This window comes from Pseudomonas citrullilanati (assembly GCF_030580855.1).
Lineage (GTDB): Bacteria > Pseudomonadota > Gammaproteobacteria > Pseudomonadales > Pseudomonadaceae > Aquipseudomonas > Aquipseudomonas citrulli.
In genome coordinates this window covers 57,672-115,342 of sequence record NZ_JAUQOP010000001.1, presented here as the reverse complement: position 1 = coordinate 115,342, position 57,671 = coordinate 57,672, and the positions used below count along the sequence as shown (strand labels likewise).

47 protein-coding genes (2 of these 47 cut by a window edge) are annotated in these 57,671 nt (G+C 63.3%); 22 read left to right on the top strand and 25 right to left on the bottom strand.

The window, feature by feature from the left end; genetic code table 11:
- From Q6A48_RS00435 to Q6A48_RS00390, 10 genes are all read right to left on the bottom strand, one after another.
- Positions 1-773, bottom strand: partial view of a flagellin N-terminal helical domain-containing protein gene (locus Q6A48_RS00435; RefSeq protein ID WP_304551044.1) — the 5' portion only. It extends 673 nt beyond the left edge of the window; only the first 773 of its 1,446 coding nucleotides appear in the window; it begins with the start codon at positions 771-773; the stop codon falls past the left edge of the window.
- A 253-nt stretch (positions 774-1,026) separates the two neighbouring features.
- Positions 1,027-1,956, bottom strand: coding sequence for a ketoacyl-ACP synthase III (locus Q6A48_RS00430; RefSeq protein WP_304551043.1), 930 nt, complete (start codon positions 1,954-1,956; stop codon positions 1,027-1,029).
- Between the two features lie 310 nt (positions 1,957-2,266).
- Positions 2,267-3,853, bottom strand: coding sequence for a flagellar hook-associated protein 3 (locus tag Q6A48_RS00425; protein WP_304551037.1), 1,587 nt, complete (start codon positions 3,851-3,853; stop codon positions 2,267-2,269).
- 14 nt (positions 3,854-3,867) lie between these two features.
- Positions 3,868-5,883: a flagellar hook-associated protein FlgK gene (flgK, locus tag Q6A48_RS00420; RefSeq protein WP_304551035.1), complete on the bottom strand. Its 2,016-nt coding sequence runs from the start codon at positions 5,881-5,883 to the stop codon at positions 3,868-3,870.
- Between the two features lie 10 nt (positions 5,884-5,893).
- Positions 5,894-7,198, bottom strand: a complete 1,305-nt coding sequence (gene flgJ, locus Q6A48_RS00415) for a flagellar assembly peptidoglycan hydrolase FlgJ (RefSeq protein WP_304551034.1) — start codon at positions 7,196-7,198, stop codon at positions 5,894-5,896.
- A gap of 10 nt (positions 7,199-7,208) precedes the next feature.
- On the bottom strand, positions 7,209-8,282 hold the full coding sequence (locus Q6A48_RS00410) for a flagellar basal body P-ring protein FlgI (protein WP_161796106.1): 1,074 nt from the start codon (positions 8,280-8,282) through the stop codon (positions 7,209-7,211).
- Positions 8,283-8,324: 42 nt separating this feature from the next.
- Entirely contained in the window at positions 8,325-9,020 is a 696-nt protein-coding gene (gene flgH, locus Q6A48_RS00405; protein ID WP_304551033.1) for a flagellar basal body L-ring protein FlgH, read from the bottom strand.
- A 70-nt stretch (positions 9,021-9,090) separates the two neighbouring features.
- Positions 9,091-9,876 (bottom strand): flagellar basal-body rod protein FlgG, encoded by a 786-nt coding sequence (flgG, locus tag Q6A48_RS00400; RefSeq protein WP_042729470.1) that lies wholly within the window; start codon positions 9,874-9,876, stop codon positions 9,091-9,093.
- Between the two features lie 49 nt (positions 9,877-9,925).
- The gene (locus tag Q6A48_RS00395) at positions 9,926-10,663 is read right to left on the bottom strand and encodes a flagellar basal body rod protein FlgF (RefSeq protein ID WP_304551030.1); all 738 of its coding nucleotides are present in this window, start codon (positions 10,661-10,663) and stop codon (positions 9,926-9,928) included.
- A 338-nt stretch (positions 10,664-11,001) separates the two neighbouring features.
- On the bottom strand, positions 11,002-12,561 hold the full coding sequence (locus Q6A48_RS00390) for a sigma-54-dependent transcriptional regulator (RefSeq protein WP_304551028.1): 1,560 nt from the start codon (positions 12,559-12,561) through the stop codon (positions 11,002-11,004).
- 282 nt (positions 12,562-12,843) lie between these two features.
- On the opposite strand from Q6A48_RS00390, the gene phhA reads away from it, so the two are divergent.
- From phhA to Q6A48_RS00375, 3 genes are all read left to right on the top strand, one after another.
- Positions 12,844-13,629, top strand: coding sequence for a phenylalanine 4-monooxygenase (gene phhA / locus Q6A48_RS00385; protein WP_304551026.1), 786 nt, complete (start codon positions 12,844-12,846; stop codon positions 13,627-13,629).
- Between the two features lie 96 nt (positions 13,630-13,725).
- On the top strand, positions 13,726-14,082 hold the full coding sequence (locus tag Q6A48_RS00380; RefSeq protein ID WP_047737665.1) for a 4a-hydroxytetrahydrobiopterin dehydratase: 357 nt from the start codon (positions 13,726-13,728) through the stop codon (positions 14,080-14,082).
- Positions 14,082-15,275: an amino acid aminotransferase gene (locus Q6A48_RS00375; RefSeq protein ID WP_304551018.1), complete on the top strand. Its 1,194-nt coding sequence runs from the start codon at positions 14,082-14,084 to the stop codon at positions 15,273-15,275. Before Q6A48_RS00380 ends, Q6A48_RS00375 begins: the two co-directional genes overlap by 1 nt.
- Before the next feature lie 127 nt (positions 15,276-15,402).
- Here Q6A48_RS00375 and Q6A48_RS00370 read toward each other — a convergent pair whose 3' ends face one another.
- Positions 15,403-15,966 carry an NAD(P)H nitroreductase gene (locus tag Q6A48_RS00370; RefSeq protein ID WP_304551016.1) on the bottom strand — a complete coding sequence of 188 codons (564 nt, stop codon included), beginning with the start codon at positions 15,964-15,966 and terminating at the stop codon, positions 15,403-15,405.
- Positions 15,967-16,131: 165 nt separating this feature from the next.
- Here Q6A48_RS00370 and Q6A48_RS00365 point away from each other — a divergent pair, with 165 nt between their 5' ends.
- Positions 16,132-17,586, top strand: coding sequence for a TrkH family potassium uptake protein (locus Q6A48_RS00365; protein WP_304551014.1), 1,455 nt, complete (start codon positions 16,132-16,134; stop codon positions 17,584-17,586).
- Here the strand turns inward: Q6A48_RS00365 and Q6A48_RS00360 are convergent.
- Positions 17,543-18,604, bottom strand: coding sequence for an AraC family transcriptional regulator (locus tag Q6A48_RS00360; protein ID WP_304551013.1), 1,062 nt, complete (start codon positions 18,602-18,604; stop codon positions 17,543-17,545). The genes Q6A48_RS00365 and Q6A48_RS00360 overlap by 44 nt on opposite strands.
- Positions 18,605-18,741: 137 nt before the next feature.
- On the opposite strand from Q6A48_RS00360, the gene Q6A48_RS00355 reads away from it, so the two are divergent.
- Both Q6A48_RS00355 and Q6A48_RS00350 read left to right on the top strand, forming a co-directional pair.
- Complete coding sequence (locus Q6A48_RS00355) at positions 18,742-19,053, top strand: Mpo1-like protein (protein ID WP_304551011.1); 312 nt, start codon at positions 18,742-18,744, stop codon at positions 19,051-19,053.
- Between the two features lie 21 nt (positions 19,054-19,074).
- Positions 19,075-19,662: an HD domain-containing protein gene (locus tag Q6A48_RS00350; protein WP_304551010.1), complete on the top strand. Its 588-nt coding sequence runs from the start codon at positions 19,075-19,077 to the stop codon at positions 19,660-19,662.
- Positions 19,663-19,721: 59 nt separating this feature from the next.
- Here the strand turns inward: Q6A48_RS00350 and Q6A48_RS00345 are convergent, their stop codons facing one another.
- Positions 19,722-20,540 (bottom strand): UDP-2,3-diacylglucosamine diphosphatase, encoded by an 819-nt coding sequence (locus Q6A48_RS00345; RefSeq protein ID WP_304551009.1) that lies wholly within the window; start codon positions 20,538-20,540, stop codon positions 19,722-19,724.
- A 134-nt stretch (positions 20,541-20,674) separates the two neighbouring features.
- Here Q6A48_RS00345 and Q6A48_RS00340 point away from each other — a divergent pair, with 134 nt between their 5' ends.
- Complete coding sequence (locus Q6A48_RS00340) at positions 20,675-21,421, top strand: helix-turn-helix transcriptional regulator (RefSeq protein WP_304551007.1); 747 nt, start codon at positions 20,675-20,677, stop codon at positions 21,419-21,421.
- Between the two features lie 138 nt (positions 21,422-21,559).
- Positions 21,560-22,450 (top strand): DMT family transporter, encoded by an 891-nt coding sequence (locus Q6A48_RS00335; RefSeq protein WP_304551006.1) that lies wholly within the window; start codon positions 21,560-21,562, stop codon positions 22,448-22,450.
- On the opposite strand, the gene Q6A48_RS00330 is transcribed toward Q6A48_RS00335, so the two are convergent.
- Positions 22,444-22,731 (bottom strand): Rdx family protein, encoded by a 288-nt coding sequence (locus tag Q6A48_RS00330; protein ID WP_304551005.1) that lies wholly within the window; start codon positions 22,729-22,731, stop codon positions 22,444-22,446. The two genes, Q6A48_RS00335 and Q6A48_RS00330, sit on opposite strands and share 7 nt — an antisense overlap.
- A gap of 68 nt (positions 22,732-22,799) precedes the next feature.
- Between Q6A48_RS00330 and Q6A48_RS00325 the strand changes: the two genes are divergently transcribed.
- Positions 22,800-25,001 (top strand): patatin-like phospholipase family protein, encoded by a 2,202-nt coding sequence (locus Q6A48_RS00325; RefSeq protein WP_304551004.1) that lies wholly within the window; start codon positions 22,800-22,802, stop codon positions 24,999-25,001.
- 148 nt (positions 25,002-25,149) lie between these two features.
- Here Q6A48_RS00325 and Q6A48_RS00320 read toward each other — a convergent pair whose 3' ends face one another.
- The 3 genes from Q6A48_RS00320 to recQ form a co-directional block, all read right to left on the bottom strand.
- Positions 25,150-27,162: a FimV/HubP family polar landmark protein gene (locus Q6A48_RS00320; RefSeq protein WP_304551003.1), complete on the bottom strand. Its 2,013-nt coding sequence runs from the start codon at positions 27,160-27,162 to the stop codon at positions 25,150-25,152.
- Positions 27,163-27,262: 100 nt separating this feature from the next.
- Positions 27,263-27,697 carry a MarR family transcriptional regulator gene (locus Q6A48_RS00315; RefSeq protein WP_304551001.1) on the bottom strand — a complete coding sequence of 145 codons (435 nt, stop codon included), beginning with the start codon at positions 27,695-27,697 and terminating at the stop codon, positions 27,263-27,265.
- Positions 27,698-27,814: 117 nt separating this feature from the next.
- On the bottom strand, positions 27,815-29,941 hold the full coding sequence (gene recQ, locus Q6A48_RS00310) for a DNA helicase RecQ (protein WP_304550999.1): 2,127 nt from the start codon (positions 29,939-29,941) through the stop codon (positions 27,815-27,817).
- Between the two features lie 270 nt (positions 29,942-30,211).
- On the opposite strand from recQ, the gene Q6A48_RS00305 reads away from it, so the two are divergent.
- A complete protein-coding gene (locus tag Q6A48_RS00305) occupies positions 30,212-30,799 on the top strand; it encodes a UPF0149 family protein (RefSeq protein ID WP_030141133.1) in 588 nt (195 codons plus the stop codon).
- Between the two features lie 8 nt (positions 30,800-30,807).
- Positions 30,808-31,203 (top strand): YbaN family protein, encoded by a 396-nt coding sequence (locus Q6A48_RS00300; protein WP_304550997.1) that lies wholly within the window; start codon positions 30,808-30,810, stop codon positions 31,201-31,203.
- 165 nt (positions 31,204-31,368) lie between these two features.
- Here the strand turns inward: Q6A48_RS00300 and Q6A48_RS00295 are convergent, their stop codons facing one another.
- Positions 31,369-37,761, bottom strand: a complete 6,393-nt coding sequence (locus tag Q6A48_RS00295) for a retention module-containing protein (RefSeq protein WP_304550995.1) — start codon at positions 37,759-37,761, stop codon at positions 31,369-31,371.
- 453 nt (positions 37,762-38,214) lie between these two features.
- Here Q6A48_RS00295 and Q6A48_RS00290 point away from each other — a divergent pair, with 453 nt between their 5' ends.
- From Q6A48_RS00290 to Q6A48_RS00280, 3 genes are all read left to right on the top strand, one after another.
- Positions 38,215-39,573, top strand: coding sequence for a TolC family outer membrane protein (locus Q6A48_RS00290; protein ID WP_304550993.1), 1,359 nt, complete (start codon positions 38,215-38,217; stop codon positions 39,571-39,573).
- A gap of 18 nt (positions 39,574-39,591) precedes the next feature.
- Positions 39,592-41,751, top strand: a complete 2,160-nt coding sequence (locus tag Q6A48_RS00285) for a type I secretion system permease/ATPase (protein WP_304550992.1) — start codon at positions 39,592-39,594, stop codon at positions 41,749-41,751.
- A 202-nt stretch (positions 41,752-41,953) separates the two neighbouring features.
- The gene (locus Q6A48_RS00280; RefSeq protein ID WP_304550987.1) at positions 41,954-43,318 is read left to right on the top strand and encodes an HlyD family type I secretion periplasmic adaptor subunit; all 1,365 of its coding nucleotides are present in this window, start codon (positions 41,954-41,956) and stop codon (positions 43,316-43,318) included.
- A 131-nt stretch (positions 43,319-43,449) separates the two neighbouring features.
- Here Q6A48_RS00280 and Q6A48_RS00275 read toward each other — a convergent pair whose 3' ends face one another.
- Both Q6A48_RS00275 and Q6A48_RS00270 read right to left on the bottom strand, forming a co-directional pair.
- The gene (locus Q6A48_RS00275) at positions 43,450-44,046 is read right to left on the bottom strand and encodes a tRNA-uridine aminocarboxypropyltransferase (protein WP_304550985.1); all 597 of its coding nucleotides are present in this window, start codon (positions 44,044-44,046) and stop codon (positions 43,450-43,452) included.
- Between the two features lie 2 nt (positions 44,047-44,048).
- On the bottom strand, positions 44,049-44,942 hold the full coding sequence (locus Q6A48_RS00270) for a LysR family transcriptional regulator (protein ID WP_304550983.1): 894 nt from the start codon (positions 44,940-44,942) through the stop codon (positions 44,049-44,051).
- Between the two features lie 271 nt (positions 44,943-45,213).
- Between Q6A48_RS00270 and speB the strand changes: the two genes are divergently transcribed.
- The 4 genes from speB to Q6A48_RS00250 all read left to right on the top strand — a co-directional run bounded on the left by speB (position 45,214) and on the right by Q6A48_RS00250 (position 49,717).
- Positions 45,214-46,164, top strand: a complete 951-nt coding sequence (speB, locus tag Q6A48_RS00265; protein ID WP_304550982.1) for an agmatinase — start codon at positions 45,214-45,216, stop codon at positions 46,162-46,164.
- Positions 46,165-46,173: 9 nt separating this feature from the next.
- On the top strand, positions 46,174-46,581 hold the full coding sequence (locus Q6A48_RS00260) for a YybH family protein (protein ID WP_304550981.1): 408 nt from the start codon (positions 46,174-46,176) through the stop codon (positions 46,579-46,581).
- A gap of 51 nt (positions 46,582-46,632) precedes the next feature.
- A complete protein-coding gene (locus tag Q6A48_RS00255) occupies positions 46,633-48,177 on the top strand; it encodes a purine-cytosine permease family protein (protein ID WP_304551401.1) in 1,545 nt (514 codons plus the stop codon).
- 151 nt (positions 48,178-48,328) lie between these two features.
- On the top strand, positions 48,329-49,717 hold the full coding sequence (locus Q6A48_RS00250; protein WP_304550980.1) for a sodium:solute symporter family protein: 1,389 nt from the start codon (positions 48,329-48,331) through the stop codon (positions 49,715-49,717).
- 261 nt (positions 49,718-49,978) lie between these two features.
- Here the strand turns inward: Q6A48_RS00250 and Q6A48_RS00245 are convergent, their stop codons facing one another.
- Together Q6A48_RS00245 and ptrR are read right to left on the bottom strand one after the other, a co-directional pair.
- Positions 49,979-50,107 (bottom strand): PA1414 family protein, encoded by a 129-nt coding sequence (locus tag Q6A48_RS00245; protein WP_304550978.1) that lies wholly within the window; start codon positions 50,105-50,107, stop codon positions 49,979-49,981.
- 139 nt (positions 50,108-50,246) lie between these two features.
- Positions 50,247-51,140: a putrescine utilization regulator PtrR gene (gene ptrR / locus Q6A48_RS00240; RefSeq protein ID WP_304550976.1), complete on the bottom strand. Its 894-nt coding sequence runs from the start codon at positions 51,138-51,140 to the stop codon at positions 50,247-50,249.
- A gap of 102 nt (positions 51,141-51,242) precedes the next feature.
- On the opposite strand from ptrR, the gene Q6A48_RS00235 reads away from it, so the two are divergent.
- Positions 51,243-52,415, top strand: coding sequence for an MFS transporter (locus Q6A48_RS00235; protein ID WP_304550974.1), 1,173 nt, complete (start codon positions 51,243-51,245; stop codon positions 52,413-52,415).
- On the opposite strand, the gene Q6A48_RS00230 is transcribed toward Q6A48_RS00235, so the two are convergent.
- On the bottom strand, positions 52,416-53,870 hold the full coding sequence (locus tag Q6A48_RS00230) for an NCS1 family nucleobase:cation symporter-1 (RefSeq protein WP_304550972.1): 1,455 nt from the start codon (positions 53,868-53,870) through the stop codon (positions 52,416-52,418).
- 436 nt (positions 53,871-54,306) lie between these two features.
- The gene (locus Q6A48_RS00225; protein ID WP_304550970.1) at positions 54,307-55,143 is read right to left on the bottom strand and encodes a CvfB family protein; all 837 of its coding nucleotides are present in this window, start codon (positions 55,141-55,143) and stop codon (positions 54,307-54,309) included.
- A 338-nt stretch (positions 55,144-55,481) separates the two neighbouring features.
- Between Q6A48_RS00225 and Q6A48_RS00220 the strand changes: the two genes are divergently transcribed.
- From Q6A48_RS00220 to Q6A48_RS00210, 3 genes are all read left to right on the top strand, one after another.
- A complete protein-coding gene (locus tag Q6A48_RS00220; protein ID WP_018607615.1) occupies positions 55,482-55,670 on the top strand; it encodes a PFL_1563 family small protein in 189 nt (62 codons plus the stop codon).
- A 198-nt stretch (positions 55,671-55,868) separates the two neighbouring features.
- A complete protein-coding gene (locus Q6A48_RS00215) occupies positions 55,869-56,579 on the top strand; it encodes a TorF family putative porin (RefSeq protein ID WP_304550965.1) in 711 nt (236 codons plus the stop codon).
- 81 nt (positions 56,580-56,660) lie between these two features.
- Positions 56,661-57,527, top strand: coding sequence for a DUF6279 family lipoprotein (locus Q6A48_RS00210; protein WP_304550964.1), 867 nt, complete (start codon positions 56,661-56,663; stop codon positions 57,525-57,527).
- A gap of 122 nt (positions 57,528-57,649) precedes the next feature.
- On the opposite strand, the gene Q6A48_RS00205 is transcribed toward Q6A48_RS00210, so the two are convergent.
- Positions 57,650-57,671 carry the final stretch of a transcriptional regulator gene (locus Q6A48_RS00205; protein WP_042732336.1) on the bottom strand. It continues 371 nt past the right edge of the window, so only the last 22 of its 393 coding nucleotides appear in the window; the start codon falls outside the window, past its right edge; the stop codon is at positions 57,650-57,652.

The following is a 57,671-nucleotide window of genomic DNA, read 5'->3' as shown; positions in this document are numbered from 1 at the left end:
CCCGAACCTACCTGGATGGTGAAGTTCGCGGTGCCAGGAACAGCACCGGTGATGGCTGCGGTGTTGACACCGAACTTGACTTCGGTACTAGCGGTAGCCGACAGGCCGCCTACAGCACCGTTCAGTTGAGCGGCGGTAGCCTTGGCCGACTGGCCGGCAGCAACAGTGATGTTAGCGGTCTGGCCACCACCGGTGATAGCGATCGCACCGCCGGCAACACCGGTAGCGCTTGGCGCGATGGCCACGCTTTTCAGCTGCTGGGAGCCGATGTTGTTGGCCGACACGTCACCCAGGGTCATGTTGATGGTTTCGTTGGCGTTGGCGCCCACTTGGAAAGCGGTGGTACCGAACGAACCGTCGAGGATCTTGCGACCACCGAAGGTGGTGGTGGTAGCGATACGGCTCAGCTCAGCGGTCAGAGCGGCGTATTCGGAGTTGTTCGACTTACGGTCATCGGCGCTTGGCGAACCGTTGGCGGAAGCCAGGGCCAGGGTACGCATTTTCTGCAGGATGTTGGTGGATTCTTGCATCGCACCTTCAGCAGTCTGGGCGATGGAGATACCGTCACCGGCGTTCTTGATGGCAGTCTGCAGGCCGTTGATCTGGCTGGTCAGACGGTTGGAGATTTGCAGACCGGCCGCATCGTCTTTAGCGCTGTTGATACGCAAGCCGGAAGACAGACGTTGCATCGAAGTCTGCAGCGCGTTCGAAGCGTTGGTCAGGTTCTTCTGTACGTTCAGAGATGCCTGGTTGGTGTTTACTGTTAAAGCCATGACGAAATCCTCGTTGGATGGAGACTGCGGCTTCCGGCCCTGACATCCGTCGGGTGTGGCCTAGAGAACCTACATACTAGTTATCGTCGTGAAGGTGCTTTGCTTGAGGGGATTTTTGGATATTTTTAATGGCAGCTTGCCAGTCCTTTATTTTCAAGGCTTTAGCTCATTTTTTTCTGGCGTCAGAAAAACGAAAAACGCCCGAAGACCTTTGTCTCCGGGCGTTTTTCCTGATGCGCGAGGCTAACGGGGGTCAGCCGCGATAGAGAATCGCCGACCCCCAGGACAACCCCACGCCGAAGCCGCTGATGGCCACGCGGGTCCACTTGGAGTCGAACACATGGTTCTGCAACAGCAGCGGGATACTCGACGACACCGTGTTACCGGTTTCGAGCATGTCCTTGACGAACGTGGCCGAACCACTCTCATCGAAGCGACGCGCCACGGCATCGACGATGGCCGCGCTGCCCTGGTGAATGCAGAACGCATCGATATCGCCAGGTTGAAGATTTGACTCTTCCAGCAACTCGTGCAAATGCGCCGGGACTTTCAACAAGGCGAAATTGAAGACCTGGCGACCGTTCATGAAGAACACACCGTCGCTGACTTTAAGGTGAGGCGCACCGGCACCGTCAGTACCGAACTTCGACTTGCCCAGCTGCCAGATGGCGTTCTCGCCCATCCAGGTCGCCGTAGCGGCATCGCCAAAGAGCATGGTGGTATTGCGATCTTGCGGATCGACGATCTTGGAATAAGGGTCGGCGGTCACCAACAGGCCATTCTTCAGCCCTGCCGCTTCCATGAAACCCTTGAGCGCATAGATGCCGTATACGTAGCCGGAACACCCCAGGGAAATATCAAAGGCCGCGACATGGGTCGGCAAGCCCAGCTTGTCCTGAACGATCGCGGCGGTGTGTGGCAAGCCTTCCTCATCACCGTTCTGGGTGACCACGATCAGGCAATCAATGGACTCACGCTTGAGCTCGGGGCTGGCGGCGAACAGTGCATTGACGGCTTCGACGCACAGATCGGAGGTTTCCTGCTCTGCCCCCTTGCGCGGCAAAAATGCCGAGCCGATCTTGCCGAGGATAAAGGTTTCGTCCTTGTCGAACTTTGCCCCCTGGGCGTAGTTGTCAACTCCGGCCGCCGGCACGTAACTCGCTATATTTTTTATGCCAATCATCATGGCTTCCCAATAATAAACAGCTGAACACCGCCGCTCGCTGAATCGAGGGGCGTCTACAGTCAGGGATCGGTCCCCGGAAAAGGCAACTCAGGAACCCGAGGATCGCCTCGAGCAACTCACCACTTTCACCGCCCGTAGACAGGATACAGTGAAGATGCGCGTTTTGACTGACAGGTCACTGACGATTGGGGCTTTATTCTATTTCCAGGGCGCGAACGCACCCCTGCCCCCCTGTAATAGCTGAAAAAAACCATAAAAAAAGCCAGCCCCCTGTGACAGGGGCTGGCTGCAAACGGTCAAGACCGAATCAAAGCTTGTTGAACAGGCCCAACTGGGAAATCTTCGAGAATGCCAGCTGTGCCGCTTGCAGCATGGTCTGCTGCAATGTGAGGCGGGTCAGCACTTCGGCCGGATCGGTGTTCTTGATCCCGTTCTGGGTCGAGTCATTGATCAGGCTGGTGCTCTGGTTCTGTTCGCTTTGCATGTCCATGACATTGCCCCGGGCGCCGATGGCGCCACGCGCCAGGTCGACCTGGTTCTTGGCATTCCCCAGGTTGGCAATGGCCGAAGCGATGGTGTCCTCCAGCAAGCGCTGTGCGGCCGGGTTGCCTTGGGTTGGCGCTTGCAGGGTCTGGCGCAATTGGCCGATGGTATCGAGCACGTTCTGGGTCTGGTGAGTGTTGACTGCAATGTCGAACTGGTCCCCCGCCACCGGCGCACCGCCACCCAAGGTGAAGCTGACACCGGCCGCGGTCGCCACGCCCGCCGCCACGGTTCCGGAAGTGACGGGTGCACTGGAGCTGGTCAATGGCCGGGCGTACAAATCGAACGTGGTGGGGCTGGTGAACTTCATCACCGCGCCACCTTCAGGGAAAAAGCTCTTGTAGTCCGCCGCATTGGTGACGGCCGACTGGTTGATCACCGCCGTGGAACCATTGCTCGGGGCGCGGTTGGCGACAAAACTGTCAGGCTTGGTTGCCAGTTGGAAACTGTGGCCGGCGATCACCGCATCGGCACTGGCGGCATCGGCGGGGTTGTCGCCTGCCTGGAACGTGATGTCCAGCTTGAAGATCGCGCCCCGGAAACTGATATCGGAGCCCCCTTCCTTCTTCGGATCGAAGACACCACCCTGGGTCGCTTCGGCGGTCACGTTATTGCCCGAGGCATCGGTGATGACGAACTGGGTGCTGCTGCTGAACGACAAGGTGTAAGGCTGGCCGCTGCGAAATTTCGCATCGAAATCAGGGTTGGAATTGACCAGCCCCTGGGACAAGGCCACACGACCATCGTCGACGGCAGGCGCGGTCCTCGTTGCCGTGCTGCGACTGGCATTGATTGCCTGCTGAAAGACATCCCAGCCGGTATCGTTGAGCCCCAACGACATCGAGTCACCGATCTTCAACTGCAATTGGGTCTGGTCGCCCTGGTAGCTATAGGTGCCGTCGCTGTTGCGCACGAAAGGTTCGGTGTTGTTGCTCGCCCCGGAAAACATGTACTTGCCGTTGGCGTCCTTGCTGTTCATCAGGCTCAGCAATTGGTCTTCCGACGCACCGAGCTCGGCGGCGATGGATTTGCGATCGTCGTCGTTCAACGAACCGCCACCGGCACGCACGGCCAGCTCACTGACTTTCTGCAGCACATTGTTGATGCTGTCCAGGACGGCTTCTTCCTGGGCCTGAGCCGTGTTCAGCGCGTTGATGTTGTTGGTGTACTGGCCCAACATGGCCTTTTGCTGGTCGAGCTGCAACAGGCGGGCCGCGCCAACCGGATCATCCGCCGCCGTCTCCAGCTTCACGCCACTGCTGGCCTGCTCGGACGTCTTGACCAGGTTGTTGAAGTTGCGCTGGTAGTTGGCCGCCGTCGTCGCATAGTACTGTGCAGTAGAGATACGCATGTTTTTACGGCTCCTTAAAGGGCGTTGATCAGGGTGTTGAACGTTTCCTGCGCAGCCTTGATGATCTGCGAAGATGCCGAATAATACTGCTGGTACTTGACCAGGTTGCCGGTCTCTTCATCGAGATCGACCCCCGACATCGAGTCGCGGGAATTGCGCGCCTGAGTCAGGATGGTGCCGGTCGCCGTGGCATCGAGCTGGCCTTGCTTGGCCTGGGCGCCGACTGCCGAAACCAGCGATCCGTAGGCGTCGGTGAAGTTCACACCGGGGCTGGTGGCATTGGCGCCGACCGTGGCCTTGGTCTGCAAGCCGAGCAATGCCTGGGCGTTGCGGTTGTCGGTGCTGCTTGCCACGGTCATGGAGATATTGAAGCTGTCGTCCGCCGCCGGGCTGCCGCTGAGGGTCATCGCTACACTGAAGGTTTTCGCGACGCCGCCGCCGTCGACATACGGCACTGAAATGCTCAGGTCGTTGTTCTGGCCCGGCACGATGGTGCCGGTGCCTATGCTGTTGCCCTTGGCATCGAACGCCTGGTAGGCAGTGGCGCTGGTCATGAGCAGGCGAACCGGCATCGAGCCCTTGACGGCGGTCTGCACTTCCAGCCGCTGGACCGGATCGTAGATATCCAGGACGGTGCTCAGGGTCGGCTGGCTGACAGTACCCGTGCCGTCATTGCCCGAGGCTTTCGTGGAGGTCAACGGAGCGGCGGTGGCCAGGGTCTTGGCGTCGGTCATGACCACGGTCATGTCCGCCGAGGAGCTGCGGGTCGGGGTGATCTTGAAGGTATCGCCAGCGTTCACCGGACCGGCATTGAGACTCAGGCTGAAGCCGTCGATGACCGGCGCAGGCGTCGCACCCAGGGTGAATGTGCCCATGTCGGTGTTATCCGACAGACGACGCACGCTGTAGCCGGTAGCGCTGCTGAAGGTGACCTGGTAATCGCTGGCCGCCAGCTTGCTGGTGTCCTTGATCGTGACGTTCAGGTTGCCCGACGCAGGGTTGTTGTTGCCATTGGCAATGCTGCGTTGGCTGACGGCCGTTGCACTGTTGATATCGTTGAACAGCGCCGCGCCGAAATTGCCGTTCTGGTCCACGCCCTGGGCCAGCTGCCTGTTGACCTGGTCGGTCACCACCATGGCGATGCGACCCAGGCTGTTGACGGCCGGAGTCAGCACTTCGTTGCGGTAGCGCAACAGGCCGCCAATCTGCCCACCGCTGGTCACGGAGGTGATGTCGATCGTCGAGCTGCCGCGGGTCATGATGATCGCCGAACGCGACGGATCATTCTGGTCAGGCGCGACCTGCAGCGTATTGGAGGTATTGCCAACGACCAGAGGCTGGCCGCTGCCCAGATAGATATCCATCCGGCCATCGGTTTCGGTGACCTGCGTGCCGATCAGCGCGGACAGCTGGCGAACGGCTTCGTTGCGCTGGTCGAGCAAGTCGTTGGGCATGCCACCCGCGCCTGATCCCGTGGCTTCACTGATTTTCTGGTTGTACACCGCCACAGTAGCCGCCAGCTTATTGACCTGTTCGGTCATCGAGCCCAACTGGTCATTGATATAGGTGGCTTGCTGGGTCAATTGCTGGGAAATGGCATTGAAGCGGCTACTCAAGCCCTGGGCATTGGTCAGCAATGCCTGGCGCGCAGCGGTGTCGTTGGAGTTGCCCGCCAGGGTTTGCAGCGACGAGAAAAATGATTGCAGCGTCTTGGTAACGCCGGTACCGCTGTCGGACAACAGCTTGTCCACCTGCGAGGCCTGCCCCAGGTATACCTGAGCGTCATTGTCGAGGGACGTGGAGGTACGCAACTGTGCGTCGAGGTAGCTGCTATAGACCCGGCGCACATCGGCCAGGGTCGTGCCGGTGCCGATGAACACATTGCCGTACTGGTTCGACGCCTTGGTAGTCTGCACGCTCTGCTGACGCGAATAGCCGGCGGTATCGACGTTTGCAATGTTGTTACCGGTGGTCATCAACGAGGACTGGCTCGCGGACAGACCCGACATCCCTATATTGAGCAAACTCATGGTTCAGACCTTATAACGTCGTGGTGGCGCCTGCCGATGCGTAGTTCTGGTAACTCGTCATCTGCCGGGCTATATGCGAAATCTTGCTGGCGTAGTTCGGGTCGGTGGCGTAACCGGCCTTCTGCAACTCGCGTACAAACTGTTCCGGGTTATCGGCCGACTTCAGCACATCTTGATAGCGGCTGTTGCTCTGCAACAGATTGACCAAGTCATGGAAGCTGTCGCGATAGGACGCATAGGAACGGAACTCGGCCGTCTCCTTGACCATCGCGCCGTTGCGGAACTCACTGGTGATCGCCCGCGCCGAATCGCCTTTCCAGTTCTGGCTCGCCTTGATGCCGAACAGGTTGTGGCTGCTGCTGCCATCAGGCTGGCGCATGACGGACTTGCCCCAACCGGTTTCCAGGGCGGCCTGGGCCACCAGGTAACGCGGGTCGACGCCGATGCGGTCCGCCGCTTCCTTGGCCATCGGCAACATGGCGTTGACGAATTCGTCGGCATCGCGGAAGGCCTTGCGGGCCGGCGCCAGTGGCGGCTGCGCGACGGCGCGGCCATAGACCTGCATGTCCGGTTTCGAGTCGGCGGCCTTGAGCGCGGCCAACCAATCGCCATTGCCCAGCTCGCCCGTCGCCGGTTTGACGGCGGCGACGGCACGATCCGGCAGCAGGTTCTGCGCCGGGGCCTCGGCAGCGACCGAGGCCGACGGCACCAGGCCGGCGAGCAGGCGGTCGGCCAGCTTCGGTGGCAAGGCCAGGCGACGCTGGTTGATCAATTCCATGTCGTTGCGATGACCGCCTTCGACGCCTTGGGGTGCACTGACGGCCCGCGAGGCCCACAGTGGGCGCTGGCCGCTGGTGCGCGACAACGGGCCATCCGTGGGCAGGGTGCCGGCAGCGACCGGCGTCGGTACCGCCGCCTTGGTCGCCCTGTCCAACGCCTCTTGCTGCTTGGCCGCCGACAACGTGGCCGCTTCGCCCGGGGCCAGTGGCTTGTTCTTGGACATCTGGCGCAGCAGCACATCGGCCAGGCCGATACCACCGCCCTCGCGGGACATGGAAACGGCCAACTGCTGGTCGTACATTTCCTGGTACTGCTTGGCCTCGGGCGTGTTCATGGGGTTGTCCTTGCCCAGGGCCTCGGTGGCCGAACGCATGGACTTGAGCATTTCGCCGAGGAACAGCGACTCGAATTCCTGCGCCACTTTACGCAGGTTGCCGTCGCTGTTCTTGTCGCCCACCTTGAGTTGGTTCAAGCGGTTCAGGTCCGAATAGGAACCCGAATCCCCGCTGATCAAAGTGCCCTTGCGCATATCCATGGTTCGACCCTCAGATCACGATCAGGTCGGCTTGCAACGCGCCGGCCTGCTTCAGGGCTTCGAGGATCGCCATCAGGTCGCCTGGCGCCGCGCCGACCTGGTTTACCGCCCGGACGATTTCATCCAGAGTGGTGCCCGGGCCGAACTTGAACATCGGCTTGGCTTCCTGCTCGGCATTGACCCGCGAACGAGGCACGACGGCGGTCTGGCCATTGGACAGCGGGCCCGGCTGGCTGACGATCGGATCTTCGGTGATGGTCACGGTCAGGCTGCCGTGGGTCACGGCGGCCGGCGAGACCTTGACGTTCTGGCCGATCACGATGGTGCCGGTGCGCGAATTGATGATGACTTTCGCCACGGCCTGGCCCGGATCGACTTCGAGGTTTTCCAGGATCGACAGGTAATCGACACGCTGGCTCGGATCCAGCGGCGCGGTGACCCGGATCGAGCCGCCGTCGATGGCCTGGGCCACGCCTGGGCCGAGCATGTCGTTGATCTTGTCGACGATGCGCTTGGCGGTGGTGAAGTCGGAACGGTTGAGGTTCAGCGTCAGGCTGTTGCCCTGGTTGAAACCGCTCGGCACCGCACGTTCCACCGACGCACCGCCAGGGATGCGACCGGCTGACGGAACGTTGACGGTGATCTTCGAGCCGTCGCGACCTTCGGCATCGAACCCGCCCACCACCAGGTTGCCCTGGGCGATGGCGTAGACGTTGCCGTCGATACCCTTGAGCGGCGTCAGCAGCAAGGTGCCGCCACGCAGGCTCTTGGAGTTGCCGATGGAGGAAACGGTGATGTCCACCTGCTGGCCGGGCTTGGCGAACGCCGGCAGGTCGGCGCTGACCGACACCGCCGCGACGTTCTTCAACTGCACGTTGCCGGAACCGGCCGGCACCTTGATGCCGAACTGCGACAACATGTTGTTGAAGGTCTGCAGCGTGAACGGGGTCTGGGTGGTCTGGTCGCCGGTGCCATTGAGGCCCACGACCAGGCCGTAGCCGATCAACTGGTTGGAACGCACGCCGGAAATGCTAGCGATGTCCTTCAGGCGCTCGGCTTGGGCGGCGAAGGCTGCCGACATCATCAGCGCACCGAGCAACAGCTGTTTAAGATTCAACTGGGCCACCTAGAAAGGGAACTTCGGGCTGAGGAAGAAACGATCGAACCAACCGGGCTGGCTGGCATCGGCAAAGGCACCGGTGCCCGAATAGGTGATGCGCGCATCAGCCACACGGGTGGACGAAACGGTGTTGTCGGTGGCGATGTCATCGGCACGTACCATGCCGGCGATGCGCACCAGCTCGTCACCGGTGTTGAGGGTCAGCCACTTCTCGCCGCGCACGACGATGATGCCGTTGGGCAGCACGTCGGCGACGGTCACGGTGATCGAACCGGTCAGGCTGTTGCTCTGGCCGGACTTGCTGTCGCCCTTGGTGGCGCGGTCGGACTCATAGCCGGCGTTGAGGCTCAGGTCGTTGCTGCCCAGCGGGTTGTTGGTGGTCAGGCTGGAGCCGAACAGCGACGTCAGGCCGACGCTGGTCTTGCTGGTCTTGTCCAACTGGGAGTTGGCGTTCTTGCTGGCCTGGGTCCGCTCGTTCAGGGTGATGGTGATGATGTCACCGACCCGGAACGCCTTGCGGTCGCTGTACAGGTTCTGCTCGAAACCGGCCTGGTAGATCGAGCCATTGTTGGCGGCCGCCGGCAACGGCGTGCGCGGCAACACCGGCGCGTAGTACGGGTCATTGGGCCTGGGCGTTGGCGCGACACAGCCCGCAAGCGCGGTGATCCCACTCAAAGCCAGTACAGATGCAAAGCGTTTCATGACCCTACCTCTCGGTGTTGCAGGCGACCTGCGGGCCGCCCTGTCTACGTAAGTACGGATATTGCGACGATTACAGATTCTGCGTGACGAACGAAAGCATCTGGTCGGCGGTGGAGATCACCTTGGAGTTCATCTCGTAGGCACGCTGGGTGGTGATCATGTTGACCATCTCCTCGACCGTGCTCACGTTGGAGGTTTCCAGGGTGTTCTGCAGCGTGGTGCCGAAACCGTTCAGGCCCGGGGTGCCGATTTGTGGCGCACCACTGGCGGCGGTTTCCAGGAACAGGTTGTTGCCCACGGCCTGCAAGCCGGCCGGGTTGATGAAGTCGGCGGTCTGCAGGTTGCCGATCACCTGGGCGGCCGGGTTGCCGGCCACGGTGATGGACACGGTGCCGTCGCGGCCCACGGTGAAGGTCTGGGCATCGTTCGGAATGATGATGGCCGGCTCCAGGGCGAAACCACTGGCGTTGACGATCTGGCCATTGGAGTCGAGGTGGAACGTACCATCACGGGTGTAGGACGTGGTGCCGTCCGGTTGCAGGATCTGGAAGAAACCGCGACCGTCGATGGCCATGTCCAGCGGCTGCTCGGTGGTTTGCAGGCTGCCGGCGTTGAAGTTCTTCTGGGTGCCGACGATGCGTACACCGGTACCCACTTGCAGGCCCGACGGCAGCTCGCTGTCCTGGGTCGACTGGGCACCTGGCTGGCGCTTGACCTGGTACAGAAGGTCCTGGAACTCGGCGCGATCACGCTTGAAACCCGTGGTCGAGACGTTCGCCAGGTTGTTGGAAATGGTGGTCAGGTTGGTGTCCTGGGCGGACAGACCTGTTTTGGCAACCCACAAAGCCGGAAGCATTCGATTCTCCTCGTACGCCTGATTATCGGCGCGACGCTGTCATTGATAGTTAGATCTGCAAGACCCGAGCCATAGCCTCGTCGCCTTCTTTGGCGGTGTTCATCATCTTCACGTGAAGCTCGAACTGCTTGGCCAGGGCCAGGACCGAGGTCATCTCGTCCACGGCATTGACGTTGCTCGCTTCCTGGAACCCCGACACCAGCTGCACGGTGGCATCGATGGGCGCCGGCTGGCCGTCCTTGGTCCGGATCGAACCGTCCAGGCCCTTGGTCATGTTCTTGAGGTCCGGGTTGACCAGCTTGATACGGTCCACCTCGGCCATCACCCGCGGGCCTTCGCCCATGGCGCGGATACTGATGGTGCCGTCCTGGCCGATCTCGATCTTCTGCTCCGGTGGCACGGCGATAGGACCGCCGTTGCCCATCACCGGCATGCCGTTGCCGGCCCGCAGCACGCCCAGGGCGTCGACATTGAGGCTGCCGGTGCGCACATAGCTTTCACCGCCATCGGGATTCTGTACCGCCATCCAGCCCGGACCACTGACCGCCACGTCGAGGTCGCGGCCGGTTTGCACCAGCGCTCCCGGCGTGAAGTCCGTGGCAGGTCGCTCGGACATGGCAAACGCCCGCGCCGGAAAGCTGTCGCCGAATACCGGCATCGAGCGCGCCTGCTCCAGGTCTTTCTGAAAACCATTGGTGGAGATGTTCGCCAGGTTGTTGGCATGGGCCCGCTGCGCCAGTGCGTTCTGGCTAGCGCCGGTCATTGCCACATAAAGGTACTTGTCCACTGTCGTTCCTCTGCATGCCGGACGTTTGCCGTCCACTGCTGTGTTGCACAGCGTTAAGCAATTTGCAGACCAACTTTTTTCTGGCGCCTCGCGGCCCGGCAAACAAAGGACATGCAGCACTTGGCAGAGAATAAGGGGAGGTTTTGAAGACGAAAAACCGGCGGTGTCATGCCGGTGGGTGGCAATGCTTGTCCTTCGGTAACGGCCACTGCCGCCATCGCGAGCAGGCTCGCCCCCACATTGAACCTCCAGTGCTCCTGGGATTTGTGAGCACTCATTAACCTTGTGGGAGCGAGCCTGCTCGCGATGAGGCCCGCATGGCCACCGAGAGCAAGCAGCTATGACTCGGTTTTACCCACCTCATATTCGCGCAATTTATTGGCAATAGTCGTGTGGGACACCCCCAACCGTTTGCCCAGTTGCCGGCTGCTGGGATGCTCGGAGTAGAGGCGCTCCAGCACCGCTTTCTCGAAACGCCCGACGATTTCATCGAGCCCGCCCTCAAGGGAGAAGTCGCCAAGGGGCTGGCGCACGCCGTAGTCCGGCAGGCGAATGTGCTCGGCCTTGACCTTGCCGCCGTCGCACAGGGAAACCGCCTGGAACAGCACGTTTTCCAGTTGCCGGACGTTGCCCGGCCAATGGTAGTGGCTCAGGCGTTCCATCGCGGCCGGCGCCAGTTTTGGCAAGGCGCAGCCGATCTGGCGGCTGGCCTGGTCGAGAAAGTGCTCCACCAGCGGCGTCAGTCCGTCCAGGCACTCGCGCAGGGGCGGGATGTGCAGCGACAGCACGTTCAAGCGGTGGTACAGGTCCTGGCGGAATTCTCCCCGGGCGCAGAGTTCGGACAGGTCCACCTGGGTGGCGCAGATCACCCGGACGTCCAGGTACACTTCTTCATCGCTGCCGACCCGGCGAAAGCAACCGTCCTGCAGGAAACGCAGCAATTTCACTTGCAGGCGCGGGCTCATTTCCCCGACCCCATCCAGGAACAACGTGCCCCCCGCCGTCAGCTCCAGCAGGCCGAGCTTGCCTTCGGCCCGGGCACCTTCGAAGGCGCCGGGGCCATAGCCGAACAATTCGGTCTCGGCCATGGACTCCGGCAGCCCGGCGCAGTTGAGCGCCATCAGCGGCGATTGCCCGCGCGGACTCGCCAGGTGACAGGCCCGCGCCAGCAATTCCTTGCCGGTGCCGGTCTCGCCTTCTATTAACAGCGGCGCATCCAGCGGGGCCATGCGCCGGGCCTCACGGACCACCGCCGCCATCACCTTGGAGCTCTGGAAGATGCTGTCGAAGCCACGCAGTTCCTGCTTGCGCACGTTGTAGATACGCTCGCCGACCCGGTCGGCACGATGCAACGTCAGGACCGCGCCGGCCATGGCCTCGCTGTCGTCATGCTCCGATTGCAAGGGCGCGATGTCGGCCAGGAACACATCGCCCTTGACCTTGACCCGCAGGCCATTGATCCGCGACTGGTTGGCGCGCACCAGCTCGGGCAGGTCGAAATCCTCGGCATAGCGGGACAGTGGAATCCCCGGCACCTCATCCACCCGCACCCCAAGCAACTGCGCCGCCGCCCGGTTCGCCGCGACGATGGAGCCGCCCATGTCGATGGACAGCACCGGAAACTCCAGGGCGCCCAACAAGGCATTGAGCTCCATGTGCCGGCGCTCGCTGGGCATCAGCCCGACACGCTTGACGCCGAACACCCCGGCAATGCCTTCGAATTTCGGACGCAGCGCCTGGAACTGGATGTTGATCAGGTTGGGACAGTGCAAGTAGATCGCATTGCCATGCTCGCCACCGACCTCCCCCCGGGCGACGTTGATGCCGTACTCCACCAACAGGTTGAGAATGTCCCGCAGGATGCCGATGCGGTTCTGGCAATGGACTTTGATACGCATAAGGAGGCCCAGTCGCTAGTGTGAAGGGATTTTTCTGAAAGTGAGTGCAAATAAGCGTCAAGATTATGTGACAGTTGTAGGCCATTTCCCACCAGAAAATCCCGTCAGCGTAGGAACATCGGACGCTACGTAACGAAAACTTTACATATATCCCGTCACCCAGCCGAGCGCCTTGCCGCTGCCCGGCTGAACATTCGCCTGCTTCGGGTTATCTCTAATGCATCGCTGGACATAACAACAAGACAAGCCTTTCCCCCCAGGGGAAATCAGCAGGAGAACAGCATGAAGCAGACGCAGTACGTGGCCCGCGAGCCCGATGCGCAAGGTTTTATCGACTACCCCGCCGAAGAACATGCGGTGTGGAACACGCTGATCACCCGCCAGTTGAAAGTCATCGAAGGCCGCGCGTGCCAGGAATACCTGGACGGCATCGACAAGCTGGGCCTGCCCCATGATCGCATTCCGCAATTGGGCGAAATCAACAAGGTGCTGGGCGAAACCACGGGCTGGCAAGTCGCCCGGGTGCCAGCGCTGATCCCCTTCCAGACCTTTTTCGAATTGCTGGCCAGCAAGCAGTTTCCGGTGGCGACGTTCATTCGTACCCGTGAAGAACTGGATTACCTGCAAGAGCCGGACATTTTCCACGAGATCTTCGGCCATTGCCCACTGCTGACCAACCCCTGGTTCGCCGAATTCACCCACACCTATGGCAAGCTCGGCCTGCAGGCCTCCAAGGAAGAACGCGTCTACCTGGCGCGCCTGTACTGGATGACCATCGAGTTCGGCCTGGTGGACACTCCCCAGGGCCGGCGCATCTACGGTGGCGGCATCCTGTCTTCCCCCAAGGAGACCGTGTACTGCCTGTCCGACGAACCCGAGCACCAGGCCTTCGACCCGCTGGAAGCCATGCGTACCCCATATCGCATCGACATCCTGCAACCGGTGTACTTCGTGCTGCCCGAGCTCAAGCGCCTGTTCGACCTGGCCCATGAAGACATCATGAGCCTGGTCAAGCGCGGCCGGGAACTGGGCCTGCACACGCCGAAATTTCCGCCAAAAGCCGCCTGAATGGCTTTTTTCGAGCTCAATTGAGTCTGTTGCGCCGCGCCGCTTTGCTTTAGCGTGGGCGCATCGACGTTCTACTTTTCGATCCAGGAACACACCATGAACACTCTGAACCAAGCCCATTGCGAAGCCTGCCGTGCCGACGCCCCGCAAGTCAGCGACGAAGAACTGCCGGTATTGATCAAGCAGATCCCGGACTGGAACATTGAAGTGCGCGACAGCGTGATGCAGCTGGAAAAAGTCTTCCTGTTCAAGAACTTCAAGCACGCCCTGGCTTTCACCAACGCCGTCGGCGAAATCTCCGAGGCCGAGGGCCACCACCCAGGGCTGCTCACCGAGTGGGGCAAAGTCACCGTGACCTGGTGGAGCCATTCCATCAAGGGCCTGCACCGCAACGACTTCATCATGGCCGCACGCACCGATGAAGTGGCCAAGACCGCCGAGGGCCGCAAGTAATGCATTTCGACGCCATCGGCCGGGTGCCCGGCGATCCGATCCTCGGCTTGATAGAGGCCTACGGCGCGGACCCACGCCCAGGCAAGTTCGACCTGGGCGTGGGGGTCTACAAGGATGCCCAGGGCCTGACGCCGATCCTGGAATCGGTGAAACAGGCCGAGCAGCGACTGGTGGATCGCCAGGCCACCAAGACCTACATCGGCGGCCACGGCGATGCGCAGTTCGGCCGGTTGATCAATGAACTGGTGCTGGGCGCGGACTCGCCGCTGATCGCCGAAAACCGCGCCGGCGCCACCCAGACGCCGGGGGGCACCGGGGCCTTGCGCCTGAGTGCCGACTTCATCGCCCAGTGCCTGCCTGGACGGGGGGTGTGGTTGAGCAACCCGACCTGGCCGATCCACGAGACGATCTTCGCCACGGCCGGTGTCAAGGTCAGCCAATATCCCTACGTGGGCGCCGACAATCGCCTGGATATCGAGGCGATGCTGGCGACCTTGGACCAGGCGCCCAAGGGCGACGTGGTGGTGCTGCACGCCTGCTGCCACAACCCCACGGGCTTCGACCTGAGCCATGACCAATGGCGCCAGGTCCTCGAGGTGGTGCGCAAGCGTGATTTGCTGCCCTTGATCGACTTTGCCTACCAGGGCTTCGGCGAGGGGCTGGAGCAGGATGCGTGGGCGGTGCGGCTGTTTGCCCAGGCGCTGCCGGAAGTGTTGGTCAGCAGTTCCTGCTCGAAGAACTTCGGCCTGTACTGCGACCGCACGGGGGCGCTGATCATCTGCGCCGGGGATGCCGGGAAACTGCTGGACGTGCGCAGCCAACTGGCCAACCTCGCCCGCAACCTGTGGTCGACCCCGCCGGATCACGGCGCCGCCGTGGTCGCGACGATCCTGGGCGACGCGCAACTCAAACGCCTGTGGGCCGACGAAGTGCAGGCCATGCGCCTGCGCATCGCCCAGCTACGCAGCGGCCTGCTGGACGCCCTCGAACCCCACGGCCTGCGGGAGCGCTTCGCCCATATCGGCGTGCAACGCGGAATGTTTTCCTACACCGGCCTGACGCCGGAGCAGGTCAGGCAGTTGCGCGAGCGGCACAGCGTGTACATGGTCGGCACGGGCCGGGCCAACGTCGCGGGCATCGACGCGACCCGCCTGGACCGCCTCGCCGAGGCGATCGCCGACGTTTGCAGATAGCCTGAAACCGTGGCGAGGGAGCTTGCTCCCGCTCAGGTGCGCAGCGCCCGCCAAAGGGCCTGCTGCGCAGTCCAGGGGGAGCAAGCTCCCTCGCCACAGTATGCATGCCGCCTGACATTCAGCGCAGTTAGACGCCCGTCCACTCGCGGACGAATTCACGGGTGTCTTCCTTCGGCGCACTGCGCGCTTCTTTCTGCGGGGTGCCCAGGTAAAGGAAGCCGATCACTTCTTCGCCGTCCTCCAGGCCCAGCCCCTTGGCCACATGGGGGGAGTACGCCAGCTCGCCGGTACGCCAGACCCCGCCAACGCCCTGGGCATAAGCGGCCAGCAGGATCGCATGGGCCGCACAGCCGGCCGCCAGCATCTGCTCGGCTTTCGGGACCTTGAAATGGTCCTGCAGGCGAGCGATCACCACCACGACCAGAGGCGCACGCAACGGGCCATTGAGGGCTTTTTCCACGACGGCTTCGGGCACCAGCGGGTCGTTGAACCGCGCCGCGTCGGCCAACAGTTCGCCCATGCGCTGCCGCGCCTGCCCTTCGACCGTCAGGAAACGCCAGGGCCGCAACTGGCCGTGATCCGGCGCCCGCATCGCAGCGGCGAACATGACCTCGCGCTGTTCCGGCGTAGGGGCCGGCTCCATCAGGCGCGGGACGGAAACACGGTTGAGCAAAGCGTCGAGAGCCTGCATCGGCCACCTCCCTGAAAAAATGTCCGGCTATTCTAGTGGCTGTACGGCCAGTTCGTCAGCGCAAAATGGCCCATCGACGTACCGGCCCGTCGTGGCGGGTGCGGTTTACATGCCGCCTGCCGTCGGTAGAATGGCGCCCTTCCCCTTTCAGCCCGAGCGGACTTCATGGCGTTGCCGACCCTGCGGATCATTGGTTTCATCATCGGCATCTTCCTGATCACCCTGGCGATCTTCATGGTCGTGCCCATGGCCACCCTGGTGGTGTTCGAACGCACCAGCGACCTGCCCTCGTTCCTCTGGTCGAGCATGATCACCTTCCTCGCCGGCTTGGCCCTGGTCCTGCCCGGGCGCCCGGAACACATTCACCTGCGCCCGCGCGACATGTACCTGCTGACCGTCAGCAGCTGGCTGGTGGTGTGCATCTTCGCCGCACTGCCGTTCCTGCTGACCCAGCACATCAGCTATACCGATTCATTCTTTGAAAGCATGTCGGGGATCACCGCCACCGGCGCCACCGTGCTGAGCGGCCTGGACACCATGTCCCCGGGTATCCTGATGTGGCGCTCGCTGCTGCACTGGCTCGGCGGGATCGGCTTCATCGGCATGGCGGTGGCGATCCTGCCGTTGCTGCGCATCGGTGGCATGCGGCTGTTCCAGACCGAATCGTCGGACCGCTCGGAAAAAGTCATGCCCCGCTCACACATGGTGGCACGGCTGATCGTGGCGTCCTACGTCGGCATCACCATCCTCGGCACGCTGGCCCTGTGGTGGGCCGGGATGAGCCTGTTCGACGCCATCAACCATTCGATGTCGGCGATCTCCACCGGCGGTTTTTCCACGTCGGACCTGTCCCTGGCCAAATGGACGCAACCGGCCGTGCACTGGGTGGCCATCGTCATCATGATCCTCGGCAGCCTGCCGTTCGCCCTGTATGTCTCGACCCTGCGCGGCAATCGCCGGGCGCTGATCAAGGACCAGCAGGTCCAGGGGCTGATCGGCGTGCTGCTGGTCACCTGGCTGGTGCTCGGCACTTGGTACTGGGCCACCACCGACCTGCATTGGCTGGACGCACTGCGCCACGTGGCGCTGAACGTGACATCCATCGTCACCACCACCGGGTTCGCCCTGGGGGACTACAGCCTGTGGGGCAATTTCTCGCTGATGCTGTTCTTCTACCTGGGCTTCGTCGGCGGCTGCTCGGGATCGACGGCCGGCGGCATCAAGATCTTCCGCTTCCAGGTCGCCTACATCCTGCTGCGGGCCAACCTCAACCAACTGATCCACCCCCGCGCGGTGATCAAGCAAAAGTACAACGGCCACCGCCTCGACGAGGAAATCGTCCGTTCGATCCTGACGTTCTCGTTCTTCTTCGCCATTACCATCTGCGTGATCGCCCTGCTGCTGTCGCTGCTGGGCGTGGAATGGATGACCGCCCTGACCGGCGCCGCCAGCACCGTATCCGGCGTCGGCCCGGGCCTGGGGGAAACCATCGGCCCGGCGGGCAACTTCGCGCCGCTGCCGGATGCGGCCAAGTGGATCCTCTCCGGCGGCATGCTGCTGGGCCGGCTGGAGATCATCACGGTGTTCGTGCTGTGTATCCCGGCGTTCTGGCGTCACTGACCGCTTTCGTCGCGCTCGCCAGCCGTGCCCGGTATTCGCCGGGGGTGGTCTCGAACCAGCGGCGAAAGGCCCGGAAAAAATTGCTCGGGTCGGCAAAGCCCAGCAGGTAGGCGATTTCCAGCAACGTCATGGCCGGTTGCGCCAGGTACTGCTCGGCCAGTTCGCGGCGGGTGTCGTCCAGCAGGCTCTGGAAACTGGTGCCCTCCTCCTGCAAGCGGCGTTGCAGGGTGCGCTGGGACAGGTGCAGCGTCTGCGCCACCACATCGCGCTTGGGCTCGCCCTGGGGCAGCAACCGACACAACACCTGCCGCGCCTTGTGGGTCACGCGGCTTTCCGAAAACCGCGCCAGGTACTCGCCGGCGAACCGGTCGTGCAGCCTCGCCATGGCTTCGTTGGCCGTGGGCAGTGGCGCTTCCAGGTCGCCGCGCTCCAGGATCAGCGCGTCATAGGGCGCACTGAACACCAGCGGCGCGGGAAACGCCTGGTGATAAGGCGCCAGGTCCGCCGGCTCCGCGCCCTGGAACAGCACCTTCACCGGGCGCAAGGCGCGGCCGGTCAACCAGTTGCACAGGGCCAGCGCACAGGCCAGGGAGGCCTCGGCACTCTGGCGGGTGGGCGGCAGATGATCACCATGCACCGTCAGGATCAGCCCGTAGCCCTCTTCGAACTGACGAAAACTCAACTCGGCGCTTTCGGCAATGATCCGCTGGTAACGCACCAACCGTTGGAAACCTTCCACCAGCGTCCGGCTGGACATCAACGCGTAGCCCACCACGTGGAAAGACGCCGGGCGCACCACCTTGCCCATGTTCAGGCCGATGGCCGGGTTGCCCGAAAGCTGTACGGCCCGTTGCCAGAGCCGCGTCATCGAATCCTGGGGAAAGCGCGCGTCCGGATCGTCCAGGGCATCGAAATCCAGCCCCAGTTGCTTGAACAGCGCCCGACAATCGAGGCCGTCCATTTCCAGCGCCTTGACAATCCCCATCGCCCAGCTTGAAGAAGTCGTTCGTTCGCTCATGACGGATCACTTGCACGAAGAGCCGCGTGCTGCGGCCGGATTTGCGAAGGATACTAGACTGGCCCTCATTGTCACTGGCCGATGCAGGCGAGCGCTCTAGACTTGCAAGGACAATAACTCTCAAAGAGCCTGCCGTCTTGGGAAAGGTCAAATCATTCAACAGCTTCGCCGAGTTCTACCCCTATTACCTGGGCGAGCACAGCAACAGCACCTGCCGACGCCTGCACTTCATCGGCACCTCCCTGGTCATCCTGATCGTCGCCGTGGCGGTCGTCGTCGGCAGCGCCGGGTGGCTGCTGGCCCTGCCAGTGGCCGGCTATGGCTTTGCCTGGGTCGGGCACTTCTTTTTCGAGAAGAACCGCCCGGCCACTTTCCAGCACCCGCTCTACAGCCTGCTCGGGGATTTCATCATGTACCGGGACATGATGCTGGGCCGGGTCGCGTTCTAGTCATCAACCAAGGGATTGTCGATGAGCACTCATGCACGCTTCACCCACATGCAGGATGGCACCCGGGAAGACTGGGCGATCATCGCGGCCGACTTCAGCGCCTATGCGCGGCAGCTACCGGGAAGGATCCTGGCGCACCTGAAGCTGCTGGACGGCGATTTCGGCGGCTTCCCGGTGGACCGCCTGACCCATTCCCTGCAAACCGCGACCCGCGCATACCGTGACGGGCGGGACGAGGAATACGTGGTCTGCGCCCTGCTCCACGACATCGGCGACACCTTGGGTTCGTACAACCACCCGGACATCGCGGCGGCGATCCTCAAGCCGTTCGTCAGCGCCGAAAACCTGTGGATGGTGGAGAAGCACGGGCTCTTCCAGGGCTATTACTTCTTCCATCACCTGGGCATGGACCGGCACTTGCGCGAGCAGTTTCGCGACCACCCGCAGTACCAGGCCACCCTCGATTTCTGCGCCCTGTACGATGCAGCGGCGTTCGATGCCGACTACGACACGCTGCCATTGAGCTTCTTCGAGCCGATGCTGGAACGGGTATTCGCCGCGCCGAAGCAGTCGATCTACAAGGCGGCGATGGCGGATGCACCCGCCTGATCGACACCTACACAGTTGTGGCGAGGGGATTTATCCCCCTCGTCACAACTGTGTATGGCTTAGGCAGGCTCGGTCACTTTCAACTCCGCCTTGACCAACGCCGCCCGTGCCTGGGCATCCGCCAATCGATACAGTTCGATCGAGCCGTCCCAATGCTCGATCAACGCTGTGCATGACTCGACCCAGTCGCCGCAATTGAGGTACTCCACGCCCCCCACCTGGCGAATTTCGGCGTGGTGGATGTGACCGCACACCACGCCATGCAATTCGCGTTTCACGCATTCGTGGGCGATGGCCTCTTCGAAGTCGCTGATGAAGCTGACGGCGGTCTTGACCTTGTGCTTGAGGTACGCCGACAACGACCAGTATCCATAGCCATAACGGGCCCGCCAGTGGTTGAGCCAGCGGTTGAGCGTGAGGGTGAACTCGTAGGCCGAATCGCCGAGGAACGCCAGCCAACGATGATAGCGGGTGATGACATCGAATTGGTCGCCATGGATCACCAGCAGGTGCCGACCGTCGGCGGTGACATGCACGGCCTCGTCCACCAGTTGGATATTGCCCAGGATCAGCTTCGAATAGCGGCGCAGGAACTCGTCGTGGTTGCCGGTGACGTAGATCACCTCGGTGCCGCGCTTGCTCATGGTCAGCAAGCGGCGAATGACGTTGGTATGGGCCTGGGGCCAGTACATGCCGCTGCGCAGCTTCCAGCCATCGATGATGTCGCCTACCAGGTAGACTTTGTCGGCGTGATAGCCCTTGAGAAACTGCGACAGGTGCTCGGCCTGGCAATCCCGGGTCCCCAGGTGCACATCGGAGATCCACAGGGTGCGGACACGCTGTTTGCGGCTGGGTCTGGCGAGCTCGGCGCTGGTCATGGGCAACCCCCTGATCGTTTCTCCCACTGTGCACCCCAGCGGTTAATGGCCCATGACAAGCACAAGTCGATTACATGACAGCGCGAGGTCGCGCGCGCCCGGTGTAGACTGGCGGCCTGCACAGGGAGACCGCGATGAGACCGATCCTCACGCTACGCCACTACAGCCACGACCTGATCGTCCACAGCCATGACCACGCCCAACTGGTGTTCGGGTTGTCGGGCGCCCTGGATTTCGAAGTCGACGGTCGCGGCAGCCAGGTGATGCAGCAGAGCTTCGTGGTGGTGCCGGCCGGGGCCCACCATGCCTGCGGCAGCCCCCGTGGCAGCCGCTGCCTGGTGCTGGACATACCGAGCGATGAATGGCTCGGGCAATCCCTGGGGGATCACGCCGACGCCAGCCGGCGACTGCTCGACAGCAGCGCGCGCCTGCCACTGGACGCGGGACAAAGCCAATTGGTCAGTTGGCTGGCGGCCAGCCCGGTGGACGATCCGCTGATCGGCCAGCAAGGTGCGGTGCTGCTCTTGGCCAGCCTCAACGGCATTCGCCCGCCAGCACCCGGCGGCCGGCGCCTGCCCTTCGCCGCCCTCGACGCGCACATCGACCAATACGCCGGCTATCCGCTGCAAGTGGCCGACCTGGCTAGGGTGGCCGGGCTCTCCAGCGCGCGCCTGCACGCCCGCTTCGTCGCCGAATGTGGACAGACCCCGATGGACTACATCCGCAGCCGCCGGCTGCACAAGGCCGTGGCGCTGCTGCGCGAGAGCGACCTGCCCATCGGCGAGATCGCCCATCGCGTCGGCTACAGTTCCCAGAGCGCCTTCGCCGCCGCCGTCCTGCGCGAATTCGGCGCCTCGCCGGGCAAGCTGCGGCGCCGCTAGCTAGCCTGGCGCTAAAAATCGCCAGGATCGCGACAGACGTCGAGGCTGCCAGGGGTTTAAATACCGAGACCTGGGAGCGAGCCTGCTCGCTCCCACAGGTTTTGTTTTTTTTATCGGGCCACCCCTTCAAGGACCGCAATGACTCCCCGTACCGCCCTCGGCGCCCTGCACATCGGCGCACTCATGTTTGGCCTGACCGGCGTGTTCGGCAAGCTCGCCGCCGCTTCACCGGCGGTCATCGTGTTCGGTCGCGCCGTGTTCGCCGTATTGGCCCTGGCGGCGTTCGCCCGCTTCGCCAGCCTGACCCGCTGGCAGGCACTGCGGGCAGCGGACGGCCGCCGCCTGGTGCTGGGCGGGCTGCTGCTGGCCGGCCATTGGGTGAGTTTCTTCATCGCGGTCAAGGTCGCCGGCGTGGCGATCGCGACGCTGGGGTTCGCCAGTTTCCCGGCCTTCACGGTGCTGCTCGAAGGGCTGGTTTTCCGCGAGCGGATCCGCGCCAACGAGATTCTGCTGGTGGTGTTGGTGAGCATCGGCCTGGTGCTGGTCACGCCGGATTTCGACCTGGCCAGCGGCGCCACCACCGGCCTGTTGTGGGCCGTGGCCTCGGGGTTGCTGTTCTCGCTGCTGTCGCTGGCCAACCGCGCCGGCTCGGCGCATGTGCCGCCGGTGCAGGCCGCGCTGTGCCAGAACGTGGTGGTCGGCCTGTGCCTGCTGCCCGTGGCCGCGCCGCAACTGGGCGGCGTGCGCCCGGCCGACTGGCTGTGGATCGCCCTGCTCGGGGTGTTCTGCACCGGCCTGGCCCACAGCCTGTTCGTCGCCAGCCTGGCGGTGATCAAGGCGCGCACGGCGGCGGTGGTGTTCGCCATGGAACCGGTCTATGGCATTACCATCGCCTGGCTGCTGTTCGATGAAAACCCGACGCTGCGCATGCTGATCGGGGGCGCGGTGATCATCGTTGCCATCGTCGTGTCGAGCCAGGTGGCCGGCTCGAAGAAAGCGCGGGTCGGTACCGAAGCCGCGTCTCACTGAACCCGGTCGTTGTGGCCCAGGTCCCGCGCCGGGTCGATCTGGTCGCGGACCCGCTGCTTGAGCACCTTGGCCTCGGGGAAACCGCCGTCGGCCTTGCGTTCCCAGAGCTGCGCGCCGTCGCAACTGATGTGGAAGACCCCGCCAGTACCTGGCACCAGGGCGACCTTGCCCAGGTCGTCGGCAAACGTGCTGAGCAGTTCCTGGGCTAGCCAGGCGGCGCGCAGCAGCCACTGGCACTGGGTGCAATAGGTGATGACGATTTCCGGTTTGTGTTCGGTCATGGCGGCTGAGCTCCTGGGGTCGAGGGCGCCGGTATAATACCGCCTTTGCCGTTCGCCCGAGATTGACGATGCGCCGCCTGTTGCCCTGCCTGCTCCTGTTGCTGTTGCCCTTGTTCGGCCACGCCCAAGAAACCGCCGTGGAACCCTCGCGACCGAAAATCGGCCTGGTGCTGTCCGGCGGCGCGGCGCGAGGGCTGGCTCACATCGGTGTGCTCAAGGCCTTGGAGGAACAAGGCATCAAGATCGATGCCATTGCCGGCACCAGCATGGGCGCGGTGATCGGCGGCTTGTACGCCTCGGGCTACAAGATCGACGAACTGGAAAAACTGGCCCTGGGCATCGACTGGCAACAGGCGCTGTCCGACGCCCCGCCCCGCAAGGACGTGCCGTTTCGGCGCAAGCAGGATGACCGGGATTTCCTGGTGAAACAGAAATTGAGTTTCCGTGACGACGGCAGTCTCGGCCTGCCGTTGGGCGTGATCCAGGGCCAGAACCTGGCGCTGCTGCTGGAGAGCCTGCTGGCCCACGCCAGCGACACCCGCGACTTCGACAAACTGCCGATCCCGTTTCGCGCGGTGGCGACCGACATCGCCAGCGGCGAAAAAGTGGTGTTCAGCAAAGGCCACTTGCCCAAGGTCATTCGCGCCAGCATGTCGATCCCGGCGGTGTTCGCCCCGGTGGAACTGGACGGCCGGCTGCTGGTGGACGGTGGCATGGCCGACAACATCCCGCTGGACGTGGCCCGGGAAATGGGCGTGGACGTGGCGATCGTGGTCGACATCGGCACGCCCCTGCGCGGTCGCAAGCAACTGGTCACGGTGGTCGACGTGCTGAACCAGTCGACCACCCTGATGACCCGGCGCAATTCCGAAGAACAACTGGCGACACTGAAAAAGGACGACGTGCTGATCCAGCCAGCCCTGGCGAGCTTCGGCTCCACCGATTTCGGTCGCGCCCGGGACATGATCGATGCCGGCTACCGCGCCACGCAGATCCTCCAACCCCGCCTCGCGCACCTGCGCCCTGTCGAGCCGCCGGATGCGCAACTCATGGCGGCGCGCACGCCGAGCGAACGCACGCCGGTCATTACCGCGATCCGGGTGGAAAACGACTCGAAGGTCAGCGACGACGTGATTCGCTACTACATTCGCCAGCAGATCGGCGAACCGCTGGACCTGGGGCGCCTGCAGTCCGACATGGGCACCCTGTACGGCCTGGATTATTTCGAGCAAGTGCAGTACCGCGTGGTACGCAAGGGCCAGGACCATACGCTGGTGATCAACGCCCGGGGCAAACGCACCGGCACCGACTACCTGCGGCTGGGGCTGAGCCTGTCGGACGACATGCGCGGCGACAGCGCCTTCAACCTCGGCGCCAGCTACCGGGTCAACGGGATCAATCGCCTGGGTGCCGAATGGCTGACACGGGCGCAGATTGGCGACAGGCAAGAGCTGTACAGCGAGTTCTACCAGCCGCTGGACGTCGGCTCGCGCTATTTCATCGCGCCTTACGGTCAATTCGAATCGCGCAACGTCGAGGCCATCCTGGACAACGATCCGATCGCCCAGTATCGCGTCGAACGCTATGGTTTCGGCCTCAACGTAGGTCGTCAGATCGGTAACAGCGGCGAGGTCCGCCTCGGTGTCGGCCAGGCCTGGGGCAAGGCGGATGTGCGCATCGGTGACCACGACCAACCCAGCGAGAATTTCAATGAGGGCTTCTATGAACTGAAGTACTCGTTCGACTCCTTCGACAACGTGTATTTCCCCCATGAAGGCGAGGACATCGGCCTGACCTGGCGCCAGTACGAACCGGGCCTGGGGTCCGACCAGCGTTATCGACAGTGGGAGTTCAAGCTGGACAAGGCCCTGAGCAGCGGTCCGGACACCTTCATCCTCGGCGGGCGCTATGGGCGGACACTCGACACCGCCGAGATCGTGACTTCAAGTTTCGTCCTGGGGGGCGCACGACAATTGTCGGGCTTTCGCGAAGATGGCATCTCCGGCCAGAACATGAGCCTGATGCGCGCCGTGTATTACCGCCGACTCACGCCGCGGGCTTACCTGCCGCTGGACTTCCCCTTGTACATCGGCGGCTCGCTGGAGCGCGGCCGGGCCTGGAACAACGACAATGAATTCGACAGCGGCTACATCAATGCCGCCAGCGTCTTCCTCGGCTTCGACACGCCGCTGGGGCCACTGAACTTCAGCTACGGCTTCAACGACGATGACGAGCAGGCGGTGTACCTGAACCTGGGGCAGACGTTTTGAAGGGGGCGGTGGTTTTTGCCCGGTTGGGTGGCGGCCAGGGTGGGCGCCTTCGCGAGCAGGCTCGCTCCCACAAAAGATCAGTGTTCACAATCCCCGTGGGAGCGAGCCTGCTCGCGAAGAGGCCTGCAAGCCACCACCCAGCCAGCGCCTAGCGAATCCCGGCCAGCAACACCCGGGCGGTTTGCCTGAGGGGCTCGTCACCCTCTTCGAGCAACTCCTCCAACAATGAGATGGCGGTCTTCAGGTCGCCCTCGTCGATGCAGTTCTGCGCCTGTTCCAGTTTGACCGAAGCTTGCGCCTGGGGCTCGAGGGAAATGGATTCGAGGGAATCGGATTCAAGGTCGCCCGATTCAAAGGGCAATGCTTCAAGCTCCAGCGACTGCTCTTCATCGGCAAAGCTGTCGAGGAAATCATCGTCCAGGGATTCAGTTTCCAGTGGCGCCTCCCATTGCAGTTCCGGCTCGCCGAAGGCCGAGAGCGACAAGTCGCCGGGGGCGGACGGCGGCACTTTTTCAGAGGGCGCCGGTGGGACGTCGGCCAGGTCCCAACTGGTTTCCAGGGACAGCGCGTCGAGGTCCAGTTCGAATTCATCGCTGGGCAAGGGCGCGGGCTGGGGCGCCGGGGCCGGCGGTGGCGGTGGCGGTGGCGGTTCGAGTTCGGCAACCGGTGCCGGGAGCACGACGGGGGCTGCGACGGCAGCGGGAATGACAGCCAGCTTGGGGTAGCGCCCGCGAATGCCTTCCAGCACCTCGGCGTCGACGCCCTGGGCCAGCAAATGCTGCTCCTGGGCCTGGAAACCGATGACATCGCCCTGCCTGCCCAATACCTCCAGCAACTTGAGGCCCAGGTCGGTGCGCTCCGGCTCCGCCAGCAAGGCCGCGCGCAACAACCCCGCGGCCTCGGTGAACCGGCCGTAGGTCAGGTAGATCCCGACCCCTTCCAGCACATCCCCCAGCGGCGTATCGCCATTATTGAAGGCGGTGGCGGCCTCGGGCGGCTCCTTGTCGAGGGGCGATGCATAGGGCTCGACCGCGTCTTCCAGTATCGGGGCGGGACGTTCGGGCATCGGCACCGTCTCGACCTGCGCCTGCTGGCGGCGACGGATGAATGCCCACAACCCGAGCAACCCCAACAGGGCGACGAGCCCGGCCACCCACTGCCAGTCGATGCCGTCCGGCTCCGGCGGCTCGGCGGCTGGCGGCGCAGCGGGCTGGACCTCCGCCGTCGGCGCCTCTGCCGGAGGTTGTACGGGCGCCTGGGCGGGCACCGCAGGCGCGGGGGCGGACTCCGCCAGGCGTGCCTGCAATTCGCTGATCTGCTGGCGCTGGCCGGCGATTTCTTCGTCCTGGGCCTGGAGCCGGGCTTGCAGTTCGTCGATGGTTTTCTGTTGCTGCTGGTTTTGCAGCACGCTGGCGGCCAACTGTTCGTTGGAAGGGACGGCGCCGACGGCAGGATCCTGCGCCGACGGCAGCACGGCCGAGTCGGGCAACAGCAGGCGCTGGCCGATGGAGAGCCGGTCGCTCCCAGGGTTCAGCGCCTGGATGCCTTGCATCAGCGCGTTGACCGAGCCAGGACTGCCGGCGTCGTGTAGGCGTTTGGCGATGATCCAGGGATTGTCCCCCTGCACGACGGTGTAGCGCTTGCCCTGGGTCGCGGGGGGTGGCTTGACGGCCGGCGCGGCCTGGCTTGACAGCGATGATTGCGAGGCGGCGGCCGGTTCGTCGCTGGCCGGCACGATACCCGGCGTACCGGGCGGGTCCAACAGCACGGTGAATTCGCGCAGCAAGCGCCCGTTGGGCTGGCTGACCTGCACCAGGAAGTTGAGGAACGGTTCCTCCACCGGCTTGCTGGACGTTACCCGAATGTAGCTGCGCTCGCCTCGCAATACCGGGGTAAAGCGCAGGTTGTTGAGGAAAAATACCCGCTCCACGCCAGCGCGACTGAAATCGTCCGGGCTGGCCAGGCTGGCCGACAGGTCGCCTTCGGCGAGCCCGGCGACATCCACCAGGGCAATATCGGCACGCAATGGCTGGTTCAACGCGGAATGAAGCGTGATCTCGCCCAGCCCCAGCGCAGACGCCAGGGCCGAATACCCCAATGCCCCCACGACGACCAACACGTTGACTCCACTGCGCAACGTGAACTGCAGACTTTCAAGCATGGGTATCCCTTTCGATTCGAACGCATCCAATACGATTGCTCAGTACTGGTTATAGTTCGCTAACGGCCGAATCTCAAAAGTCGGATACCGCCGATATGCCTCAGGATTTTTCCAGGTTGGCCAGGATCCTGTCGTGGACCCGCATGCACACGCGCATGTCCGCTTCGTCGATCCCTTCGAATAATTCACGGCGCAGTTGCGTGGCAATGGTTTCGATCTGTTCGATCAACGGCCGGGCCGGCGGGCACAGCACGATCTTCTTCGCCCGACGATCCTCGGCCACGGCCTGGCGCTGCACCAGGCCCTGGGTCTCCAGGCTATCGAGCAAGCGCGCCAGCGTCGGGCCTTCGACGGCTACGCTCTGGGCCAGCTCGCGCTGGGTCGGCGCCTGTTCGAAACGCGCCAGGTGCAACAGGACCAGCCAGCGTGCCTGGGACAGGCCCAGCCCGGCCAGGCGACGATCCAGCTCGGCGCGCCAGCCCCGGGACATTTGCGCCAGTTGCATGCCAAATCGGTGTTGATCGGTTAACGGCATAAAAAACTCATCAGATCTGAAATAGGAAAATACTAATTATTAGTCAGCTAAGCATGAGCTTCGGATTCAAGCAAGGCCTGCCCTGTAGTGAATCGTTAAAGGCGCTTAACTCACTGATCAGACTTCAAATTCCGACTGCAAGGCAGCCCTGACGCAATACAGCACGCCTTCAGGCACTCGCCCTACAAACAGTGCGGCCACTTCCGATACCGACGGGAGCTCGCCTTCGCCATCCAGAAACGCGTCCTGCACCTCGCCCATCAATTCTTCGGGCAGGTCCAGTGCCTGTTCCAGGGACAATTGCTGCTGGCCGATGGCCTCGGCCAGCATCGTGTAGACATTCTTTTCCGAGCACCGCAATTGCCCGGCAATCTGCAGCGGCGTCATGCCGGCCCGGGCCAGGGTGATCAGCTCGTGACGTACGTCGACCGCCGCCACCGGCGCTTCGGCCTCGCCGCCGAGCACCTGGAGGAAGGCCTCGCCGTAACGCTCCAGCTTGCGCGCACCCACGCCGCTGACCCGGGCCATGTCGGCCAGGGACGCGGGCTGGCTGCGGAGCATTTCCAACAGCGTCGAATCGGGAAAGATGACGTACGGCGGCACACCGTGTTCTTCGGCCAACTTGCGGCGCAGGGCCCGCAACGCTTCCCACTGCTCGCGCTCTTCGCCGCGCACCAGTTGGCTGGCCTGGCTCTTGCTGCTCTTGACCGTCGTCGCCGGCTTGAGGTCGCGACGCAGTTCCAGGGTGACCTCGCCCTTGAGCAAGGGCCGGCAGCTCTCGGTCAGGCGCAGGCCGCCATAGCCTTCCAGGTCGATGTCGGCCAGGCCCCGCGCCACGAGCTGGCGGAACAGCGACCGCCACTCACTCTCGCTGCGGGCCTTGCCCACGCCGTAGACCGACAGGTGCTGGTGCCCGAAGCTGCGGACCTTCTCGTTGTCCTTGCCCAGCAATACGTCCACCAGGTGCCCCACGCCATAGCGCTGGCCGGTGCGGAAAATCGCCGACAGCGCCTGGCGGGCCGGCTCGGTGGCGTCCCAGGTTTCCACGCCGTCGACGCAGTTGTCGCAGTGACCGCACGGTTGGGGCATGTCTTCGTCGAAATAGGCCAGCAGGGTCTGGCGGCGGCAACGGGTTTCCTCGCACAACGACAGCATGGCGTCGAGCTTGTGCTGTTCCAGGCGCTTGTGCCGCTCATCGCCTTCGGAGTTCTGCAGCATCTGCTTGAGCATCACCACGTCTTGCAGGCCGTAGGCCATCCAGGCATCAGCAGGCAGGCCGTCGCGACCGGCACGACCGGTTTCCTGGTAATAGGCCTCGAGGGACTTGGGCAGGTCCAAGTGCGCGACGAAGCGCACGTTCGGCTTGTCGATGCCCATGCCGAAGGCGACGGTGGCCACCATGATCAGGCCTTCTTCGTTGAGAAAGCGCTTCTGGTGGTAGGCCCGCAGGTCGTTGGGCAGGCCGGCGTGGTAGGGCAACGCCGGAAACCCCTGCTCGCAGAGAAAGGCCGACACTTCATCGACCTTCTTGCGCGACAGGCAATAGACGATGCCGGCATCGCTGCGCCGCTCGGCGAGGAATGCCAGCAATTGTTTGCGCGGCTGCTCCTTGGGCACGATGCGGTAGAAAATGTTCGGACGGTCGAAGCTGGAGAGGAATCGCTCGGCGTTCTGCAGGTGCAGGCGCTCGACGATCTCTTCGCGGGTCCGCTTGTCGGCGGTAGCGGTCAGGGCGATGCGCGGCACGTCGGGGAACAGTTCCGCCAGTTGCCCCAGTTGCAGGTATTCGCGGCGGAAATCGTGGCCCCACTGGGACACGCAGTGGGCTTCGTCGATGGCGAACAGGGCGATTTCCAGGCTTTGCAGGAACGCCAGCATGCGCGGCTGCACCAGGCGCTCCGGTGCCAGGTACAGCATTTTCACCTCGCCGCGCTTGATCCGCGCCGCCAGGTCCCGCTGCTGCTCGGCACTGAGGGTGGAGTTCAGCGAGGCGGCGGCGACACCCAGTTCCTCGAGGGTCGCGACCTGGTCGTCCATCAACGCGATCAGCGGCGAAACCACCACCGCAAGGCCGTTGCGCAACAGCGCCGGCACTTGGAAGCACAAGGACTTGCCGCCGCCGGTGGGCATGAGCACCAGGGCATCGCCGCCGCTGGCCACGCGCTCAATAATGGCACCCTGGCGGCCACGGAAACTGTCGTAGCCGAAGATGTCCTTGAGGACGCGTTGAGCCTGTTCGAGCATAGAAACTCCAAAAATCACCGAAACATCCCTGCAAGGCTGGTTCAGAATCACAAACGCTGCTCCGGCAAATCGTAAGGGCGCGTTTCGAACCGGCGGGACGCCGCAGGGCATCACAAAACGCGGCAGTATACCCGAGGCCTTCGTTGCAAAGGGCGCCGCTGACAAGAGGTGATCGAGGCAAGCCGGCAAGGCAATTACGCCACGCGGCTGGCCTGGGCGCGCAAGAAGGCCTAGAATTCCCGCATTGTTTATTCCCCAAGGTAGCCCGTAATGTCCTTCGCTGAGCAACTGACCCGCCTGCAAGTCTTCCTCGACGCCGATGAGCTGCACGAAGAGGCGCTGGATTACGTGGCCGCTCATGGCTATCTGACCGCCCTGTCGATCTGCTCCGAACCGGTGCCGGACCGTGAATGGATCGACGCCCTGTTCGCCGAAGAGCCGCACTACAGCGACGAAGCCCAACGCGCCGAGATCGAAGCCACGCTGGTCGGCCTCAAGGCCCACATCGCCCGCCAGCTGGCGTCCGACGAGGAATTCGAGCTGCCATGCGAACTGGACCTGGGTGATGACCCGGACGATTCGGAACTGCGTGGCTGGTGCATCGGCTTCATGGAAGGCGTGTTCCTGCGCGAAGCCGCCTGGTTCGAAACCGCCGAAGAGGAAGTCAGCGAAATGCTGCTGCCGATCATGGTCGGTTCCGGGCTGTTCGACGAGCAACCGGAGTTTTCCGACATCGCCGCCGACGCCAACCTGATGGACGACATGATCGTGCAGATCCCGGAAGCCCTCACCGCGCTGTACCTGCTGTGCAACGCACCGGACGAGAAACCGGCGATCCTCAAGCCTCGCCACCACTGAGTGACCGGGTGCCCGCGCCTATTGGCAACCGGCCGCTGATCCTGCGCTACGCCCTGCTGGCCATCGGCTGGCTGAGCGTGGTGCTGGGGGTCATCGGCATCTTCGTCCCCGTGCTGCCGACCACCCCGTTCCTGCTCCTAGCCGCGGCCTGCTTCGCGCGCAGCTCGCCGCGTTTCTACCAATGGCTGGTGGAACATCCCCGTCTCGGCCCATGGATCCGCGATTACCTCAGCGGCCAGGGCATCCCCCTCAAGGGCAAGGTCTACGCCATCGGCCTGATGTGGGCGAGCATCCTCTTCTCCTGCTACCTGGTGCCCCTGCCGTGGGCGCGCGGGTTCATGCTCACCAGTGCGGTGCTGGTGACGGTCTACATCCTCAGGCAGAAGACCCTGCGCAAGCCTTGACTCTGGGTTCGACGCTCCCCCTGTGGCGAGGGGATTTATCCCCGCTGGGTTGCGAAGCAACCGCAAAATCAGGCGCCGCACTGCAACAGTAGTGCGGCAGCTACCGACCGGTTTGCGACTGCTGCGCAGCCGAACGGGGATAAATCCCCTCGCCACAAATAGCCTTCACACCGTGTCCACTTTCAACGAATGATCATTCAACATCCCGTTGATGATGGTCGCGGTGTCCGCTCCACCGATAATGCCCCCCGCTCCCGGCGTGACGCCGTAGTGGCTGGCAAGGTTGACGCCCGCCAGGTCGATGGTCTGGTTCGGCGTCGCGCCGGCGAGGGCGCTGACGTCGATGCTGGTGGTGACCGAAGCCCCGCTGCCGCTCACGGAGAAGTGCAAGTAATCGTCCAGTGATGCCGCGCTGCCGTTTTCACCCTGCAACAGTTGCGACAGGTCGAGTTTGTCGACGCCCGGGGTGAAGTCGGTGACCAAGTCATGGCCGCTGTTGCCCACCTTCCACTGGAAGGTATCGGCACCGCCGCCGCCGGTCAGGGTGTTGTTGCCCAGGCCACCGATCAGCAGGTCATCGCCGCCACCGCCATTGAGCACGTCATGGCCCAACCCGCCGTCGAGCCGGTTGTTGCCTGCGTCGCCGGTCAGGGTGTCGTTGAAGTTCGAGCCAATGAGATTTTCGATACCGTTCAAGGTATCGGTGCCCGCGCCGAGGGTGTCTTGCGCGGCCAGCAGGCCCAGGTTCACCGTCACCCCGGCGGTGGCGTGGGCGTAGCTGGCGGTGTCGGTGCCCGTGCCGCCGTCGAGCAGGTCGTTGCCCGCGCCACTGTAGAGCAGGTCGTTGCCAGCCCCACCGTGCAAGGCGTTGTTGCCCGCCCCCGCGCTGAGGATGTCGTTGCCGTCGCCGGCATTGAGGATGTTGTCGCCATTGCCAGCCAACAACACGTCGTCCCCGCTGGTGCCCGTCAGGGTGTGCTCGGCCTGATAACTGATGCTCACCGCCGCCCCGTCGCTGCCGCCATGATTGTCGCTGGCGGTGTAGGTGCCGTGATAATCCGGCGTACTGTCATGGGCGCCGGCGTAGTTGACGGTGAGGGTCAGCTGATAGTTTTCCGCCGCTTTGGCATTACCGCCGCCGGGATTGGCGATGTTGGTCACGTGGATCTGGTAATTGCCATCGGCGGCTGCGGTAAACGAGGCACCGTCGGCGATGGCGATGAAAGGCCCGCCGTTGAGGGCATATTCCAGGGAGACGTGGCCCGCCGCCAGGTTGTGATCCAGGGTGAGGGTTTCACCTTGCTTGAGGCTGATGTTGAGCCGGTCCTCATCGTTGGCGTTGTTGGTGGACACCGCGCCCAGCGCGCCGCTGACCACCAGCACCGCCGTCATGGTCGCCGCATTGGCGACGAACGCGCTGCGGTTGAGGTTGATCGATTGCACGTTGTTGCCGGTGAAGCTCGCCGTGCCGGTGGTGCCGGTAAAGTCCGCGCCGCGGGCCACCCAACCGGTATTGAACCCGGTAGGCGAGGCGGTCAGCGGATCGCCGTTGGCGTCGCTGTCGTTGCCCAGCAGCAATTCACCCGGGATCACGAGGTTGCCCGACAGCACGTTGGTGATGATGTTGTCGTCGGTTGCGATTGGCGGGCTGTTGGGCACGACCTTGATCACCAGGTTGGAACCGGCCAGGTCACCGTCGTTGTCGCTGACGGTGTAGCCGATGTTTTCGGTGATCAAGGTGCTGGTGGCGGTTTGCGAGGTATAGCTGAACGCGCCTGTGTCGAGGTTGACCACCAACGTGCCGTTGTGGGCCGTGGCGATGCTCAAGGTGTTGTCGACGCTGTTGAAGGTGCCATGGTTGGCGCCACCGCTGGCACTCAGGCTACCCTGGCCGCCGTTGGCCGTCGGGTTATAGGTGTAGGTGGTGCCGTCGACCACCAGGCTCTTGACGAAGCCGCCGTCGGCCCCGAACGAGCCGCCCTCGCCCAACAGGTTGCCGGTGACCGGCACGCCGACCACGGTGCCGGAGAGCACCGAGTTCAGTTGGTTTAGGTCGGTAACCACCACCGCGTTGGTGTTGGTGTGGGTGCTGCCGTCGTAGGCCAGCGGATCGAGATGGGCATTGCTCACGCCACTGCCCAGGCCGATGGCGTAGTTCTTGATGCCGTTGGCGTCGAGGAAGGCTTTCCAGGCTGCTTCATCTGCCGAACCGGTTTCCTGGCCCGACGTCGGTTTGCCGTCGGAGATGAAATAGCCGATGTTCTGCGCCCCGGTCAGTTGCCCGGAGGTGACAAACGCAGCCTTGGCAGCTGCCACGGCCGCATCGTAGTTGGTCCCGCCGCCCGCCGTCAGGCTGCCGAGCAGCGTCTTGGCGGTCGCCACATCCACCCACACGGATGTCTGGTCGGTCGCGCCGCGGCTGAACGTCACCAATTGGACTTTCACATCCCCCAGGTCATCGTATTTATCGAGCAAGGCACTGATGGCCTGCTTCGCCAGATCCAGCCGCGAAAGCCCCGGCACGCCCGAGGCATCGGCCATGCTGCCGGAGACATCGAGCACGATCAGCAGGTTCGAATCCACTTCCACCGCGGTCACCGAACGCTCGGACGCGACCGCCTTGGGCACGTCGTCGACGATGCTCACCACCAGGTTGCCCGTGACGCTGTTGCCTTGGGCGTCGGTAGCCTGATAGGTGAAGTTGTCGCTCAGCACATTTGCGCCATCGTTGGCATGGGGCGTTGTCGTGGCGGGCGACGTCAGGGTGTAGGTGTAGGAACCGTCCGGATGGAGCAGCAGTTGGCCGTAGGCTCCGGTGGCATTGCCCACCAACGTGTAAGTCACCGCGCCAGTGGCGCCAGACACCGCCCCCACCAGGCTGCCGCTGGCCGTTTCCCCGGTGGTGCTCGGGTCGCTGCCGGTGACGGTGCCGGGGGCCAGGTCCTGGCCGTCCTGGTTCAGGTCCAGGGCTTTTTCGTAGACGGTGATGTCCTGGTCCGAAGCCGCGACGAGGCAGCTGTTGTGCACGTCGATGGTGATGGTCGTGGTGCTCTGGTCGCCGTCGGCATCGCGCACGGTGTAGGTGAACACGTCCGTGGCACCCGGGGCGCCGACGGTGTTCGGGTTGCTGTGGTAGACGGCGTTGCCGTTGGCATCCAGGGTCAGGTAGCCGTAGGTGCCGTTGATCTGGGTGTTGAGGCCGCCGATGGCCGGGGACGAGGTGTCGTTGCCAGCACGGACGCCGATCACCGCGCCACTGGCAGCCGGCCCGTCGGCACCGCCCACGTCGTTGTCCAGCACATTGCCGCTGACCGTACCCCCCTCATTCACCGAAGCCGAATCAGCGTGAGCGGTGGGCAAGTCATCGACGATGTTCACGTCCAGGTTGCCGTTGGCGGTGGTGCCGTTGTCATCGGTGACCACCACCGCGAACTGCTCGCTCAGGCTGTTGGCGCCGTTGGCATTGGGATGGGCTTCGTTGTCAAGCAGCGTGTAGCTGTAGCTGACCACGCCGGTGGTGGCGTTGAAACCGGCGATGGTCAGGGTGTTGCCCAGCGCGGTGGTGATCGATTGAGGGAAACCCGCGGCCACCCCACCAGTCACCACGTTGATGCCGCCGACACTCAAGGTCTGCACACCGTCCAGGGCGGTGAGGGTGAACGTCCCGCTCTGGGTCAGCGCCGATGCATCCGGGCTGCTGCCGTCGCCGAGGTTCTTCTCCTGCACCGTCAACTCGCCGCCTTGGGTATCGAGGCCGGTGATAATCACTGGGTCGTCGTTGTTATGCACTTGCAGCACCAGGTTCGCGGTGCTGGTGTCGCCGTCGGCATCGGTCAGGGTGTAGGTGAAGGTTTCGCTGCCATTGCCACCGCCGTGCAGGCCTTTGAAGTCCGCGTCTGCGTTGTTGAGCGTGTAGGTGTAGGAACCGTCGGGGTTGAGCACCAAAGTGCCGTAGGTCCCGGTGAACGTGCCGGGAGTCACTGGCCCGGAGGCAACCTGGTCCGCCCCCTGGGTGTCGTTGGTCAACACGCTGCCGGTCAGCGTCAGATGGGTTTCCGAGGCGGCGCCGGTATTGCTGTCGTCCACGGCTTTTGGCACGTCATCGACGATATTCACATCCAGGTTGCCATTGGCGGTGGTCCCATTGTCATCGGTAACCACCACCGCGAACTGCTCGCTCAGGCTGTTGGCGCCATTGGCATTGGGATGGGCTTCGTTGTCGAGCAGCGTGTAGCTGTAGCTGACCACGCCGGTGGTCGCGTTGAAACCGGTGATGGTCAGGGTGTTGCCCAGCGCGGTGGTGATCGACTGAGGGAAACCCGCAGCCACGCCACCGGTGACCACATTGATGCCGCCGACACTCAAGGTCTGCACACCGTCCAGCGCGGTGATGGTGAACGTGCCGCTCTGGGTCAGCGCCGATGCATCCGGGCTGCTGCCGTCGCCGAGGTTTTTCTCCTGCACTGTCAGCTCGCCGCCTTCGGTGTCGAGGCCGGTGATGATCACCGGGTCGTCGTTGTTATGCACTTGCAGCACCAGGTTCGCGGTGCTGGTGTCGCCGTCGGCGTCGGTCAGGGTGTAGGAGAAGGTTTCGCTGCCACTGCCGCCGCCGTGCAGGCCTTTGAAGTCCGCGTCTGCGCTGTTGAGCGTGTAGGTGTAGGAACCGTCGGCATTGAGCACCAAAGTGCCGTAGGTCCCGGTGAACGTGCCGGGAGTCACTGGGCCGGACGCAACCTGGTCCGCCCCCTGGGTGTCGTTGGTCAACACGCTGCCGGTCAGCGTCAGATGGGTTTCCGAGGCGGTGCCGGTATTGCTGTCGTCCACGGCTTTTGGCACGTCGTCGACGATGCTCACGTCCAGGTTGCCATTGGCGGTGGTCCCATTGTCATCGGTGACCACCACCGCGAACTGCTCGCTCAGGCTGTTGGCGCCGTTGGCATTGGGATGGGCTTCATTGTCCAGCAGCGTGTAGCTGTAGCTCACCACGCCGGTGGTCGCGTTGAAACCGGTGATGGTCAGGGTGTTGCCCAGCGCGGTGGTGATCGATTGAGGGAAACCCGCGGCCACGCCACCAGTCACCACGTTGATGCCGCCGACACTCAAGGTCTGCACACCGTCCAGGGCGGTGAGGGTGAACGTCCCGCTCTGGGTCAGCGCCGATGCATCCGGGCTGCTGCCGTCGCCGAGGTTTTTCTCCTGCACCGTCAGCTCGCCGCCTTCGGTGTCGAGGCCGGTGATGATCACCGGGTCGTCGTTGTTGTGCACTTGCAGCACCAGGTTCGCGGTGCTGGTGTCGCCGTCGGCGTCGGTCAGGGTGTAGGTGAAGGTTTCGGTGCCACTGCCGCCGCCATGCAATGCGATAAATTGCGGGTCGCTGGTGTCGAGGGTGTAGGTGTACGTGCCATTGGGGTTCAGCACCAGGGTGCCGTAGGTGCCGGTGAAGGTCCCGCCCACGATCGGGCCGCTGTCGGGGCCGGTGGGGATGCGGTCGGCGCCCTGGTGATCGTTGGGCAACACATTGCCGGTGAGGGTGACGAGGGTTTCCGAGGCGGTATTGGGGTGGCTGTCATCAATCGCCTGCGGCACGTCGTCGGTGATGTTGACATCGAGGGTGCCGGTGGCCGTGTCGCCGTCGTTGTCGACCGCCACGACCGGGAACTGTTCGGTGATGTTGTTGGCACCGCCGCCGGCCGGATGGGTTTCATTGTCGGTGAGGGTGTAGGTGTAGCTGACCACGCCGGTGGCCGGGTCATAGCCCGTGACAGTCAGGGTATTGCCCAAGGTCGAGGTGATGGTTTGTGGAAAGCCTGCGGGCACCCCGCCGGTGATCACGCTGATACCGCCGATACTCAGGCTGCTCAGCCCGTCGGGGGCGGACACCGTGAAGGTGCCGCTCTGCACCAGCGCGCCCGGATTGCTGGCCGTGCCATCGGCCAGGTTGGCTTCGTTGGCGGTTAGTTCACCACCGTCCACATTCACCCCGTCGAGGGTCACCGGATTGTCCGGAGGCGTCACCGGCGGCACGCTGCCGTCGTCGCCGTTGGCGTCCGGGTCAGCGGCCAGGCGCAGTTGCGGGAACTCGGGGATCCCGTTGAACCCCGCCGTAGGGAAACCGATCTGCGGATCCACCTCCCCGCCCACTTCCTCCAGCAGTACGAAACTGTGGCCGCCCCCCAGGCCGCCCGCCGCGTTGCCGGCCCCCGGGCCCGCGGCCGTGGCTTCACCGGCCTGGGTCGGGTCGGCACCGGCAGCGATGGCTTGTTGCAGTTTCTGCACGTCGGTCAGTTGCGCGTCGCTCGGCACCGTCGCTTCCGCTGTCTGGACATGCGGCGCAGCGTGGGCGAGCAACTGCGGCGTCAGGGTCAGGTCGCTGCCGCGGCCCAGGGTCAGTTCCTGGCCGTTCTGCAAGTGCACCGCCACCGCGCCCTCGGCCCCGGTAACCAGGTGTTCGCCGGCGTAGAGCCGGTCGCCTTCCACCAGGGGCCGCCGCAGCCCTCCAGCCGCTTCTGCGAAAACCTGGCCTACCACTTTGCTGACGGTACCGATGAGCGCTGCCATGTGCTGTCCTCCGTTGCCAACCGCAGTCGGCACGTGTCTGGGTGAAGAATCCGTCCTCAGGATGGCGGCCAAAAAAGCTGGAAAATTTGCCAGCTTTGAAGGGTTTGGAAGGTGCTAGCTTTTCGCCAGAATGACAAAAAACCGTCGCTTTATTTCACCCCCGCCATCCTCGTTTTCGACATTTCTCCACGTCGCTTAAAAAACCGCTGGAACTTTTATTGACGCCTAAAAGCCGACAGAACCCGCAGATTCAAAGGCTTTCGCTTTGAACAATGTGCTGGTTTTCGAAGAGCACATAAGTTTTTTTCGAAATAAAGCTTATGAGAAATTCTTCTTAGGTTTTGCGCAGGATGTTCTTAGCTGTGTTGTTACAAGGTTGAAACGGTTTTGATCTTAAATACGTCAAATTTCTGGCGACAACGAAGCACTTACAGACCCTCAGGAGATGCACCCATGCGCGTTCTAACCCCTCTCTGCAGCGCAGTCTTGCTGGCCATGGCCTGCTCTTCTCAGGCGCAGGCCATGTCATTGACCGAAGCGATCCAGAGCACCATCGCGACGCACCCGGAGCTGGCGCAACGGGTGGACAGCCGTCTGTCGGCCAATGAAGACGTCAAGGTCGCCCAGGGGGGCTTTTACCCGTCGGTGGATTTGAACGCCGGCTACGGCCGTGGCTACAGCGACAACACCAACACCCGGGCCTTGGGCAACCACCACACCAATATCCTGAACTACACCCAGTCGGAGCTGCGCCTGCGGCAGATGATCTTCGACGGGTTCAACGTCGCCAACGAAGTGGAGCGCACCAAGGGCGTGGTCAACTCCCGGGCCTATTACGCCCAGGGCACCGCCCAAGACTTGGCCCTGCGCACCATCGAGGTCTACCTGGAAGTGCTCAAGCGGCGCGAGCTGGTGACCCTGGCCAAGAACAACCTGCAAGCGCACTTGCGGGTCAACGACCAGATTGGCCTGCGCACCGAGCGCGGGGTGGGCAGCAACGCCGACTCCGACCAGTCCAAGGCTCGTCGCGCCCTGGCGGAAAACAACTTCGACACCGCCGAAGTAGACCTGGCCGACGCCGAGGCGAACTTCTACAGCGTGGTCGGACGCATGCCCGATGAGCTGGAAACCCCGCCCTCGACCAAAGGCGAAATGCCCGCCGACCTGCGCGAGGCCCAGCAGAGCATGATGGACAACAACCCGTACCTGAAATCGGCCCAGGCCGACATCCAGTCCGCCGAGAGCCAGTACGAAGTGGCCAAGTCGCCGTTCTATCCACGCTTCGATGCCGAGGCCGCGGTGGGCGCGAACAACAACCTTGGCGGCGAGGAAGGCCACGACAACAACTGGCGCGTGGGCGTGGTGATGAACTACAACCTGTTTCGCGGCGGCAGCGACAAGGCCCGGCTGGCCTCCAACGCCCACCAGATCAACCAGGCCATGGATATCCGCAACAACGCCCTGCGCCAGCTCAACGAAGACACGCGCCTGGCCTGGAACGCGATGACCAACGCCCGCAAGCAGACCCCCACCGCCCGCGAATACGCCGAGACCACCACCCGCGTGCGCGCCGCCTACCAGGACCAGTTCGGCCTCGGCCAGCGGACCCTGCTCGACCTGCTCGACAGCGAAAACGAGCTGTACAACGCCAACCGTCGCTACACCGAAGTGCGCTACACCGAGGAATACTCGATGTACCGGGTGCTGGCGAACATGGGCCTGCTGTTGAACAAGCAACGGGTGGTGCTGCCGGCCGACGCGATTGCGCAGACCGAGGTCAAGAACCAAGCGCGCCTGCCCGAACTCAAGTAGCGCCTGGGAGCGATCGACATGACCAGCATGGAACCCGCAACCCCCGGCGCCGACCCGCGCCTGAACTTCGATGATCCCTTGCTGGACGGCCTGTTGATCCTCTGCAAACTCCATGGCGCGACCGCCAGTCGCGCCAGCCTCAGCGCCGGGCTTCCTATGGCGCACCAACGCCTGGGCCTGGAGCTGCTGCCTCGCGCAGCGGCCCGGGCCAGCTTGCAGGCCCGGTTGTTGCGGCGCGAGCTGGCTGACATCTCGCCGCTCAACCTGCCGGTGATGCTGATCCTGGCGGGGGGACGCTGCGCGGTGCTGCGCCGCTGGGGTGACGACGGCCGGGCATTGATCCTGCCCAGCGAAGCCGAGGGCGGCGAACAATGGGTCAGCCGCGAGGAACTGGCCCTCGACTACAGTGGCCAGGCCTTGTTCGCCCGGCCACGGCATGAACTCGAAGACTTGCGCGCGCCCCTGGTGCCGCGGGTCGAAGCGTGGTTCCGCGACACCTTGAAACTGTCGCGCTGGCTGTACAGCGACGCGATCCTGGCGAGCCTGCTGATCAACCTGCTGGGGCTGATGGTGCCGCTGTTCGTCATGCAGACCTACGACCGCGTGGTGCCCAACCAGGCCACCTCGACCTTGTGGGTGCTGGCCGTGGGGCTGTTGATCGGCACCGGGTTCGAGCTGGTACTGCGGGTGGTGCGCGCCCATCTGCTGGACACCGCCGGCAAGAAAACCGACGTGATCCTCTCCGCGACCCTGTTCGAGCGCATCACCGGCATGGCCATGAAAGCCAAGCCGGTGACCATCGGCGGGTTCGCCCAAAGCATCCATGACTTCCAGGGCCTGCGGGAATTCCTCACCGCCGTGACCCTCACCAGCCTCATCGACCTGCCCTTCGCCCTGCTGATGCTGGTGGTGATCGGATTACTGGGCGGTTGGCTGGTGGTGATTCCGGTCATCGCGTTCCCGATCACCATCGTCTTCGCGATGATCATCCAGGTGCGCCTGCGCGACACCGTGCAAAAAAGCCTGGCCCTGGGCGCCCAGCGCCAGGCCTTGCTGATCGAAACCCTTGGCGGCCTGGAAACCCTCAAGGCCTGCAGCGCGGAAAGCGAGCGCCAGCATCAATGGGAAAGCACCCATGGCGCCCTCACCCGCCTGGACAGCCACGCGCGCAACCTCTCGGCGCTGGCGACCAATGGCACACTGTTCCTGCAACAACTGGCCGGCATGGCGACCATCGTGGCCGGGGTCTACAGCATCATCGCCGGCAACCTCAGCGTCGGCGCACTGGTGGCGACCTACATGCTCGGCAGCCGCGTACTGGCGCCGCTGGGCCAGATCGCCGGGCTGATCACCCGCTACCAGCAAGCCCAACTCACCATGCGCAGCACCGACGCCCTGATGGCACTGCCCCAGGAGCGCGATGCCAAGCAGCGCCCGCTGGAGCGCACCCAATTGCAGGGCGCGCTGGACGTCAGCGGCGTGACATTCCACTACAACGGCCAGAGCGCCCCGGCACTGGCCGACGTCAGCTTCAGCCTCAAGCCCGGCGAACGGGTCGGGATCATCGGGCGCAGCGGTTCGGGCAAGAGCACCCTGGCGCGGCTGGTGATGGGCTTCTACGCGCCCGAGGAAGGCCAACTGCTGCTCGACGGCCTGGACCTGCGGCAACTGGACGTCGCCGACCTGCGCCAACAGGTCGGCTACGTGGCCCACGACTTGCCACTGCTGGCCGGCAGCCTGCGCGACAACCTCACCCTGGGCGCCCGCTATATCAGTGACGCGCGCATGCTCGAAGTGGCGGAACTGACTGGCGTCACCGAGTTGGCCCGCCAGCATCCCCAAGGCTTCGACCGCCCGGTGGGTGAACGCGGCCAACTGCTGTCCGGCGGGCAGCGCCAGGCCGTGCTGCTGGCCCGGGCCCTGCTGCTCGACCCACCGATCCTGCTGCTGGACGAACCCACCAGCGCCATGGACAACAGCAGCGAAGACCTCTTGCGGCAAAAACTGCACACCCGCGTCCAGGGCAAGACCGTGCTGCTGGTCACCCACCGCACCTCGATGCTGAGCCTGGTGGACCGGCTGCTGGTACTGGACAACGGCCGGATCGTGGCGGACGGGCCGAAGGAAGCGGTGATCGAGGCGTTGCGTAAAGGACGGGTGGGCTCCGCGGCGGTATAGAACAACACAGCAACCTGTGGGAACAAGGTTTGTGTGGGAGCAAGGTTTGTGTGGGAGCAAGGCTTGCCCGCGATACTGGCGCCTCGGTCCCAGTGAGACCGCATTGGCTCCATCGCGGGCAAACCTTGCTCCCACAGATAACCCTCTCAAGCCACAAGTATGTGTTCGGCTTTATTTCATTTAACCAACGGGTACCGCTTTCATGCCTGCTCAAACACCCGATCCAGCCGCCCGAAGCTACTTCGGCAGTTTCAGCAAAAGCGCCGAGAGCGAGTTCCTGGCGGAAACCGCCAGTGCGGCGTTGCAGGACTCGCCCCGGCGATCGCGTGTCACCGTGTGGCTGGCGGCCGGGTTGATCATCACCGGGCTGGTCTGGGCGAAACTGGCGGTCCTGCAAGAGGTCACCACCGGGGAAGGCAAGGCGATTCCGTCGAGCAAGGTCCAGGTGATCCAGAACCTGGAGGGCGGTATCGTCACCGAGATTTTCGTGCGCGAAGGCCAGATGGTGAACAAGGGCGACACCCTGCTGCGCCTGGATGACACGCGGTTCCTGTCGAACAAGGGCGAGAGCGAAGCCGACCGCTACGCCTTGACTGCCCAGGTCGAACGGCTGTCGGCGGAAGCCGAGGGGCGACCCTTCACGCTGTCGGCCGAGGTGACGAGCAAGGCGCCGCAAGTGGCCGAGGATGAACGCGCCCTGTACGAACAACGGCAACGACGCCTGGCCAGCGAGCAACGGACCCTGACCGAACAACTGCGGCAAAAGACCCAGGAACTGGCGGAGTTCCGCTCCAAGCAAGGCCAGTTCAGCTCTGCCTTGGCCTTGCTGCAAGAAGAAATGAACATGTCCGCGCCGCTGGTGAAGACCGGGGCCGTGTCGCCGGTGGAGATCCTGCGGCTCAAGCGCAACGCGGTGGAAATCCGCGGCTCGCTCAACGCCACCACCCTGGCCATTCCCCGGGCCGAATCGGCGATCAACGAGATCAAGAGCAAGATCGACGAATCGGAACAGACCTTCCGCTCCGACGCCGCCAAGGACCTCAACGAAAAACGCACCGAGCTGTCGAAAATCACCGCGTCGAGCATCGCCATCGACGACCGCGTGTCGCGCACCACCGTGGTCTCGCCGGTGCACGGGGTGATCAAGCAACTGAAGGTCAACACCATTGGCGGCGTGGTGCAGCCGGGCAGCGACATGGTGGAAATCGTGCCCCTGGAAGATAACCTGCTGATCGAAGCCAAGGTCCGTCCGCAGGATGTGGCGTTCCTGCACCCGGGCCAGAAAGCCATGGTCAAGTTCAGCGCCTACGACTACACCATCTACGGCGGGCTGAGCGCCAGGCTGGAACTGATCGGCGCCGACACCATCACCGACGACAAGGGCAACAGCTTCTACCTGATCCAGGTGCGCACCGACAAAAACCACCTGGGGGGCGACGTCAAGCCGCTGCTGATCATCCCGGGGATGGTGGCGACGGTGGACATCATCACCGGGGAGAAAAGTGTCCTGGATTACTTGCTCAAGCCGGTGTTGAAGGCGCGGACCGAGGCGATGCGCGAGCGGTGATTTCTGCCGGGATATGCAGCGATTGTTCCGCCGCTATCGCGAGCAAGCTCGCTCCCACAGGGAGTTGCGCAAGTTGCTGGAGATCCATGTGGGAGCGAGCCTGTTCGCGATGGGGCCAGCAAAAACAACACTCACTCCCTAGCATGATTACGCCGGAACGTCTCCTCCCCCATCGCCGCGATCTGCCCCTCGATCAACGCCTCGAACGGCTTCAGCAACGGCTCGAAGCCTGTCGGCGCCTCCAGCGTCTGCAACGCCTGGACAATCGCCTCCACCGTCGACAACGCCCCCGGCCCGGGCGCCTTGCGCAAGCGGTAACGAGACACGCCGCCATCGGCCAGCGTCACCCTGGGCAATGCCGCCAGCAATGGGTTGAGGTGCAACAACTTGCGCGCCTTGCGCCACGTGCCGTCGGGCACCACCAACAGCAACGGCTCATCGGAAGGGGCGTAGGCGTGCAGCGGCTGCGCATCGTCAGCGGGGAACAACAACCGCGCCCGGTAACCCGGCCGGTCGAGCAACCGCGGCAGATCCTCGAACACCTCGCCCACGATCAACTCGGCATTGGTCAGCCCCAAAGCCGCCAGCCGGGCGGTGTTCAAGGCGTGGTTGACCTCGCTGGGGTGCTGCAGCAGCAACACCCGGGTGCGACTGTCGAGGCTGGGGATCAACGGGCACAGGCAATGGCTGTGTGGCCTGAGGCAGCGCGGGCATTGGGGTCTGGACATGGTCAGGCCTGGTTCAGTTGAGCTTTGAGCAAATCACGGAAGGTCTGGATCAGCGGCTCGCGGCTGCGACCGCGTCGCACGATCATCGAAAACGGTGCCTGGTAGCCGAAGGTCGCCGGCAGCAGCACCCGCAGATCGCCCTTGTCGACCCAGGCCTGGGCGTAATGCTCCGGCAAGTAGCCGATGTAGGCGCCGGACAACACCAGGATCAGTTGCGCCTCCATGCTCTCCACCGTCGCCGCGCTGTGCTTGAAGCCATGGCGGGCCAGTTCGGCCTGGCTCCAATAGCCGCGCCCGACCATGCGCTGCTGGGTGATGACGGGCTCGGGAATGCGCCGCTCGGTGAACAGCGGGTGGCGGTTGCTGCAATACAGCCAATGCTGCTCGCGGTACAGCGGCATGTAGACCAGCCCGCTCATGCGCGTGGAAAACGCCCCGATGGCCAGGTCCAGGCGGTTGTCCTGCACACCGAGTTGCAACTCGTAAGGGCTCAGGACCGACAGGTGCAGGTGCACCGCCGGATGCTCCTGGCTGTAGGCCCCGATGGCCTCGGCAAACGGCAAGGCCTTGTCGCTGACCGTGGAATCGATCACCCCCAGGTTCAACGTGCCACGCAATTCCCCCTTGAGGGCGGCCGCGTATTGCTCGAACCCTTCGAGCTCACCCAACAGGCGCAGGGTCTCCTGATGGAACAACTCGCCCTTGCTGGTCAGGCTGAACCCACCCCGCCCGCGATGACACAGCACCAGGCCCAGGGCCGATTCGAGCTGGCTCATGTAGGTGCTGATGGCCGACGTCGAAAGGTTGAGCTCATGCTGGGCGTTGGCGAACCCCTGGTGCCGGACCACGCTGGCGAAGATACGCAGCAGTTTCAGGTCGGGTAATGCGTTGGCCATTGGGGATGTCTCCATGCAGGCGGGTCAATGCACATTTGTGGCGAGGGGATTTATCTGTGGGAGCAAAGCTTGCTCGCGATACAGGCGCCTCGGTTCCAAAGAAAACCGCATGAACTTCATCGCGGGCAAGCCTTGCTCCCACAGTTTATCGCCCCACCCGCCCTTAGTTTAGAAAAATCTGAACTAAGTATTTGCCCCCAGCGATTTTTCACGGCAACGGCTTTTCGCAGAATCGGCCCCTGATAAATAAAACAACGATGAGGCCCTACCCGTGGACAAGATTCTTCACCAGCCACTGGGCGGCAACGAAATGCCGCGCTTCGGCGGCATCGCCACCATGATGCGACTTCCCCACGTACCCACCGCCGCCGGCCTGGACGCCGCCTTCGTCGGCGTGCCGCTGGACATCGGCACCTCGCTGCGCGCCGGCACCCGTTTCGGGCCCCGGGAAATCCGCGCCGAATCGGTGATGATCCGTCCCTACAACATGGCCACCGGCGCCGCGCCCTTCGACTCGCTGTCGGTGGCCGACATCGGCGACGTGGCGATCAACACCTTCAACCTGCTGGACGCGGTGCGGATCATCGAGGAGTCGTACCACAAGATCCTCGAACACGACGTCATCCCCCTGACCCTGGGCGGCGACCACACCATCACCTTGCCGATCCTGCGGGCCATCCACAAGAAACACGGCAAGGTCGGCCTGGTGCACATCGACGCCCATGCCGACGTGAACGACCACATGTTCGGCGAGAAGATCGCCCACGGCACCACCTTCCGCCGCGCCGTGGAAGAAGGCCTGCTCGATTGCGACCGCGTGGTACAGATCGGCCTGCGGGCCCAGGGCTACACCGCCGATGACTTCAACTGGAGCCGCCGCCAGGGCTTTCGCGTGGTCCAGGCCGAAGAGTGCTGGCACCATTCCCTGGCACCGCTGATGGCTGAAGTCCGGGAGAAAGTCGGCGGCGGCCCGGTGTACCTGAGCTTTGACATCGACGGCATCGACCCGGCCTGGGCCCCCGGCACCGGCACCCCGGAAATCGGTGGCCTGACCACCATCCAGGCGATCGAGATTGTCCGCGGCTGCCAGGGCCTCGACCTGGTCGGTTGCGATCTGGTAGAAGTCTCGCCGCCGTACGACACCACCGGCAACACCTCGCTGCTCGGCGCCAACCTGCTGTACGAGATGCTCTGCGTACTGCCGGGCGTGGCGCATCGCTGAGGGGACGCCATGAACCAACGGGAGCAGGTTCTCCGGGCCGCCGCCGAACTGGTGTCGGCCTTCGCCCGCAATGACCGCGCGGCTTACTTCGGCGCGTTCACGGCCGATGCGAGCTTCGTGTTCCACACCCTCGAACAGCCCCTGCTGTCCCGCGATGCCTACCAGGCGTTGTGGGATCGCTGGCGGTCCGAGGATGGCTTCGAGGTGCTGTCCTGCATGTCGAGCAACGCCTTCGTCAGCCTGCAAGGGGACGTGGCGGTTTTCATCCATGACGTGGCCACCGAGCTGCGCATGCAAGGGGAGATTCACTTTAGCCAGGAGCGCGAAACCATTGTGTTTCGCCAAGAACAACAAGGCCTATGGCTGGCCTGTCACGAACATTTGTCCGCAATGCCGGAAGGGCTGCCACCCCCTTAGCCAAACAGGCGACATTCACAGCCGATGAATGCGCCTCGATGATCGGAGCAGATCATGCATAACAATAACGATAAAAGCCTTACGCAAATCGAAACCAACGGGGTCGAACAGATCCCGGATCACGAACGCACCGCCGGCCCGGGCGATCTGTTTCGCCTGATCTTCGGCGGCGCCAACACCTTCGCCACCGCCGTACTGGGCAGTTTCCCGGTGCTGTTCGGCCTGTCGTTCCAGGCCGGGGCCTGGGCAATTGTGCTGGGGGTGTTGGTGGGTTCGCTCATCCTCGCGCCGATGGGCCTGTTCGGCCCGCTCAACGGCACCAACAACGCGGTGTCTTCCGGTGCGCACTTCGGCGTGCATGGGCGGATCGTCGGCTCGTTCCTGTCGCTGCTGACCGCCATCGCGTTCTTCTCGTTGTCGGTGTGGAGTTCCGGGGACGCATTGATCGGCGGCGCCAAGCGGCTGGTCGGCGTGCCGGAAACCGACCTGAGCCTGGGCCTGGCCTACGGCCTGTTCGCCCTGCTGGTCCTGACGGTGTGCATCTACGGCTTTCGCTTCATGCTGTGGGTCAACCGCGTCGCCGTGTGGGCCGCCAGCTTGCTGTTCCTGCTGGGCATCGTGGCGTTCGCGCCGAGTTTCGACAGCCAGTTCGCCGGTACCGTCGCTTTCGACCAGCCGGGCTTCTGGGCGGCGTTCATCGGCGCGGCGCTGGTGGCCATGAGCAACCCGATTTCCTTCGGCGCGTTCCTCGGCGACTGGTCGCGCTACATCCCGCGCCACACCGCCAAGCGGCGCATCATGCTGGCGGTGATCGCCGCGCAACTGGCGACACTGATCCCGTTCCTGTTCGGCCTCGCCACCGCCACCATCGTCGCGATCAAGGCGCCGGACTACATCGCGGCGAACAACTACGTGGGCGGGCTGCTGGCGGTATCGCCGAGCTGGTTCTTCCTGCCGGTGTGCCTGATCGCGGTGATTGGCGGCATGTCCACCGGCACCACCTCGCTGTATGGCACCGGGCTGGACATGTCCAGCGTGTTCCCACGGCTGCTGTCGCGGGTCAAGGCGACGTTGCTGATCGGCGTGCTGTCGATCGCCTTCATCTTCATCGGGCGCTTCGCTGCGAACCTGGTGCAGAGCGTGTCGACCTTCGCCGTGCTGATCATCACCTGCACCACCCCGTGGATGGTGATCATGATCATCGGCCTGCTGGTACGCCGCGGCTTCTACTGCCCGGATGACCTGCAAGTGTTCACCCGGGGCGAAACCGGCGGGCGCTACTGGTTCAACCACGGTTGGAACTGGCGCGGCCTGGGGGCCTGGATCCCCAGTGCACTGGTGGGGCTGTGCTTCGTCAACTTGCCGGGGCAGTTCGTCGGTCCGCTGGGCGAACTGGCCGGCGGCATCGACATCAGCCTGCCGGTGACCCTGGGCCTGGCCTCGGCGGTGTACCTGGTGTTGCTGGGGCTGTTTCCCGAACCGGCGACGGTGTATGGGCCGGGAGATCCGCGGAGCAAGGGTTCGGTCTCGCCGAGCGCTGAACCTGTGGCGAGGGGATTTATCCCCGTTGGAGCGCGCAGCGCTCCCAAATCCTGACATCTCGGTGTGCCTGACAGATTGAGTTGGCTGTCAGGGGGCTGCTGCACAGCCCAGCGGGGATAAATCCCCTCGCCACAAGAGCGGTACGCACTGTGGCTGCGGCACCAGATGACCTCACTATAAAAAAGACAATCGGAGACCCGCCACCATGGCTTTGGATTTAATCGTCGTTCTCATCTACGCCGCCGGCATGATCGCCCTGGGCTGGTATGGCATGCGTCGCGCCAAGACCCGCGACGACTACCTGGTCGCCGGGCGCAACCTCGGCCCGGGGTTCTACCTGGGCACCATGGCCGCCACGGTCCTGGGCGGCGCGTCCACCATCGGTACCGTGCGCCTGGGCTACGTCCATGGGATTTCCGGGTTCTGGTTGTGCGGCGCCATCGGCCTGGGCATCGTCGGCCTGAGCCTGTTCCTGGCCAAGCCGCTGCTCAAGCTCAAGATCTACACCGTGACCCAGGTGCTGGAGCGCCGCTACAACCCGGCCGCGCGCCACGCCAGTGCGCTGATCATGCTGGTGTATGCCTTGATGATCGGCGCCACCTCGACCATCGCCATCGGCACGGTGATGCAGGTGCTGTTCGGCTTGCCCTTCTGGGCCTCGATCCTGGTGGGCGGTGGCGTGGTGGTGCTGTATTCGACCATCGGCGGCATGTGGTCGCTGACCCTCACCGACATCGTGCAATTCCTGATCATGACCATCGGCCTGGTGTTCCTGCTGATGCCGATGTCCATCGTCGACGCCGGCGGTTGGGACGCGATGGTGGCAAAACTGCCGGCCAGCTACTTCGATTTCACCGCCATTGGCTGGGACACCATCGTCACCTACTTCCTGATCTACTTCTTCGGCATCTTCATCGGCCAGGACATCTGGCAGCGGGTGTTCACCGCTCGCAGCGAAGGCGTGGCGAAAGTGGCTGGCACCGCAGCGGGTTTGTATTGCGTGCTCTACGGGCTGGCCGGGGCATTGATCGGCATGGCCGCCAAGGTGTTGCTGCCGGACCTGGAAAACGTCAACAACGCCTTCGCCAGCATCGTCCAGACCAGCCTGCCCAACGGCATTCGCGGGCTGGTGGTCGCCGCCGCCCTGGCGGCCTTGATGTCCACCGCCGCGGCGGGCTTGCTCGCGGCCTCGACTACGGTGGTCCAGGACTTGCTGCCCCGTCTGCGCCAGGGGCGTGAAAGCACCGGCGGCGACGCCCATGAAAACCGCGTTGCCACCCTGTTGATGGGCCTGGTGGTGCTGGGCATCGCCCTGGTGGTCAGTGACGTCATCAGCGCCCTGACCCTGGCCTACAACCTGTTGGTAGGCGGCATGCTGATCCCGCTGATTGGCGCCATCTACTGGAAACGCGCCACCACCGCCGGGGCGATCACCAGCATGTCGCTGGGCTTCCTGACCGCGTTGTTCTTCATGCTCAAGGACGGCCTGGACGCCAACACGCCGATCTACTACAGCCTGGGCGTGGCGCTGGTGAGCTTCGTGCTGGTGAGTGTGTTGTCGCCGCGGCCGAAGGTGGTGGCCAAGGCGGTTTGATCGCCAACTGAATCAAGCCGAACGACCTGTGGCGAGGGGATTTAGCGAAACGTCGCACCGCCCCGTTGGGCTGCAAAGCAGCCCCAAAACAGTATTCAATCTGTCTGGCACACCGAGGTGTCAGCGTTTGGGACCGCTGCGCGCTCCAGCGGGGATAAATCCCCTCGCCACAGGTTGTCCTCGGAAATAAAAAGATCGCAGTTCCGGGCCATCTCAATTGAAATGGACCGGAACTGCGATCTCCTCAAATTCCCGGTGGGTTTACCGCCGGCGCTGCTCGCGGCGGCGTTGCTCGTCATCGGTACGAATCGGCACCGGTTGCATCGGCGGCTCGATCAAGCCAAGCGCAACACCCAGGTCGTGAAGCCAGTTCTGGATTTTCTCTTTCATCGTGGTGCCCCCTCAGGGTAATACGAGCGGCAGAATGCTATGGCCCCTTCGCTCTGATAATAGTCCGATGTGTTACGCAATGCTCGTCTCTGAATGCAATGATCTGTTACTGAATTGATCCAAATCCCGCGCCCGGAGTTCAAGCCGATCGTGCCGTCGCCACCGACGCGCGCGGCCAGGCCTGTTGCTGCAACTCAATCCAGGCGTTCAGGTTCGCGCCCACCATGCCTTTGCGCCACATCAACCAGGTGGTTGCGCTGGCGAATGGCTCGGCCAGCGGGTGCACCGTCACCCGCTCACGTCCCGGCATGCTGGCCAGCATCGACTCGGACAACAACGCTATCCCGGACCCGGCGATCACGCACGCCAGCATCCCCTGGTACGACTCGATCTCCATCGCCCGGCCCATGGTCGCGTGGTCATGGGCGAACCAGGCCTCCAGGCGCATGCGGTACGAACACCCACGGCGAAACGTGAACACCGAGCGCCCCTGGACATCCAGCGCACTGCGCACCGGCGGGTGATCGGCCTCGGTGATCACCACCAACCGCTCGTCGCACAACGGCACGCCGTCCAGCCCCGCCAGCTCCAGCGGGCCATCCACCAGTGCGGCATCGAGACGCCCGGTGAGCAGGCCTTCGAGCAATTCGCCACTGGGCCCGGACTGCACTTGCAGGTTAACCGCCGGGTAAGCACGGTGATAAGCAGCCAGCAGGTCCGGCAAATGAATCGCCGCGGTGCTGTACATCGTCCCCAACACAAAATCCCCGGCCGGCTGCCCGCCTTGCACCGCCGCGTGGGCTTCGTCATGCAAGGCAAAGAGCTTGCTCGCATAGTCCAGCAGGACTTTTCCCGCCGGTGACAACTGCAAGCGCTGACGTTCGCGCAGGAACAGATCCACGCCCAACTGTTCTTCAAGCTGCTTGAGCCGGGTCGAGAGGTTCGACGGTACCCGGTGCAAGCGTTCGGCCGCCCGGGTGATGGAACCCTCCTCGGCCACCGCCTGGAAAATCCGCAATTGGCTAAACTCCACGACCTTCTCCAAAAAAGAACAAGTTTCTCACTATTATTCATTTTTAATGAAAGTCAAACGATTCTAGCCTGACGGTCATTCGCCTCGACGCTGGAGAACGACATGTCACCGCTTACCCGCCTGCTGGGCAGCTTCATAGCCCTGATGATGGCCATGGGCATTGGCCGCTTTGCCTTGACGCCCCAGTTACCTCATCTCATCGGCGAAGGTCAGGTCGACTTGACCGCCGCCGGTCTGATTGCCGCCGCCAACTACCTGGGGTATTTCCTCGGCGCGCTGGACGCGATGTTCGCCCGCCGTCCGGAGCAGGTGCGGCGACGCTTGCTCGGCGGTTTGTGGCTGTGCGTGCTGCTGACCCTGGCGTCGTTCTGGGCCTGGGGCTTTTGGCCGCACCTGGCGCTGCGCTTCGGCACCGGGGTGGCAAGCGCCTGGGTGCTGGTGATGATCACGGCCCTCAGCCAACCGCTGGCCGCAGCGGCCGGACGCCCACGGCTTGGCGCCCTGGTGTTTGCCGGGCCGGGACTGGGGATTTTCCTCACCGGCCTGCTCGCCCTCGGTTCGAACCTGCTGGGCCAGGCATCCGCCACCCTGTGGTTGGTCTACGCCGGCGTGGCCTTGGCCATGTTGCTCGGGATCCTGCCGATCCTGCCGCAACCCGCCGCGGCCCCAGCCGTTGCCACACCCGCGCTCCCATCACCGAGCCGTGGCATTGGCCGCCTCGGCGTGGTGTACGCCCTGTACGGCATCGGCTACATCATTCCGGCCACGTTCCTGTCGCAAATGGCCTCTGCGCAGTTCCGCGGGCAATGGCAAGCCGATCTGTTCTGGCCCTGCTTCGGCCTGGCCGCCGCCCTGGGCGTGCTGCTGGTCAGCCTGCGTCGCCAGGACCCGAACACCACCGGTCGCTGGTTGATCGGCACCCTATGGCTGCAAGCCGCCGGGGTCTTCGCCTGCCTGCTGGGCAGCGGGCCGGGGCTGGCGCTGGGGGTCGCTTTGTGTGGCGGACCGTTCCTGGCCTGCATGCAATTGGTGATGCTGCGCTCGCGGGAACTGGCCCCCCACGCCACCCAACGCAACGCCGGGTTGCTGACCGCCTGCTTTGCCGTGGGCCAGCTCAGCGGTCCATTGCTGGCGGCGCTGAGCAGCCACTTCAGTGGCGGGTTGCAGCCAGCCCTGATCATCGCCGGCAGTGGCCTGGTGTTCGCTGGCGGGCTGTTGCTGCGGCCCGCCAGCCAGGATGCGGCGAGCCCCTGCGCGCGCCCGGTCCTGCGTTGATCAAGCCTGGCCGGCCGGGCTGAGCGAAGGGCTCAATGCGAGGTTCGGCTCGCGCCGCGCCAGGGCGAAATACAGCGCGCCACCGAGGAAGCAACCGGTGAACCAGGCAAAGTTGGCCATCGGTTGCAGCACGGGGGTAAAGGTAATCGCCACCCCCACCAGTGTCGCCGGAACCAAGGCCTTGACCGCCGTCCAGTTAATGCCGCCGCTGTAGTAATAACGCCCGCTCGGCCCGTCATTGAACAGTGCGTCCACATCGATCTGCTGTTTCTTGATCAGGTAGTAATCCGCCAGCAGGATGCCGAACAACGGGCCAATGAACGCCGCCAGCACATCCAAGGTGTAGTGGATCACTTGCGGGTTGTTGAACAGGTTCCACGGCGTGATGAAAATCGAGGCCACCGCCGCGATCATGCCACCGGCGCGCCAACTGATCTTGCTGGGCGCGACGTTGGCGAAGTCAAAGGCCGGGGAGACGAAGTTGGCCACGATGTTGATGCCGATGGTCGCGGTCACAAAGGCAAAGGCCCCCAGCAATACCGCCACATCGTTGTCGATGCGCGCCACGGTGGCGATCGGGTCATGCAGCATTTCGCCGAACACCGGCAAGGTGCCGGAAACAATCACCACCGTGACCAGCGAGAACGCCAGGAAATTCACCGGCAGCCCCCAGAAATTGCCCCGGCGCACGTCGGACATGCTCCGGCAGTAACGGCTGAAATCGCCGAAATTCAGGGTCGGACCGGAAAAGTACGACACCACCAGGGCCGTCGCCACAATCACTTGGCCGAATGCCTGCCAGCCGGACAAGGACTTTTCCGCCAGGGTAAAACTGATGTTGCTCCAACCGGCCTTCCACACGATCCAGCCGGCCAACAGGAACATCACGGCATAGACCACCGGCCCGGCCCAGTCGATGAAGCGGCGGATCGAGTCCATCCCCGTCCAGAACACCAACGCCTGGACACACCAAAGGCTGAGGAAACCGAACCAACCCAGGTAGGACAAACCGGCAAACTGGGGCGTTGCGTAGGTTTCCATTGAAGGAAAGAAGCGCAGCACGACGATGATCAACGCGCTGGACGCCAGGTAGGTCTGGACGCCATACCAGGCCACGGCGATCAAGCCCCGGATGACCGCCGGGATATTCGCCCCGAACACCCCGAACGCCAGCCGACAGATCACCGGGTACGGCACCGCCGCCTGCTGGCTCGGCCTGGCCACCAGGTTGGCGACCCCCTGCACGATGCAAATCCCGCCCAGCAAGGCAATCAACACCTGCCAACTGGCCAGGCCCAAGGCGAACAGGCTGGCGGCAAACACATAGCCGCCCACGCTGTGCACATCACTCATCCAGAACGCGAAGATGTTGTACCAATTCCATTTCTGCGGCAGCGGGCCCAGGTCTTCGTTATAGAGGCGGGGGCTGTAGCCGTTGGGCAATTGCTTGGACATCGCGGGGCTCCTTTGGGTACCGCCGTGCCCCCGCGTCCACCTGCTCACCATACTGCGCACGGGAGCCGGCATGGTTTGTATACGAAGCGCTACGCAGAATGCGTGCCATGGACGAAGAATGTGAGACAAACCGCGGTGTGCAGCGAGGGTGAAAGCCCAGCAAGAGCAAGCATGCGCCCACGAACAGGGCGCGAGTGCATGCTAAAGGTGCAGGATTTTGTATACAGAGGGAAGTCGAATACAGTTCCTGTGGCGAAGGGTTCTAGCGAAGCGCCGCAGCGCGCCGCTGTGTGGGAGCAAAGCTTGCTCGCGGAACAGGCGCCTCGGTATCAGAAAGACCGCATCGCCTTCATCGCGGGCAAGCCTTGCTCCCACAGCTGGCGTCCCTCGCCACATTAAATCCTTACTTGCCACAGAGGCTGGGGCTCGGCTGAGATCAGCTCAACTCAATACGATCCGCATGAATGACAATCTGGCCATTCTTGTACAGCGCGCCAATCGCCTTCTTGAAGTTGCCCTTGCTCACGCCGAACAGGCTGCTGATCAGCGCCGGGTCGCTCTTGTCGCTGACCGCCAGGGTGCCGTTGTTCTCGCGCAACTTGGCGAGGATCTTGCTGTTCAGGCTGGTGGCGGCCTCCTGGCCCACCGGCTGCAGGCTCAGGCTGATCTTGCCGTCCGGGCGGACTTCCTTGATGAAGCCTTTTTCCTGCTTGCCCGCGCGCATGAACTTGAAGATTTCGTTCTTGTGGATCAGCCCCCAGTGCTTGTTGTTGATGATCGCCTTGAAGCCCATGTCGGTGGCCTCGGCAACCAGCAAATCCACTTCCTGGCCCGGCGTGTACGGGGCCGGTGTCTTGTCCAGGTAACGGTCCAGGCGCGCCGTGGCGGTGATGCGGCGGGTGTGCTTGTCGAGGTAGACGTGCACCACGCAGTAATCACCGGCGCTCAGTTGGCGCTTTTCCTCGGAGTACGGCAGCAACAGGTCCTTGGGCAGGCCCCAGTCGAGGAACACGCCGATGCTGTTGACTTCAACCACTTTCAGGCTGGCGAACTCACCGACCTGGACCTTGGGTTTTTCCGTGGTCGCGATCAGTTTGTCGTCGCTGTCCAAATAAATAAAAACATTGAGCCAGTCTTCATCTTCGCTGGGAATATCCTTGGGGATATAACGATTGGGCAGCAGAATTTCGCCGTCCGGCCCGCCGTCCAGATATAAACCGAAGTTAGTGTGTTTAACCACTTGCAGACTGTTGTAGCGCCCGATTAAAGCCATTTCCAATACCCTCATTGCGTGGGCGGCATTCTACCCGGTTTTGCGGCGCGATTCGTGGCCGTCGCCAAGCTTTGCCGGGGACGCCCGCGCAACCGTTGATTTTCCTGGGTTTTCACCTCGGAGGCGGCCATTCGTCAGGCCGGCAGCGCCCGCCGCAATCGGCCATCGGCGTTATAGTTTTTGCACCGTTGTTATTTAAAACAGTGGCTTAGGCCAATAAAAGCGTGATTATCCGGGAGCAGTTTGCGTCTCGCCGCCCTCCCTTGCGGGGATATTTACCAAGCTATTGTCAAGTAATTCCTGTACGATGCCTGGCCCAATTAATTATCTACAGGTTAATGGCCGTCATGCGCGTAAAAGCATCCAACAGCAAAGCAAAGCCAGCTCCAGCCGTTGAAACCAGCGAGTCGATCAACGACCAGATCGCTGCCTTCCTCAAGTCCGGCGGCGAGATCCAGCAAATTGCCAAGGGCGTCAGCGGCCAGACATTCGGCCCGTCCAAGCAGATCAGCCTGGGCAAGAAGTAACCTGCGCCAGCTCTGGTCCCAAAGCGCTTTGAGTTTCGAAGCGCTTGGACTGGAAACCTCCTTCCCCACTCCGCACATTTCCCACGAATCGACGAACGGCCATCGCTGCCGAGCATTCGCCGGTATCCTTGCAGCTCTCTAGCTCAAGCGTTTCAGCTTAGTTTTCGTTCCTGCTCCTCGCTAATTCCGGAGTGAAGCATGCGCTTTCCTGTTGCTGTGCTGACGACCAGCCTGCTGACGTGCTCCCTGGCCTACGGGCAGGTCTTCCAGCGCGAGCTCGGCGACTTCGACCTCAAGCTCGGCACCACGTCCACCCGCAGCATGGCCCAGGGCCTGGTGACCCAATCGAGCACCGGCTCGTTCCATGGCGGCCTGGACTTGAGCCATGCCAGCGGCTGGTACGCCGGCCAATGGTCGCCCAGTGCCGGCGTGACCTCGGACTTGGAAATCGATTCCTACATGGGCTTTAAACACCCTTTCGACCAGACGCTGGGCTATGAAGTCGGCCTGATCCATTACAGCTACCCCACCGCCGATACCCTCGATAGCCAGGAATTCTTCGGCGGCCTGACCGTACTCGGCAGCCGTTTCGGGGCCGCCTTGAGCAACGATCCGGACAAACTGAACAGCACGCTGTTTGCCGACCTTGGCGGCAACGTGCCCTTCGGCATCGGCATCAGCGCCAAGTACACCACCCACCAGCTCAACACACCGGTCTCGGTGGACAACGGTTATGTCGGCAGTTTCAGCGACTGGTCGCTGAAAATTTCCCGCCCCTGGAAAGGCCTCGACCTGGACCTGATCTACAGCGACTCCAGCCTCAGCGGCAGCAGTTGCTCGGCCTATTCCGGCCACAACAGCCAGTGCGACGGCCTGCTGACCCTCAAGATGGCCCACCCTTTTTACTAAGCGTTACGTATTCAATCGGCTGAACTGCCGCGCGTCTGCGATGCTCAAACAAAGCACCTACGCCCTCGCAAGGACTCGCTCATGTCGCGCTGGTTGAAACGCACCGCCATGTTCATCGCCCTGTTGCTGACGCTCACCGCCTGCAGTCGAGTGGGCCTGGCCTACCGCAACCTCGACCTGATCATTCCCTGGACCCTCAACGACTACCTGGAGATCAACGGCGAGCAAAAGGACTGGTTCAACGAACGCCTCAAGGAACACCTGAGCTGGCATTGCACCACGCAACTGCCGGGCTATCTCGACTGGCTGGACCGCCTCAAGACCATGGTGCAAACCAATCAGGTGACCGATGCCGCCCTGCAGCAGCGCACCCAGGAAGCCAAGGCCGCCATTGCCGAAACCGCCCGGGAAATCACCCCGTCGGCCATCCAGCTGCTCCAGGGCCTGAGCGACGAACAAGTGGCGGACATGGACGCCGCCTTCGTCAAGGACCAGCGCAAGCGCCAGGAGGAATACCTCAAGCCGTCATTGCAGCAGCAAATCCAGGAGCGCAGCAAACGCATGGAAAAACGCCTGGACGACTGGCTCGGCCCCATTAACGACGCCCAGCGCCAGCGCGTGATGGCCTGGTCCACCGCCCTCGGCGACCAGAACCAGCAATGGATCGCCAACCGTGCCCACTGGCAGAACCAGTTCAGCCAAGCCGTGGCCCAACGCCACAGCGCCGATTTCCCGCAACGCATCGAACAGCTGCTGGTCAATCGCGAAAGCCTGTGGACCCCGGCCTACCGCGAAGCCTTCAGCAAGACCGAAGCCCAGGCCCGCAGTTTGCTGATCGACCTGATGGCCGAAAGCACCCCGCCCCAGCGTGAGCGGTTATTGAAGAAAATCGACGGGGTGAAAAAGGATTTCAGTGATTTGAAATGTCTGAAAGCGGCACGCTCTTAAACCACTGAAACCAATGTGGGAGCGAGCTTGCTCGCGATAACGGTTGAACAGGCAACACACCTGTTGAATATTAGACCGCTATCGCGAGCAAGCTCGCTCCCACAGGGCTCAATGCAGACCGGTCAGGCAATCTGCGCCTTGGAA

What these genes read in the sequence shown, in the direction of transcription:
- Q6A48_RS00430 (WP_304551043.1), bottom strand. Translation starts at nt 1,956, where the DNA reads ATGATTGGCATAAAAAATATAGCGAGTTACGTGCCGGCGGCCGGAGTT.
- Q6A48_RS00425 (WP_304551037.1), bottom strand. Translation starts at nt 3,853, where the DNA reads ATGCGTATCTCTACTGCACAGTACTATGCGACGACGGCGGCCAACTAC.
- flgK (WP_304551035.1), bottom strand. Translation starts at nt 5,883, where the DNA reads ATGAGTTTGCTCAATATAGGGATGTCGGGTCTGTCCGCGAGCCAGTCC.
- flgJ (WP_304551034.1), bottom strand. Translation starts at nt 7,198, where the DNA reads ATGGATATGCGCAAGGGCACTTTGATCAGCGGGGATTCGGGTTCCTAT.
- Q6A48_RS00410 (WP_161796106.1), bottom strand. Translation starts at nt 8,282, where the DNA reads ATGATGTCGGCAGCCTTCGCCGCCCAAGCCGAGCGCCTGAAGGACATC.
- flgH (WP_304551033.1), bottom strand. Translation starts at nt 9,020, where the DNA reads ATGAAACGCTTTGCATCTGTACTGGCTTTGAGTGGGATCACCGCGCTT.
- flgG (WP_042729470.1), bottom strand. Translation starts at nt 9,876, where the DNA reads ATGCTTCCGGCTTTGTGGGTTGCCAAAACAGGTCTGTCCGCCCAGGAC.
- Q6A48_RS00390 (WP_304551028.1), bottom strand. Translation starts at nt 12,561, where the DNA reads ATGCGTATCAAAGTCCATTGCCAGAACCGCATCGGCATCCTGCGGGAC.
- phhA (WP_304551026.1), top strand. Translation starts at nt 12,844, where the DNA reads ATGAAGCAGACGCAGTACGTGGCCCGCGAGCCCGATGCGCAAGGTTTT.
- Q6A48_RS00380 (WP_047737665.1), top strand. Translation starts at nt 13,726, where the DNA reads ATGAACACTCTGAACCAAGCCCATTGCGAAGCCTGCCGTGCCGACGCC.
- Q6A48_RS00375 (WP_304551018.1), top strand. Translation starts at nt 14,082, where the DNA reads ATGCATTTCGACGCCATCGGCCGGGTGCCCGGCGATCCGATCCTCGGC.
- Q6A48_RS00370 (WP_304551016.1), bottom strand. Translation starts at nt 15,966, where the DNA reads ATGCAGGCTCTCGACGCTTTGCTCAACCGTGTTTCCGTCCCGCGCCTG.
- Q6A48_RS00365 (WP_304551014.1), top strand. Translation starts at nt 16,132, where the DNA reads ATGGCGTTGCCGACCCTGCGGATCATTGGTTTCATCATCGGCATCTTC.
- Q6A48_RS00360 (WP_304551013.1), bottom strand. Translation starts at nt 18,604, where the DNA reads ATGAGCGAACGAACGACTTCTTCAAGCTGGGCGATGGGGATTGTCAAG.
- Q6A48_RS00350 (WP_304551010.1), top strand. Translation starts at nt 19,075, where the DNA reads ATGAGCACTCATGCACGCTTCACCCACATGCAGGATGGCACCCGGGAA.
- Q6A48_RS00345 (WP_304551009.1), bottom strand. Translation starts at nt 20,540, where the DNA reads ATGACCAGCGCCGAGCTCGCCAGACCCAGCCGCAAACAGCGTGTCCGC.
- Q6A48_RS00340 (WP_304551007.1), top strand. Translation starts at nt 20,675, where the DNA reads ATGAGACCGATCCTCACGCTACGCCACTACAGCCACGACCTGATCGTC.
- Q6A48_RS00335 (WP_304551006.1), top strand. Translation starts at nt 21,560, where the DNA reads ATGACTCCCCGTACCGCCCTCGGCGCCCTGCACATCGGCGCACTCATG.
- Q6A48_RS00330 (WP_304551005.1), bottom strand. Translation starts at nt 22,731, where the DNA reads ATGACCGAACACAAACCGGAAATCGTCATCACCTATTGCACCCAGTGC.
- Q6A48_RS00325 (WP_304551004.1), top strand. Translation starts at nt 22,800, where the DNA reads ATGCGCCGCCTGTTGCCCTGCCTGCTCCTGTTGCTGTTGCCCTTGTTC.
- Q6A48_RS00320 (WP_304551003.1), bottom strand. Translation starts at nt 27,162, where the DNA reads ATGCTTGAAAGTCTGCAGTTCACGTTGCGCAGTGGAGTCAACGTGTTG.
- Q6A48_RS00315 (WP_304551001.1), bottom strand. Translation starts at nt 27,697, where the DNA reads ATGCCGTTAACCGATCAACACCGATTTGGCATGCAACTGGCGCAAATG.
- recQ (WP_304550999.1), bottom strand. Translation starts at nt 29,941, where the DNA reads ATGCTCGAACAGGCTCAACGCGTCCTCAAGGACATCTTCGGCTACGAC.
- Q6A48_RS00305 (WP_030141133.1), top strand. Translation starts at nt 30,212, where the DNA reads ATGTCCTTCGCTGAGCAACTGACCCGCCTGCAAGTCTTCCTCGACGCC.
- Q6A48_RS00295 (WP_304550995.1), bottom strand. Translation starts at nt 37,761, where the DNA reads ATGGCAGCGCTCATCGGTACCGTCAGCAAAGTGGTAGGCCAGGTTTTC.
- Q6A48_RS00290 (WP_304550993.1), top strand. Translation starts at nt 38,215, where the DNA reads ATGCGCGTTCTAACCCCTCTCTGCAGCGCAGTCTTGCTGGCCATGGCC.
- Q6A48_RS00285 (WP_304550992.1), top strand. Translation starts at nt 39,592, where the DNA reads ATGACCAGCATGGAACCCGCAACCCCCGGCGCCGACCCGCGCCTGAAC.
- Q6A48_RS00280 (WP_304550987.1), top strand. Translation starts at nt 41,954, where the DNA reads ATGCCTGCTCAAACACCCGATCCAGCCGCCCGAAGCTACTTCGGCAGT.
- Q6A48_RS00275 (WP_304550985.1), bottom strand. Translation starts at nt 44,046, where the DNA reads ATGTCCAGACCCCAATGCCCGCGCTGCCTCAGGCCACACAGCCATTGC.
- Q6A48_RS00270 (WP_304550983.1), bottom strand. Translation starts at nt 44,942, where the DNA reads ATGGCCAACGCATTACCCGACCTGAAACTGCTGCGTATCTTCGCCAGC.
- Q6A48_RS00260 (WP_304550981.1), top strand. Translation starts at nt 46,174, where the DNA reads ATGAACCAACGGGAGCAGGTTCTCCGGGCCGCCGCCGAACTGGTGTCG.
- Q6A48_RS00250 (WP_304550980.1), top strand. Translation starts at nt 48,329, where the DNA reads ATGGCTTTGGATTTAATCGTCGTTCTCATCTACGCCGCCGGCATGATC.
- Q6A48_RS00245 (WP_304550978.1), bottom strand. Translation starts at nt 50,107, where the DNA reads ATGAAAGAGAAAATCCAGAACTGGCTTCACGACCTGGGTGTTGCGCTT.
- Q6A48_RS00235 (WP_304550974.1), top strand. Translation starts at nt 51,243, where the DNA reads ATGTCACCGCTTACCCGCCTGCTGGGCAGCTTCATAGCCCTGATGATG.
- Q6A48_RS00230 (WP_304550972.1), bottom strand. Translation starts at nt 53,870, where the DNA reads ATGTCCAAGCAATTGCCCAACGGCTACAGCCCCCGCCTCTATAACGAA.
- Q6A48_RS00225 (WP_304550970.1), bottom strand. Translation starts at nt 55,143, where the DNA reads ATGGCTTTAATCGGGCGCTACAACAGTCTGCAAGTGGTTAAACACACT.
- Q6A48_RS00220 (WP_018607615.1), top strand. Translation starts at nt 55,482, where the DNA reads ATGGCCGTCATGCGCGTAAAAGCATCCAACAGCAAAGCAAAGCCAGCT.
- Q6A48_RS00215 (WP_304550965.1), top strand. Translation starts at nt 55,869, where the DNA reads ATGCGCTTTCCTGTTGCTGTGCTGACGACCAGCCTGCTGACGTGCTCC.
- Q6A48_RS00210 (WP_304550964.1), top strand. Translation starts at nt 56,661, where the DNA reads ATGTCGCGCTGGTTGAAACGCACCGCCATGTTCATCGCCCTGTTGCTG.